The sequence below is a fragment of the Ignavibacteriales bacterium genome (assembly GCA_016709155.1).
In the GTDB taxonomy this organism is placed as follows: Bacteria; Bacteroidota; Ignavibacteria; order Ignavibacteriales; family Ignavibacteriaceae; genus JADJEI01.
Genome location: JADJEI010000001.1, coordinates 2018498 through 2076168 on the forward strand (window position 1 = coordinate 2018498; position 57671 = coordinate 2076168).

A 57671-nucleotide genomic window follows, 5' to 3' on the forward strand; every position below is an offset into this window, starting at 1 on the left:
CCAATTTCCCGGTAAGATTATTAATTGAAGAAGGCGGTGGCGGAATATTATTAAAAATAGAATGAATGAGAGCAATTTCATTTTCACCTTTGAACGGTAAGGTATTGGTTAGTAGTTCATAAAAAATAACCCCAACCGAAAAAATATCAGTTCGATGGTCAGAATTAATATTAGTCACTTGTTCCGGTGCCACATAGCCAAGAGTTCCAATTACAGTCCCGAGTGATGTCATTGTTGATACGAGTGTTGACTTTGACAAACCAAAATCCATAATTCTAATCTCGCCTGAAGAATCAAGCATGATGTTATTAGTCTTCAAATCGCGATGAACAACTTTGTGCGAATGAATTTCTGCCAGCCCTGCACAGATTTGAGTCATTATCTTTTTTATTAATAATTTATCAAGCGGATAATTTTTTTGGAGCAATTCTTTTAATGTGCCTCCTTCGAGAAATTCCATTGCAATAAAAAATTTATCGTCAGCTTCGCTTGTCTCAAATACTTTTACAATATTCGGATGGTTGAATGAAGAAAGAAGCTGCCCTTCTCCTGAAAATCTTTTTTTATTTTCTGCATCTTGAAGCAAGGCGGGGTTCATCAATTTTAGGGCGACATTTTTTTTTGTGATAGTATCACAAACTTTATAAACAGTGCCCATTCCACCTTCACCTATTTTCTCCTCAATTCGATAATGCGAAATATACTTTGCGTTTTTCTTTTCCAGATAATTTTTCATAGTATAAATAAAAGAAACACCAAGCGCGGGAATTACAGAAAAGGAAATCGCCGACGAAATAAGCCACGGTTCATTTATTGTGAAATGAACGATAAGCAAATAGATCAATAATAAGGTTATAGGAATGAAATAATATCCAGTGACTTCTTTAGCTCTAAATTTTATTGCCGCAAAATAAAATAAGCCGATAATAATGAGTATTATTATCATCTTAATAATTTCAATTGGAAGATCTATTAATAAGAATGTTCTTTGAATAGATTTAGACGAAAGGACAAATAATCTTTTAAAGAAAGTTGATTCATAAACTTCAAGAACAGATCCGTGCGTAATATTATCGTATCTCAATTTATTCCCGCCGGGAAAAACAACATTTAAATTGTACTTGATATTTTGTGGCAATGCTAAAATGACTTCATTCATATTTTGCAGTGTCGGCGACGATCCGCAGCCGGAAGTGCAAAACTCATTTGAGATTATATTTCCCTTTTTATCAAAGCCTGTCAGGGATAATTTCACACCTGCACCGGAACGATTGGACACGTCGGGGAATAATTTAACTTTCAGATAATTATTTCTATTGAGGTTATTTCTATAAAGCACGCATTTATTGCCCTTTTCGCCTATTGCTTCACTGATTCCAACAAACAAATCGTTGTCGCCGTCATTATCAATATCAGCAAAGGAAGGGTTACCGGCAAAATTAATTCCTGTTTCCTGACTAACTTCACGAAAGTTCATCCGTTTTGAATTCAAAAACAATTTTGAGCTGACGAACAAATCTGTCCACCCATCATTATTAACATCGCAAGCCGAAGCACATCCGTTTAATGGTTCGGGATTAAAAATGATTTCGTTAAAACCGGCTCGTTCTGATTGGTTATCAAATGAAGCATCACCTTTGTTTATAAATAAAATAGGAGGGGCTTGCTGATTCTGAATAAACACATCTAACCAGCCGTCATTATTAAAATCTGCGGTGCAAGCCGAATTGGAATTGAGCGATAAATTATTTGGTGATTTAAATTCCGGTAGTGTTTTTTCTTCAAAGCGAAAATTACCCTTGTTTAAATAAAGCGAAAAGTATTTGTGAGCAACAGGGATGCGATATACTAAAAATATATCGGTAAGACCATCATTATTAAAATCTCCATTCAACATTGTATTGACAGGTAATTTTTTGTTTAGCGGTAAACCTGTTTCATTGCTAACAGACGCAAACTTTGCTGCGCCATTATTTTTATAGAAATACGATCGTCCGTCATAATTCCAAATCAATAGATCAAGGTTGCCGTCGTTATCAAAATCAGAAGCGCTGCCCGATAGAAGAGAAGCCGGATTGATAAACTCAAAATTGAGATTTGATTTATCTGAAAAATCTCTGAATGAATTTCCACTGCCAAGATATACTTTAAATTTGTCCGCATAATAAATTTGAATAATATCATTTTCACCATCGTTGTTAAAATCAGCAACTGCAGTAAAGTTAGAACTTCTAAGCGGATCGGAAGAATCTTCGTTGTATTTATATTCCGTAAAAATACCCCTGCCATTATTTTCATAAATCACGGCAGGTCCATCTGAAGGCAGCGAAAGTAAATCAGGTGCAGAGTGATCACCGTGATTAAAAAATATTCCACCGCGGCTGTTTGGTCTTAACGAAGCTCGCGAAGTAAAATCAGTAAATGAGAATCCAATCGTTTTGGAGTTAGTGTAAATTCCATTGTCGCCGATAATCCATGTTTTTTGGTTGTGGTTAGATTCCAAAACGAAATCAACATCTAAAAAATTATCTTCTATGCTCACCGCATCAATGTTTCTTTTCCAAATTTTACCGTCATATTCAAACATTGAAGAATTAGCACCTACTGCGATGGCATAAGTTGAATCAATTCCTTTTATTGAGAGGAGATGATCGGCTGTTTCAATTCTCTGAACCTCCCATTTCTTTCCATCAAATTTTAAAAGAGTTCCATTCTGTCCGGTGATCCAACCAAAATTTTTATTAGCCATCCAGATTTTTTCCAGATGATTATTTGTCGGCGAAGCAACCTTTCGCCATTTAGATTCGATACATCTGATTATCAAACCATCTTTGCCCACCCCCCAGCCGTTTTTTGAATCAAACATGAACAAATCATTTATGTCACCCGAAAGAAAATTAGAAAGAGAATCTCTATTCACCGGGCTTGATTGAGCCATCCACCTTTTCTTATTATAAAAAAGAATATTGCCCTGTTGACCTGCGAGCCACGCTGATCCGTCTTTTGTTATGGAGAGGGCTTTCCACATTGCAAAATCAGTATCATCCCATTTAACATTAGGAATATCAATTTCTTTTTTACCATTTGAACTTAGTTCTGTAAGTACAGGTTTATAATGACCTGTATGCGTCAAGTGATTTATTACCCAAGTTTTTGTCGAATCATACTGCCCAATTAGAGGGAAATCAGAATAAGGAAAATTGAATATTGAATTCCACTTTCCATTTTCATATTTATAAACATTACCAGGAATATTCCCGCGGCCGCGTGAAACTGCAACGCCGGTTGAAGATGAAAACATTCGTATTTTTGAACCAAGTTCAATATCAGCCTGTTTGTACCACACATCTGTTGAATCATCCGCAACTTCCTCCTCCTCAATTGCGTTGTCCGATTTACTACAGGAGATAAATTGAAGTGAAAATGCTAACAGTAAAAGCAGAATTGATAAAGCATTTGATTTAATGGCGTACGAATTAGAGAACGCACTACTCACATCAGTTTTTATCACTTTACTATTTGGAAAGCTCGTTCTCAATTGCGGAGGTTATTTTTTCATTTGCTGGTTCAACTTTGCTGCGAAATCTTTTAACGATTGAACCATCTTTTGCAATTAGAAATTTTTCAAAATTCCATTTTACATCGCCCTGCTCGATTTCTGAACAATTTGTTAATCTTTCAAAGAGTGGAGAACGATCTTTTCCGTTCACCTCGATTTTATCAAACAATTTAAAAGTGACATTATATTTTGTTGAACAAAAATTTAGGATTTCTTTATTCGTCCCCGGCTCTTGCTGTCCAAATTGATTGCACGGGAAAGCTAATATTTCGAAGCCTCTGTTTTTATAAGTTTGATAAATATCTTCAAGCCCTTCGTATTGTGGAGTATAGCCGCAGAAACTTGCAACGTTTACTATCATCAATACTTTACCTTCATAACTTGAAAGAGCGATTTCATTTCCATTAATATCTTTGACTGAGAGATCTTTTATGTTGTTGTTCATTTGTTCTATCTTCTGTTTACTGTTTGATTCAAAAAAATTGGATGAATAAATAAAATATACCGGTAAAGAAATAATACCGATAGATAATGTTATTAAAATTATTTTTTTCATTTGATGTCCTCAATTAAAATGTAGATTATAGATTGACTAATTTATACCACCTCTAATTAGATCCATTACCATACAAGAAGAAAGATATTTACTGGAGTTTTCTTTTCTTCTTGAGTATATTTTTGCTCCTAAAAACTGACCGGTAAAAAAAGCAGCAACAAGTATTGGATATGTATAAAATTCAAATCCAATATGAGTAATAAATCTGATCGCAACAACAAAGGGCACAGGGATATGAATGGCGAGCGCCCACTGAAGTGAAAATTTTTTAATATTTGCCCGCCAATAACCAAATGGCAAATTCAAAGTAAAAATAAAAATTACTGCAAAAAGTATGTTCATTATTCAACAATAACCTTGTTAGAAATTTCATTAGTGTCATCTACTTTAAGGGGAAAGTGTTCGGAGAGGATCCGACCAATTTCATCTAACCCATGAAGAAGTCCTTCACAAAAATTTCCCGCCAGGAAATGAGCCAGCATTTGTTCTTTGATTCTTTCCCATGTATCGGCATTGACTTTCGAATTGATTCCTTCATCTGCAAGAATATGAAATTGTTTATCATCAAGCATAAGAAAAATTATTATGCCGGTGCGATCACGTGTTTGATTTATCCTGAGTTTATAAAATTGAGCTTCTGCAAGTTGAGATATTGATTTTTTCTTCTCGGAAAATTTTTTCTTTTCTCTGATGGTTACACAAATTTCGCCTGAAGTAATTTTTTCAATTGTCTGAATTTTGTTGGTGATGCGAAGAAGTTCGTCATCATCAAAGTAAGTGTAAAATAATTTATTCTTCATAAATGCCTTCTAATTCTACTCTCAAGCTATTAAAGCGAGAGAATTGTTGCAAGTAATAAAAATTCTTTCTAAATACGGACAAATAATTATTGAACAATTGCGGTGGCTTCTATTTCAATCAGTAGATCCGGATGTATTAATGATTTAACTTCCACCATTGTTGCCGCGGGTTTTATGTTTTTGAAAAATTCATTATGAGCTTTACCAATTTCATCCCATTTTGAAATATCTGTTACAAACATTCTTATTCTAACTACATCATTCAAGGATGCCCCTACCTGTAATAAGGAGCTTTCTATTTTAGAAATAATATATTTTGTCTGCTCATAAACATTTCCAATGCCGATAATATTTTCTCCGTCTGAAGAAGTTGTCCCGGATACTTCTATTACATTATTAATTCTAACAGCTCTCGAATAACCGAGAAGGTTCTCCCAAACTGCTCCGGAAGAAATATTTTTTCTATTGCTCATAATAAATTCCATTTATGATTAAAACAATAAAGGAGAAGATTTAACTTTAACAAGTAAATAGGCTTTGCGTTTGGGTTCAGGAAACTTTTCTATTGCATAACGGAGCATTGTACGCGGCATTTTTTGATAATGCACTTCTAAAAAATCTTCTTCTGATTGCAAATCTTTTTTACCAATTTCCCTCAGCATCCAGCCAACGGCTTTATGAATTAAATCATGCTTATCATTTAAAAGAATTTTAGCAAGTCTGAGTGTAGTAACAAACTCGCCACTCTGAATAAATTTGAAAGTACTTAAAATGCTTATTCTTCGGTCCCAAAGATTTTTTGAGCTGGCAAGTTTAAAAAGAATCTCTCTGTCTTTATCAAGAAACCACTCGCCTAAAAGTTTTGGTGCAGATAGATCAACAAGATCCCAGTTGTTAACATTTTTTCGATTAGTCAAATATAAACGAATTATTTTTTCTCGTTCCTTTTCATCTGCTTTTTTAAATTTGTTCACTAAAATGAATAATGCAATTAGCCGTTCTTCGTGAATTTTAGACTGCATTGCTTTTATAGTTTCAGCCAAAGGAAGATCATAGAATTGTTTTGCTATCATTCTTTGAACCGGCACTTTTATTCCCGCAAGAATATCACCCTCAGCATATTGTCCGGGTGCAGTTTTGAAAAACCGCTGTAAAAATATTGCTTGAGATTTATTTGAATGCCGGCGTACTATTTTTTTTAAATCAGTGTATCTCATCAACAATTGTAATTTTTTTTATGTTCAAATTAACGATTAACAGACTTAACCAAAATTTATCTGCTAAGGCAAATTATTTTATTTATTTTTGAATGATAAAAAATAAAAAGCATGATAATTATAATAGATTTAGGAAAAGAAAACACAGCGAGCATTCAACAAGCGTTGGACGAACTTTCTATCGAATACAAAGTCACTTCATCAGAATATGAAATATGCCGTGCGAATTGTGTCATACTTTGCGGCTACGGTGAAGCTTCTGCCGGGCTTAAAAAATTACACTTGATGAATCTTTTTACAGTGATGAGAATCATCAAGCGTCCATTGCTTGGCATTGGGCTCGGGATGCAGTTGATGAGCACTTATTCTTCCGAAGGAAATGTTTCCTGCCTCGGAATATTTCCAGGTGCGACAGAAAAATTTGCTTCTTCTGAACGACACACCGGGATGTTTCCAATCCATGTTCAAAGTGAAAGTAAAATTCTATCGGATATTCGGAGCGATGATAAATTTTATTTTGATCACAGCTATTATCTTCCGATATCAGAGAACACAACTTCGGTATCAGAATTCGGAATTAATTTTTCTGCTTCGATGGAAAAAGATAAAAGTTTCGGTGTACAGTTTCATCCCGAAAAAAGCGGTGATGCGGGATTATTGATTCTTAAAAATTTTTTGTCTATTGAATAATTCAGTTATCAATAAAGAGATTTTCAAGCTGCAAGTATTCGTCTATTTTATTTTGTAATTTTTTATCTGTATTTAAAAGAACGACCTCTCTCAAGTGTTTCCGATCGATTTTTCCAGATTCAGTTTTAGGAATCTGTTTTATAAAAAATATTTCGTCGGGCTTCGCTGCTATATCCACCGTATTTACAATGTGATTTCTAATCTCTTCTTTGAATAATAAAGAAGCTTCAACGTTTTCTTTGAGTGAAACAAAAACTACAAGCGCATTGTTTTTGATTTCATCCGGCTTGCATATTACTGCGGCATCGTTTATTCCTTCAATCAAACTTAGCGAAGACTCAACTTCAGCAATGCTGATTCTTATTCCTGCAATTTTTACTACTGAATCAACTCTACCGATAATTTTTATTTCGTTATGATTAATATTTTGAGCAGCATCACCGGTAAAAAAGAAGTCTTTGAAATAATTGTAATAAAATTCTTTGATATATTTTTTATTGTTATTTACGGATCGAACAATGGATGGAAAACTTTTGAGAAGGACTAAGTAACCTGTCATGTCATTTCTTAAAATTTCACGCTTTTTATTGAGCACCGCATGTTCGATTCCCGGAAGCGGGGAACCACAATTTTTACACAAAGGTCTTTCGTTATTTACAAATGAAGAAAACAGTGCTGAACCGCTCTCACTTTGAATCCAGAAATTTATTAGCTGACATTTTTTTTGCCCCACCTCTTCAAAAAACCATTTCATTGTTTCCTCTTCAATTGATTCGCCGGTTACTGCTATCAATCGCAATGAAGAAATATCATTATTATTCATCCAGAGTGTTCCAATTTTTTGAAATGCACGGACGTTAGTAGGCAAAGTAATAAAGACGTTGATTTTGTAAGTTGAAATTATTTTCCAGAAACGATCCGGCTCGGGGTAGTTAGGCAAACCTTCATAAAGAACAGTGGTAGCGCCATTAAGCAAAGCTCCGTAAACAGAATATGCATGTGCTTCAATAGAAGAGATATCGCTCGAGCACCAAAAAACATCATCTTCTCTTATTCCAAACAGCCATTGAAATGAAATATAATTTTGCACCATAAATCCAGCAGAAGAATGAACCAAACCGAGGGGGTTATCTAATTGTCCTGCGCTATAAATAATAAAAAGCGGCTGCTCTGAGTCAAGCTCTCGCACTTTTATAAAATCTGAAGAATTTTTTATTTCATCGTGCCACCAAATATCGCGTCCGCTATGCATAATTAAATTTGATTCTGAATTTCGTTTGAGGACAATTACTTTTTGAATTCTCTCATTCGAACTGATTGCTAAATCAATGTTTTGTTTTAATGGAATGGCTGCTCCCTTTCTGAAGGACGAATCCGCAGTAATAATAAATTTTGACTCCGAATCTTCAATTTTTTTCCGAAGTGACTCAACTGTTGTCACAGCAGCGATAACACAATGCACAGCACCAATTCGAGAGCAGGCAAGCATCGCAATAATAGATTCGGGGATGTTGCCCATAAAAATAATTACGACATCTCCTTTTTTCACGCCGGTAGATTTTAACACTCCTGCAAACCGATTTACTTCATCAGAAAGAATTTGATAAGTAAGAATTCTTGATTCGCCCGATTCCCCCTCCCATATTATTGCAGCTTTATTTTTTCTCCACGTCGAAATGTGTCTATCTAAACAATTGAAAGAAATATTAGTTTTAGCATTAACAAACCATTTGGGATTTGTAAATTTTTGATTATAAACGGCATCCCATTTTTTAAACCAAAATAATTTCTCAGCAATACTGTTCCAAAAATCTTCTGATTTATTAATTGAGTTTAGATAAGTATGTTCATAATTTTCTTTTGATGATAAAAGCGGATTTGCGGAAGTAAATTCTTTATTGGAATCTATCTGATTAGTGGTTTGCTCCGTTTTAGGAAGATTATTCATTTAACGCGAAAGTATTTTCAATTGTTTGAAATTAAATTAGAAAGAGTTTGAAGTAAAATCAAACATTGATTCTTAAAACAATTTCTTAAATTTAAAAAGTTTTATATAAATTTTACAATAACAATGTATACAGCATTCGAAACAGAAATCACAATTCGTCCTGACGACATTGATATGAACAATCATGTTCATAATTCAAAATACCTTGATTATGTGCTTGCTGCAAGATATGATCAAATGAAAAATAATTATAAAATGCCGATGGAAGAATTTTTAAGTCTTGGTTATAATTGGGTTGTGAGCAGTTCATACATTGAATATAAGCGAGCATTAAAACTAACTGATAAAATAATTGTAAGAACTCAGCTCGATTCGTTCAGCGGTGCGCAGTCGAAAGTGAAATTTTGGGTAATAAAAAAAGAGAACAACAAAACCGCTGCTGAAGGTGAAATTATTTATACAATGATTTCTTTGAAATCCGGTAAACCAATCAGAATACCCGAAGAAGTTTTAAATCGTTATTTAATATGAATAAAATATTATGAAATACACTTTAACTGAAATTGAAACCGAATTAAAAAAACGTTTGGCATATCCATATAAATGGGGAATGAAACAAAACGATGATTATGACAAACAAACTAATTTCATCTATCATATTTTTTCATTTGAAAATTTATTGATCGAAATTCGAAATCGCTTCGAAGAAAAAAATTCTGATAACAATATTTCTAATTATGCTTTGAATCGCTGGTATAATTTCTGGTCTGCTCAGGCAATAGAAAAAATATTTTGCTCACTGCCTGGTGTTAAGCCTGCCCTTGATGAAAAAGATAAACTTGTGGACTTTACCATTCAGGGGGTAACTTTCGATCACAAGACTTCAGTCTTCCCCAAAAATTATCCGCACGATTTAACCACCGCATTTTCAAAATCCGACGAGCTTATTAAATGGCTTTACAAAAACCAATCTCAACAGCAGCGCAAACATTTGAAGAATAGATTATTCATAGTTCTATATTCAAATAACGGCGAGCATTGGAAGTTAAAAGCTGAAATAACATGGCTAAAAAAAATTATTGAAAAGTATTTAATTGGATTTAACCCCGCCTTCCTTTTTAAGTTTTATTTCGAAAAAGATTGCGAAACACTCTCCGATATTATCTGGGGAATTAAAAAATAAGTCTTGCTATAAACAAAATCCCTTCATAAATTCCTTTCGAAAATTGCTGTTCAAAATATATCTCTGTATTCTGCTGACAAAATGATTGATTTAAAAGGGGAAGTTAATCTCTAAATAAATATTTTTTATTTCAATTGTTAGGAGTTAATCATGCATAAATATCTTTCCTTGTTAATCGTTCTGCTGCTCCCTTTGTTTATTTATTCGCAGGACAAAAATCTAAAACGTTACGAATTCGAAAATGGCTACGCTGAAAAAATCACTAAAGTAGTCAGCTCCGCACTCGAAAGTGAAACTATAGAAAAAATTTACATCTCCGAATGGGGATTGAAAGAAGTTCACATCAAACATGAAAAAAGAAACATAAAAATGATTAATAAAATTGATGAGAGCAACTCCGTATCAATATTGGATGGCAAGTGGATGATAAACTACAACCCTGATACAAAGGAGGGTACAAAAATGGAAAATCCTTTCTATGATAAAATGTCGTCGCTTGATCAATCAACCCTCCAAAATTTTGGTGAACAAATGAAAGGGGCATTCAACACCACCACCACTGAACTTCCGAATGAAAACATTCTCGGCTTCGACTGTAAAGTTACAGAAGCTGTTTCGGAAATAGCAGGAATGAAAACAACTGTAAAAATGTGGCTATTTAAAAATTTTGGTTTGAAATTACAGAGTGATGGAATGGGAACCTCAACTTCAGAAACTGTTACTGTTTTTAAGGAGGGAGAAAAGCCAATTGAATCTGTGTTCACTGTACCAACTGATGTTAAAATTACTGAAGCAAAAAATAATCCTTTGTTTAAAAAATAATCTGGACTTGTTTAAAAATTCCTAATCTTTATTAAACTTATAAAAGGAGCTGTACGATGAAAGAGAGAACATTGTTACGCGGCTCGTTATTGATTGCAACATTAATTGTGATCGTTGCGCTTCCCATTAATGCACAGATCAAAGAATCCTGGGCTGTGCGATATGATAATGGAGGAGTAGATAAATCAAATGCTGTTGGCGTTGACGATTTCGGAAATGTTTATGTTACCGGTTCGAGTAACAGCGCAGGGGTGGGGACAGAAGACTATCTTACTATCAAATATAATTCTGCAGGCTCAGAAGAATGGACAAGCAGAATTAACGGGAGCGGCGGCTCGGTTGATATTGCTTACGCACTTGTAATTGATTCTTCCGGTTCAATAATAATTACAGGAGGCAGTGTTGGAAGCGGCAGCGGCTATGACTATTTCACCATAAAATATTCATCCGCCGGTGATACGCTCTGGACAAGAAGATATAACGGTCCTAAAAATTCTAAGGATATTGCTTACTCAATCGCACTTGATGATTCACAAAATATTTTTATCACAGGTGAAAGTGAAGGCTTAACAGGTACTCACGGGATCTTTGAAGATTACGCCACAGTAAAATATAATCCTGACGGAGATTTTCAGTGGGCAGCAAGGTATAATGGTCCTGCAGGTGATTATGACAAAGCCAATTCAATTTGTGTTGATACAGAAGGAAATATTTATGTGACGGGTGTAAGCGATGGGGGGAGCAGCGGAAGCGGCGAACCTCATTTTGACTACGCAACTATAAAATATAATTCTGCCGGCTTGACTCAATGGATAAGACGATACAATTCTTCAAATAGCGAGGATGAGGGTGTAATAGTCAAAGCTGATGTGCTTGGAAATATTTTCGTAACCGGATACAGCACAGACGTTGGCACTTTTGCAGATTATGCTACAATAAATTATTCTTCTGATGGCGATACAACCTGGATAAGCAGATACAATGGTCCAGCAAGTAACGATGACAGGGCAAGCTCTCTGGCTGTTGATAACTTGGGGAATGTTTTTGTCACCGGAAAAAGCTACGGCGGCAGCATCACTAATTATGATTATACTACAATAAAATATAATTCGCTTGGTGACTCTGTTTGGGTAAATAGATACAATGGTGAGGCAAACGATATTGACGATGCACGTGCTATTAACCTGGATAAATCCGGGAATGTTTATGTAACCGGTTACAGCTCTAACACAACCACTGCCTTTGATTACACTACAATGAAATATAATTCCTCCGGCGAAATCGGGTGGATAATTAGCTACTCCAATTCGGATGCAGGCGGAAGCAGCGATGAACCTTTTGCGATGTTCGTTGATACATCCGGAATTGTTTATGTAACCGGAATGAGTGCACTTGATTACGCAACAATTAAATATGTTCCAATACCGGTTTCAGTTGAAAATTCACCGCGAAGTATGCCAAATCAGTTTGCACTTGAACAGAATTATCCGAATCCATTTAACCCGAGTACAAAAATCAGTTGGCAATCCCCGGTTGGCAGTCATCAAACTTTAAAAATATATGACCTGCTTGGAAATGAGGTGGCTGTATTAGTTGATGAGTTTAAACAAGCAGGTTTTTATGAAGTTGAGTTTAACGCTTCACAATTATCATCGGGAATTTATTTCTACACTTTGAAGGTTTACCCCGTAAGCGGGGCAGGGAGTTTTGTTGAAACGAAAAAGCTGATTTTGATGAAATGATTTTCTTTGCCCTATGGTCTCCTTTATAAAAAGTCCCGCTTTGATGGCGGGACTTTTTATATCAGATATTTTTGCGACTTGCAATAATGAAATTGATGCAACATCAGATTTGTACAAAAAAATTGCAAATAATAAGTTTAATTAACGGCGGGAAATTTTATACATACTTCTTCTAATTTCAATCACCACTTCTAAAAGTTACAGCCACACGTTCAAAAACAATTCAGCAATAAGACAATTCAGCAACTAATTGTCCCTCGGGTTAAAAACCCTTTTTGAATTAACCCGGTTTTAAATATTTGCTGAGTTCCTTTTTTTTAATAAAAAATTTTTGATAATTAAGCATAGTGATTTTTCATTTACTTTGTAAAATCTCTGTTCTGTTAAGTTAAACTTAAATTGAAAAGAATTTTATGGAAGAACAGGCACTCGATCCTAAAATAAGTTTTGATGATTTTTTTGTTGAGCATGGTTACGGCAACCGCTTCCAGGGTTTCCAGAATCTTATGCGTCTCAGGATTCGTGATATACTTCTCGTTTCAAGTTTGTATGATCTGTATTTGTTTGAAGAAGACGGTAGGCTCTATGAGCTTATCCGTAATGAATACCAGGGACTGAGCCTCAGCCACTCCCCCGAACTTACACGTGTATCCAGCGGTAATGATGCAATTGCTCTTGCGAAAGAAGAGCACAGATTTGATCTTATTATCACCACCCTTCATATCGAAGATATGCACGCACTGAGTTTTGCCAAGAAGGTAAAAAAATCAGGGCTTAATATTCCCGTTGTGCTTCTTGCCCATGATAATAAAGAATTGAAATATCTGCTGCTTAATCCCGAGGTGGAAGTATTCGATAAAATTTTTATCTGGCAGGGTGATTTCAGGATCATCATTGCAATGATAAAATTTTTTGAAGACAGAATGAATGTTGAGCATGATACAAAAATTGTCGGTGTGCAGGTGATAATTTTTATTGAAGATAACGTGAGGTACTATTCATCTTATCTTCCTATTATTTATACGGAGATACTTAATCAATCGCAAAGACTCATTTCGGAGGGAATAAATCTTACTCACAAATTTTTGCGAATGCGCGCCCGTCCGAAAATTCTCTTAACCTCTAATTATGAAGAAGCGTGGACTATATTCGAAAATTATAAAGAACTTGTGCTTGGTGTAATTTCTGATATTGATTTTCCCCGAAATGGGAAGCAGGATCCCAAAGCAGGGATTGAATTTGCGCACAATGTTAAAACAGAGCATCCAGACATTCCTATTTTACTCTCTTCCAATAATCCTGATAATGCAAGTGATGCACAAAAAGTTGGTGCTTCTTTCATCTTAAAAGAATCCCCCACCCTTCTGAATGAGTTGAGAATGTTCATGAATAATCACTTCAGTTTTGGTGATTTTATATTTCGAACACTTGAGGGGGTTGAAGTTGGCAGAGCAAATGATCTTAAAAGTCTTGAAGATCAGTTAAAAGTTGTACCAAAGGAAAGTATTTTATTTCATGGAGCGCGCAATCATTTTTCAAACTGGCTGAAAGCACGCACCGAATTCTGGTTAGCATATCAACTGCGTCCGCGGAAAGTTTCAGACTACCCGAATGATGAAGCATTAAGGCAGGATTTAATTCGTTCACTTCATACTTACCGCCAGTTGAGGCAGCGGGGAATAATAACTGATTTCAAAAAAGAAATATTTGATCCCGAATCAAGTTTTTCAAGGATCGGTCAGGGTTCGCTTGGCGGTAAAGCGCGCGGACTTGGATTTGTGAACACATTGATTAACAATTATAATGTGCGCGATCAATTTAAAGATCTTATCGTTTCAGTTCCGCCTGCTGTTGTTATAGCTACAAACGTTTTTGATCAGTTCCTTGATGAAAATTATCTAAGAGAATTTGCTCTTAACTGTACCAATGATGAAGAAATAACGCACCGGTTTCTTGAAGCAGAAAAATTCCCTGAAGATATTATTGCGGAGCTGATGGCATTTCTTGATTTAGTTCATTCGCCTCTCGCTGTAAGGTCATCAAGCTTGCTGGAAGATTCGCAATATCATCCGTTCGCAGGAGTTTATGAGACTTACATGATTCCGAATAATCATTCAAACCCCTTGGTAAGATTGAACGATCTGCTGATGACAGTAAAAAGAGTTTATGCTTCAACATTTTATCGAAGTGCAAAAGATTACATAAAAGTAACTTCCTATCGTCTTGAAGAAGAAAAGATGGCGGTGATCATTCAAAAAACAGTTGGTAGAACTTTCGATAACCGATTCTATCCTGATTTTTCAGGGGTGGCAAAGTCATATAATTTTTACCCGCTGGCTCCCCAAAAATCCACAGATGGGATTGTCTCAGCCGCACTGGGATTGGGAAAAGTAGTAGTGGAGGGGGGGAATACAGTTCGTTTTTGCCCTAAATATCCTGCAGACTTAATTCAGTTTCATTCAATAAAAGAATCATTCAATAACAGCCAAAGAAAATTCTATGCCCTGCGATTAGATCAAACAGCTAACTTCGGCGATGTGACCCACGATATGCTTGTAGAAGAATATGAACTTGAAACCGCTGAAAAGGATGGTACACTAAATCACGTTGGTTCAACTTATCTTGTTGATAATGACGCTATTTACGATGGCTTATCAAGGTCAGGTCCGCGGCTCATTACATTTGGACCAATTTTAAGGAACAATCTTTTCCCCCTTCCTCAAATTATAGAATTACTTCTTGATATGGGAACTTGGGGAATGGGTACGCCTGTGGAAATTGAGTTCGCTGTTAATATGAATCCGCCCGGAAAGAAAAAAAAGGAATTCGGAATACTTCAAATGCGTCCGCTTGTTATTCAACATGAAGTTGAACAACTCGAGATTAACGATTTGCAGAAAGAAAAAATTATTTGTTACAGCAATCAGGTTTTAGGTAATGGCTTGTTAAATGACATTTATGATATAGTTTTTGTTGACTATCATTTATTTGATAGAAGTAAAAGCCGGGAAGTTGCTGCGGAGGTGAGTGCATTCAACAGCAAACTAATAACGGAAACTCGTCCGTACATCCTGATAGGGGTCGGCAGATGGGGGTCAAACGATCCGTGGCTTGGAATACCTGTCGGCTGGGAACAAATTGCAGGTGCACGTGCCATAGTTGAAAGCAGTTTTAAGGAAATGTCGGTTGAACCTTCGCAAGGTTCTCATTTCTTTCAGAACATCACTTCTTTCATGATTGGCTATTTTACAGTGAACACAAGCTATGAAAATGCTTTTATAGATTGGGACTGGCTGCTAAGTCAGAAAATTTTTGAAGCAAAAACTTTTACTCGCCACTTAAGGTTTAAGAATCCGATTACTGTTAAAATGAATGGTCAAAATAATAGAGGAATAATTTTAAAACCGGAGGAAAAAATTGATTGATAATAAATCAGAGAGTTCAAAGGTATTCGATTCCTGCCCGCATTGCGGACACAAACTTACTCCGTGGCAGCAGGTGCTTTTAAGTGTAGATCGCGCACTTGTATGCAAGAATTGCTGGTATCGAATCATACTTGATGTACGTGAAGATATCGAAAATCAAAACAAACCAGATATTGAAAAAAAGAAAGAGCAAGGGAGTTAAAATGCAATCTTATAATTCTTTTAAAGTCGCGCAGCAGCAAATGCTTGAGGCAGCGAAGCTTCTCAATCTTGATAAAGCAACGATAGAACTATTGAGTGTGCCGCAAAGGGAATATGCGTTTACTTTGCATGTTCAAATGGATAACGGTAAGAAAAAAATCTTTCAGGCTTACCGGATACAATATAACTTTGCACGCGGACCTGCTAAGGGGGGTATTCGTTTTCATCCGGAGGAAACTGTGGATACAATTCGAGCTCTTGCCTGCTGGATGACATGGAAAACTGCGGTTGTGGATCTCCCGCTTGGGGGAGGAAAAGGAGGGGTTTGCTGTGATCCAAAGTCAATGTCTGAAAGAGAATTAGAAAATCTCTCTCGTGAATATATCAGAGCAGTTGCACCTTTAATAGGTGTAGATAGGGATATTCCTGCTCCCGATGTTTATACAAATCCACAAACAATGTCCTGGATGATGGACGAATACGAAACGATAATCAACAGTCATCAACCCGGTGCATTCACAGATAAACCCCAACAGGTTGGTGGAACAGAAGGCAGAAGAGATGCTACTGCGCGCGGTGGTGTTATCTCTGTTCGCGAAGCTTGCAGAGTTCTCGGCTTCGATCCAACGAAAAGTTATGCAATACAAGGTTTTGGTAATGCCGGTCAAAGAGCAGCGCTTCTTCATCAGGAAATGCTTGGGGGAGGTAAATTGGTTGCTGTCAGCGATTCGCGCGGTGCAATTTATAACAGCAAGGGATTTGACCCGAAAGATCTCGTTACCTTTAAATTAAAAAACGGGTCTATAGCAGATTACCCGGGAGGCAAAGAAATTCCTCACAGTGCTCTTCTTGAACTTGATGTTGAGGTACTATATCCAGCCGCATTAGAGAATGCAATCACTGCAAGGAATGCCCGGAGTATTAAAGCAAAAATAGTTTGTGAGCTTGCAAACGGACCCACAACTCCCGAGGCTGATATTATTTTGCATAAAAATAAAGTACACGTAATCCCCGACATACTTGCCAGCGCAGGAGGGGTTACTGTTTCATACTTTGAGATGGTTCAGGATAGCTATTCATATTTCTGGGAAGAATCTCAAATACATAAACGGCTCGACAAAGTTCTTACAAAAGCTTATCATACCGTACAGGAAGCAATTAAAGAAAAGAAAGTTCATCCGAGATTAGCGGCAATGGTGGTGGGTGTTGCAAGAGTAGCGCAAGCCTGCAAGCTGCGTGGATGGGTGTAATAATTAAGCGGATATGCATGAATTTAGAATTATCAGGGATATTGTTGTAATTCTGCTTGTATCTCTTCCTATAATATTTCTTTTTAAAAAAATTAATCTTCCAAGCATAGTAGGGTTTTTGATTGCCGGAATGATTATCGGTCCATTTGGTTTTAATCTTATCAGATCAATTGATGAGGTGGAAGTAATGGCAGAGATCGGTGTGATGATTCTTATGTTTACTATTGGGTTAGAAGTATCATTTTCGCAATTAGTAAAGATCAAAAAGTTTTTAATCGTTGCCGGCGGACTTCAATTTATGTTAACTGTTTTAATCGGTACCCTGATATTTTACTTTCTCAACATTGAAGTCAGACGGGCAATTTTTTATGGATTACTTTTAAGTCTTTCGAGTACGGCAATTGTATTGAAGATATTTTCAGATCGAAATGAATTCGAAACAATTCAAGGTAAAATATCTCTCGGTATATTGATTTTTCAAGATCTTGCCGTTGTGCCTGTGTTTTTATTGATTCCCTTACTTGGTTCACAACAAGGATTAACAGGGGGAGAGATAATTCTTAAATTATTTGCTGCTTTTAGTTCAATTGCGATAATACTTTTTTTGGCAAAATTACTGATGCCGAAAATTGTACATCAAATTGCAAGGCTCAGACTTCGTGAAGCTTTTACGGTGGGGATAATTTTACTGCTGCTTGGAACGGCTTATTTAACATATTCATTGGGGCTATCATTTGCAATGGGTGCTTTTGTTGCAGGATTGATACTTGCCGAATCAGATTACAATCATCAAATACTTTCTGAAATTATTCCTTTCAAAGACGCGTTCAATAGTATTTTTTTCGTTTCGATCGGCTTGCTGCTTAATATTTCATTTGTGGTTTCTAATCCACTTCTGATATCGTCTTTTGCGCTTGGAATTATTTTGATAAAGTCAACAATTATTATTTCAATTGTATTATTCATCAAATATCCATTAAGGATAGCTGTTCTTACAGGATTAGCACTGGCTCAGGTTGGCGAGTTTTCTTTCGTACTTGCACAAACAGGAAATAACTATAATCTGTTAAGCACTGATGCTTATAATATTTTTTTAGCATCAACAATTTTTACGATGATACTCACGCCGTTCATCATTAAGGCATCACCCCGCCTTTCTATATATTCTAAAAATTATGATCTTAATAGTGATAACATTCTTCATCAGGATAAACTTTCAGCACACGTGATTATTGCCGGGTTTGGATTAAATGGAAGCAATCTTGCCCGCGTATTAAAAGAGACCGGAATTCCATACATTGTTGCAGAATTAAATCCAGACACAGTAAAAAGAGAAAAAGCAAAGGGTGAAAAAATATTATATGGTGACATCAGTAAAGAAGAAATCCTTCGGGCGGTTTCAATTGAAAAAGCAAATATCATCGTGTTCGCAATTTCTGATCCGTCAATAACTAAAAGCAGTTTAAGCCTTGCAAAAAAAATTAATCCAAAGGTTTATGCACTTGTTCGCACAAGATATATTAATGAGGTTGACGAGTTGAAAAAGCTGGGAGCTGATGAAGTAATACCGGAAGAGTTTGAAACTGCACTTCAAATATTTAGAAAAGTTCTTGAAAAATATCACATACCTTTAAATGTAATAATGCAGCAAACTACAATGCTTCGGCAGGAATCTTACAGCTTGCTAAGAAAGGAGGGGATGGATATTGGTTCGTTTGTGCATCTTGATGAAATTCTTGCACAAGGATTAACTGAATCGTTTTATGTTAACACCGAGAGTAAAATTATTGGGAAGAGTATTTCTGAAATAAACCTTCGTGCCGAAACAGACGCAACAATAATTGCAATAGTAAGAGGCGGTAAAACTATTTCTAATCCATCGGGCAAAGAAATATTGAAAGCCGCAGATACTTTAGTTATTTATGGAACTCATCAGTCTGTTGACAAAGCAATTGAAAAACTAAGTTAGAAATTCAACCGGGTGTGTTTAGGAAACTAACAGGATAATTTCTTCAATCGAATTTATAAGAAAATCAGGCTCTTCTTTCAATAATAACTCTTCGGTTCTGTAACCATAATTTACTGCGCAGGTTTGTGTCCCGGCAGCTTTCCCGCATCTGATATCAAGCTCCGTGTCACCCGCCATTATTGTTGCGGATGGAAAAACATTTAACTCCTTGCAGATTATTTGAAGAGGCTCAGCAGAAGGTTTATGAGCAATGCCATCACGTCTTCCCATCACTAAGGAAAAATATTTACGTAATTCAAAGTGATCAATAATTTTATCCGTTTGATCCTGGGCTTTTGTAGTCAGCAGAGATATTTTAATATTTTTAGTGTAAAGTAATTGGAGAGTTTCAATCACAGCCGGATAAATTTTCGACGAATCTATAAAATCAAAATAAATCTTTTTATACAGGCTAATAAACTCTTCAAAATCATTTACCGGAATATTCAGCTTTTCAAATATTTCATTAAAGTGAAGTCCAATGGTTAAACGAAAATCAGCTTCATTGATTAGTGCTTTTATCCCCAGCCTTTTTAACGTTTCATTAGTGGCAAAGTAAATATTATAGAAAGAGTTTATTAAAGTCCCGTCAAGGTCAAAACATAAATGTGTTATTTTGTTCATAATTATTAAAAATTGTAGGTTATTATTACAAAGTTAACAGGTAAAAAATTCCCAAAAGAATTTTTCCTGTTCCTGCTCTTGTCTGAATTTTGATACATCTGCTTAGAAATAGTGTATTTACTGACCGACTTTAAGATTTTTTTGTTTTGTTTTATAAAAAAAATCAATAATTTTCAGTGGTTCCTGAATGGCATAATTTTTAGTTAGATAATTCCAAAAAATTTACAACCAAATTATAAGGAGCACTAATGAAAAAAGCGTATTTCTTGTTCTCAGCACTTCTGTTTGTTTTGATTCTTGGAGTTAATTCCAATGTATTTGCGCAGTCCGAACCCGTTCTTTACTTCTGTGAAAGATACGACAGCCAGGATGGCGAAATCGGTGTAAGTGATAGGTTCACAACCGGGTATCTTACTGTAATGGTAAAATGTGATCATGCTTTAAGGCTTGATGATGTATCAATCCAGTTTGATAAATATAATTCAAGAACCCGTGAATTTGAATACTACAAAAAATTCAGCTTTACGGTCGAAAAAGATATGAGCTACATATTCTTTGCAAAGAATGATGAAAGTGATTTGAAGTTCGAAGAATCCGGTTTCTATCGGGTGTTTTTACTTGACGACAGAGACAAAACAGTTACAAGTGCTTTGATCGAAATCATTGATTAAACAAAATTATTTTTCAAATGCCGGATCAGTTCCGGCATTTTTTATTTTAAAGTGATTAAAGATCAAAACATCATTTCTTAACTTACCAATTAAAAAAACACAAACTTTTTATGCATGATGTTTTAATTGTTGGAGCAGGTCCAATCGGGTTAGCCTGCGGAATAGAAGCTGCAAAGAGAAACATGTCCTATCTTATTTTAGAAAAAGGCTGTCTGGTTAATTCTCTTTTTCATTATCCAACCAACATGACCTTTTTTTCAACTTCGGATCGCCTGGAAATAGGTGATGTGCCTTTTGTTTCGCACGGTGATAAACCAACTCGCAGAGAATCACTTGAATATTACCGCAGAGTCAAAGAAGCATGGAAACTCAATGTAAATTCATTCGAAAAAGTTCTTTCAATTAAAAAAAATTCTAGCGGGTTTGAAATTCTATCAGAAAAGAATAGCTGCTTGGCAAAAAAAATAATTATTGCCACAGGATTTTACGATCACCCGAATAAACTTAATGTTACCGGTGAAGATCTGCCGAAAGTAAAACATTATTTTGATGAAGCACATCCTTATGCCTATTTGAAAATTGCAGTGATTGGCGGGGGTAATTCTTCGGTTGATGCCGCACTTGAAACATTTAGAAGAGGCTCTGAAGTAACAATGATAGTCAGAGAAGAGAAGCTGAAGGATAGTGTAAAATATTGGGTGCGTCCCGATATTGATAATCGAATCAACGAAGGTTCTATAAAAGCTTTTTTCAATTCTGAAATAACCAGCATTAGAGAAAATGAAATTGATGTTCAAACTCCAGATGGGAAAGTTACTATTGAAAATGACTTCGTACTTGCGATGACCGGTTATCATCCGGATTTTGATTTCTTAAAAAGTATCGGGATTGAAATAAATCAAAGTCCGGAAATGAGTCCTGTTTTTAATCCGGAAACTTTCGAGACAAATGTTGAAGGAATATTTTTAGCAGGTGTTGTTTGCGGCGGAATGGAAACGGGGAAATGGTTTATCGAAAATTCTCGTTATCATCCCCCAAAAATTTTTGATAAAATTCAAAAAGATTTATGAGTTTTTTATTCGCCAGTTAATTGAATTCAACCTGATTTAACCTTAATTTTACTTCAGTTAAAAACAAAAAAACATTTCAAACAATTGATGGAGAAATAAATGATAAATAAAATTAAAGAATTACTCGGTTCTGATGCCGAATCACTTCTTTCTTACAAAGCAAAATTTCCCAAGGAACAACTACATTTACCGGGACCTGATTTTGTGGATAGAATCTTTGCACAAAGCGACCGCAACAACCGCGTGCTTGGCAATCTTCAATGGATTATCAATCACGGAAGACTTGCTGGAACAGGTTATCTTTCAATTCTTCCTGTTGATCAGGGAATTGAGCATTCCGCCGGCGCTTCGTTCGCACCAAATCCTGCTTACTTCGATCCTGAAAATATTGTTAAACTTGCTATCGAAGGAGGGTGTAATGCAGTTGCCTCTACGCTTGGTGTGCTCGGAATGACCGCAAGAAAATATTCACACAAAATTCCTTTCATCGTTAAAATTAATCATAACGAACTGCTCACTTTTCCAAATAAGTTTGATCAAATCATGTTTGCAAGCGTTGACCAGGCTTATGATATAGGTGCCGCGGCAGTTGGCGCAACAATTTATTTCGGCTCAGAGGAAAGCGCACGTCAGATAGTTGAAGTAAGTGAAGCTTTTCATTATGCTCACGAACTCGGACTTGCAACTGTTTTGTGGTGCTACCTAAGAAATAGTGAATTCAAGAAAGATAAAGATTATCATGTTTCGGCTGACTTAACCGGACAGGCAAATCATCTTGGCGTTACTATCGAAGCAGATATAATCAAGCAAAAACTTCCGGAGAATAACGGCGGTTATAACGCTCTCAAAAATTTTGGAAAGACAAGTAAAAAGGTTTATTCTGATTTAACTACTGATCATCAGATTGATCTAACGCGTTACCAGGTAATTAATAATTATATGGGAAGGGCGGGGTTGATTAATAGCGGCGGCGCAAGCGGCGAAAATGATTTTGCCGAAGCAGTAAAAACTGCAGTGATAAATAAACGTGCAGGCGGAATGGGTTTAATCGTTGGTCGTAAAGGTTTCCAGCGCCCTATGGCTGACGGTGTGAAATTATTGAATCTTATACAGGATGTTTATTTAACAAAAGAGGTAACTGTAGCTTAGTCAGTCCGTGTGACTTAAAATAAATTTATTTTTAATAAATACAAGCAGCCGTCTGCGAGAGTGGACGGCTTTTGTTTTAAATTGTTTTTTGATAGATTAAAAAATATCTGACAAAAAAAGAGGCTGTCTCAAAAGTAATTTTTACTGTCACACTGAGTGGTGGCATTGCCACCATCGAAGTGTGAATTCACTATGGCATTGCCATCAGTCTTCGACAAGCTCAGACTGACAAAATGAGACTTTTGAGACAACCTCTATTGATAGACATAAGAAAATTATTTAATCAAAATCAGTTTCTTCGTTTCAATAAAACTCCCCGCCCCGCTTACGGGGTAAACCTTCAAAGTGTAAAAATAAACTCCTGATGATAATTGTGAAGCGTTAAACTCAACTTCATAAATACCTGCTTGTCTAAATTCATCAACTAATACAGCCACCTCATTTCCAAGCAGGTCATATATTTTTAAAGTTTGATGACTGCCAACCGGGGACTGCCAACTTATTTTTGTGGTTGGGTTAAATGGATTTGGATAATTCTGCTCGAGAGAAAATTCCTTCGGCAGATTATTTTCTTCTTCAACACTTGTCGGAACAAAATTGAGTATTTCAATATATTTATCTCTTGCATGCTGAACGGCGCTTGCAATAATATTTTTGCTTACTCCTGCAGCAATCACAAAAGCAGCATCAACTGTGTCGCCGGCAGCTATCGTAATTGCGCCTTGAGAAATCACATGCGAAACATCTCCCGTGCCGGCAAAGTCTTTTCCAATTCCGCTTGAGATAGTCTGCCATTTTTCTGAATCAGTAAAGCCATCATAAATAGAAAATCCTGTATCGGTGCCGTCATTTAGAATTGCCCAAAAATTATAATTGGCAGATGAGAGCAGTGCTGTGCCGATGTACGTATTTGGAACCCCATCCTCGCGGAAAACGTAACCATAATTATCGCTGTAATCATATTGGGTGATGTCACCGTTTGCATCAGCAAAATCCCAGTCAAAAAATAATCCTGCATATAAATTTGAAATAGCAGAGGCGGTGGTATTGATAAGCGAATATCTTAAAATAATATAATTGTTGTCCGGCACTTCGGCAAAAGAATAAGAATGAAACATAACTCTGATTCCTAACTTTGAAGTTCCTGCACCGTTATCGTTGTAAACTGTTGTTCCTTCCTGATCGGCAAATTCGCCGGGAGTGAAAAGTGTAACCACTTCTTCAGTAGTGAAGTCTGTATTTTGCGAGTTCCCGGTTGAACCTCGTGCAACGTCAGAAATTTTTGTTGATGATGTGCCGAGAATTAATGCTCCCTCGAACAAAGCATTGTCTCCCTGAAGATAAGAAAATCCATCGCCTTGCATGTTATCCGGGTAATCGTTAAAAGCAAGAGTGCCTTTGCTTGTAATAGTTAGTGCAATATCGTTCCCAAATTGTGTAGCATAAGTTGGGTTGCCGAGAGTTTCAGTCCACTGATAATCGGAGTAAGAGCCGTCTGTGTAATTCAGCAATAATTTAATGACTGTGTTTTGTGGAAGATCGGCTGCAAGCTGAATTTTATACTTGGATGAAAAATTATTAAACTCCTGTAACGTTCCAACTGAACCGGCAAAGAAATTACCGCTTGTAATTGTAGCATAAGAATTTGATGAAGTCAGTTGAATTGAAAGATTTGAAGTAGAGTTTAGGTAATTGACAAACGTAACGCCGAGATTTAAAATTTCACCAGCTTCAAAATATCCATCACCATCCCCGCCGGGCGCATTATCATCAAACTGAAAATCAATTCCTCTTACTGAAATTGAATTTGTTGTTGATAAACTTTTGAAAGCATTAATCCTTCCTTTGCCAATCAGCTTTTGATAGCTTGGATTTATTCCATCAATGTTGTCGCTATTTACTCTTACCTGTTCACCAATTTGCAGAGCAGTATAATTTGGAAATTGAGAAGCGACGAGCGCCGCAAGCCCTGCTGTTAATGGTGTTGCCATCGAGGTTCCGCTTAAAGTTGCATAAGTATCATTCTGCCATGTCGAATAAATTATATTGCCAGGCGCAGATACATCCACCGTAGTTCCATAAGTCGAAAATGAAGATTTCGTATCATCAGAATTTGTAGAGGCAACAGATAAAACAAAATTGTAGCCTGAAGGATAATTATTATTCTGCGCCCCGCTGTTGCCTGCCGCAGCAACTACGAGTGAGCCTTGTGCTGTGACATAGTTTATCGTCTCCTGTCCAAAGATAGAATAAGCACCCCCGCCCCAACTGCAATTTATAATTTTCGCTCCATTATCGGATGCGTAAACAATTCCTTCATAACCGAAGGCAATTAATGCCTGCCCGGTTGCACTTCGAATGTTATCCTGTGAAGTTTTTACAGGCATGATTTTACATTTATAGCCAATGCTTGCAACCCCGAGGCTGTTGTTTGTAACGGCAGAAGCGATTCCCGAAACATGAGTTCCGTGGTCAGGACGATCTTCCATCGGGTTATTGTCAGGTGTTCCACTTAAGCCGCCGAAATCCCAGCCGCGAATGTCATCTATAAAACCATTTCCATCATCATCAACACCATTGCCGGAAACCTCGTCTTTATTTTTCCAGATATTTGCGGAAAGATCAGGATGATCCCAATCCGTCCCGGTATCAACAATTCCAATCACTATGTTCGTATCGCCTTTGTTTATATCCCACGCAAGCGATGCTTGTATTTTTGATAAATTCCATTGAGAGGAATAGGATGGGTCATTGGGAGTGAACTCGAGCTCGTAGAGAAATTTTGGCTCAGCCCATTCAATTTCATTTGATTTAGATAATATTGAAGCAACTGTAAATGGATCATCATCAGAATCATATTTAACAAGAACGATTTTTCCCAAATCAGTTTTAGAGCTGTTTATTTTGTCGGGAAAGACAGCTTCGGAACTATTCAATTTGAATTTACTTAGATAATTTTTTACTGAAAATGGAAGCACAACAAAATTGCCCGAATATACAGATGGGGTTTCTTTCAATTTTACGATTAGCATATTCGATAAATATTTTATTTCGCCTTTCTCTAAAACTCTAATATCGCCGGCTGATGGACTGAATGCTGTAAGAAGAGAGAGGACAAAGAGCACACCTAAAACATTTCTGAAAAAAGGAAAAAAGTTTAACATAAATTGCCTCATAAAAAACGTATTGAAAAATCTGAAGTAATATTAAAAAATAGAAATGTATAAACAAGCGAAAAGGGTTTGCGCTCTCGGCACGCAAACCCTTTTCTATTATTTGGAGGAGGAAGATTATTGAACGGTATAGCTTTCGGTGCGTGTAAACGCTGTACCACCGGTAACTAAAGTCCCGACAAATGTGAAAGTCCACTGTTGACCGGCAGTAACACCTGTATATTCGGTCGGCCAATAATACAAAGTGTCCTTGCTAAAGACAAAATCAGGTAAAGGATTCGAAACGGTATCAGCAAATTGTGCCGAGGTTACTGCAGCAATACCAGAATTAAGTTTAACATCAACACTCGGTTTAAAGAGAAACGCCATTGCATTCTGCTGCTGATCAAATTCCTGTTGAATTGAAAATGTGACAGTAGCGTTATTCCCACCTCCTGGAACTATCGGATTGCTGCTGCTGCTGTCGTCTTTACTGCAACTCGAATAAACGATAACAACCAGGAGAGAAGCGAAAATCAATAATATTTTTTTCATAATAATCTTTCAAAAATTCCACTAAAGTTTTTCTGCTTCAACATTATAACAGAGCAAACTTAACAGCAGTTGTGAATTGAATTGTTAATATTTTTGCTTTAATGTCAGATTGAACATTCGTTAAGCCATACTCAAATCCAAGTTGTGGCGTTAAAAATATAGAACCAAGTTTAATATCATACCCTGTTCCAAATTTTAATGCAAATCTTACGAGCATATTTTGAAGTGATCCGGTTGCTTTCGTTGAACCATCATTAAAAGTAACCTGGTTATTTTGGGAGGTAATCCTTATGTCATAAGAACCCTGGACATTAAAACCAACCGCCGGACCAAACAAAAAGTAGAAACTACTGCTCGGCACAGTCACTTTAAAGAGTGGCTCAACCATAAAATAGGCAATGCTTTGGTCATTATCGACAGTGTACGAAATTCCCTGTACACTACCTTCTGTTGATGTTCCGCCGCTTCGGTTGTCATAGAATTGCATATTTGTTTGAAGGCCAATGACCGGAGTAAATGACATATCAACAACAGCACCGATTATCATTCCAATCCCACTTGGTGTTTCCTGGAGGTCTGAACCAGTACCTATGTTATAATTCAACCCTACCTGTGGTCCGAGTCTTAAATGAAATTGGGCATTAGTTGTGGTGGCGAAGAAAGTAACCAAGAAAAGAGAAACGAATAGAACTGTAATCATTTTTTTCATAGAGCACTCCTTTGAGATGGTTGTATATTTATAGAAACAGTTAAGCACTAAGTAAATTTATTTTTCCTGTCCTTAAAATTGAAAAAAAAAGTTAATGATTCAAGTTTTTATTTAACTTTTTGAAATAATTCTACAGACTCTTCCGAAACCAAAAGAAATGCTGATAAGCAAATGATTTATATTTCTTTCGGTTTTTATTTTTATTTTCTAATACAAATATTTATGGAAATTATTTGGCAACTATAGATTACTTCATAATCGCTTTTTATTTTGCCGTATCAATAAGTATTGCGCTTTACTATTCTAAAAGAAGCAGTAAAAACACAACTGAATTTTTCCTTTCCGGCAGAAACTTGCCATGGTACCTTGCCGGATTATCAATGGTTGCCACCACCTTTGCTGCGGATACACCGCTTGCCGTAACCGAGTTGGTTGCAAAGAATGGTATTGCCGGAAACTGGATCTGGTGGAATTTTGCCTTTGGGGGAGTGCTTACTGTTTTCTTCTTTGCAAAACTCTGGAGACGTTCGGGAATTATGACCGAAGCCGAATTTGCCGAGTTAAGATATTCCGGCAAGCCGGCAAAATTTTTGAGAGGCTTCAGAGCTTTGTATCTTGGAATATTCATGAACGTAATTATTATGGGGTGGGTAAATAAAGCCCTCGTAAATATTCTTATGATCATGTTCAACATTCCTGAATCTGAAGTTTTATTTTATGTTTTCGGTTGTATGGTTATTGTAGCATTTTATTCGGCTCTTGGCGGATTGTGGGGAGTGGTAGTAACTGATGCCTTCCAATTTATAATCGCAATGATCTCGTGTATAATATTATCAATACTCGTTATTAATTCTCCTGAAATAAATGGAATCGCAGGATTGAAGAATAAATTATCCGATTCAGTCCTTAATTTTTTGCCCACCCTTTCCGGCAGCGAGACTATTACCGGGACATTCTCATTAACAATTTCTGCATTCATTGCATACATAGCTATTATCTGGTGGGCTTCGTGGTATCCCGGCGCGGAGCCAGGAGGCGGCGGCTATGTCGCACAAAGAATGATGTCAGCTAAAAATGAGAAGCATTCATTATTCGCCACTTTATTTTTTCAGATTGCTCATTATGCAATTCGTCCCTGGCCATGGATTTTAGTCGGGCTCGCTTCAATAGTTCTTTATCCTGAATTATCTCCTTCTGAAAAGGGATTGGGTTATGTTTATGCAATGAGAGATTTTCTGCCTTCCGGCGTTAAGGGGTTGTTAGTCGCAGCATTCTTCGCAGCTTATATGAGCACTATTGCTACTCAGCTTAACTGGGGCACATCATATATAATAAATGATTTTTATAAAAGATTTTTGAGACAGGATAAAAGTGAAAAAGAATATGTTGCTTCTTCAAGAATCACTACAATTTTATTAATGGTTGTTTCTGTTTTTACAACTTTGCTGATCAATCAAATTTCCGGGGCGTGGCAATTTATTATTGAGTGCGGTGCCGGAGTTGGATTGGTGCTTATCCTGCGATGGTATTGGTGGCGAATAAATGCATGGTCAGAAATTTCTGCAATGATTACGCCTTTTATTATTTATCCAATTATAAAATATTTTGGTGTAGAATTTCCTTCTACACTTTTTTATTTAGTTTCGATAAATACAATTGTTTGGCTGTCAATAACATTCTTGACAAAGCCTACTGACGAAGAAGTATTGATGAAATTTTATAAGAGAGTTTACCCGGGCGGGGCTTTATGGAAAAAAATTTCGTCAAAAAGTTCTGTTCCTGAAAACAATGGTAACTTTTTTCATTTGTTTATTAACTGGGCATTAGGAGTTATTTTAGTCTATACATTTTTATTCGGTTCAGGAGCAATAATACTTGGGAAATAAAATTATAATGACTCACAAAGATATTTTAAAAAAAATAAAATTTATCGTTTTTGATCTTGATGGAACTTTACTGAATGATGATGGCAATATTGGTGAAGAATCAATAAGACTAATCCGCGATTTAAAAAAACTTGATGTCCGTTTTAGCTTCGCTACCGGAAGGCTTCATAATGCCATCACAAGGTTTGTTGAAGAACTTGAGATTGTATGCCCAATTATTTCTTTAGACGGTTGTCTTATTAAAAATCATAAACAAGATAAAGTTATTTTTGAATCTTCCATCAAAGAAAAATATGTTAAAAAAGCTGTGCGCCTCGCGGATGATTTGCTTGTTACTATCGTTTTATGTCATGCCGATGCTATCTACTACACCGAGAACAATTCATCCATCATTCGTATAATGAACAAAGCAAGTGCACAATATCAGCAGGTTGATTCTTATGACAATTACTTTGGAAGTACACTTGAGATAGTATTTGCAGGCGATCAAAAGGATTCGATGAAATATATTTATGACAGACTCAGTTTTCCATACAGCCTCGGTTTAAATACTTCCTTTTACAGATCAAAAAGTAAAGAAAATATTTTCTATGTTGAAGTGAGAAAAGCAGGAATATCTAAAGGCAAGAGTTTTTTAAGATTAATGAAACATTATAAAGTCAAACCGGAAGAAGCTGTTGTCATAGGTGATTGGTATAACGATTTGAGTTTATTTGAAACAGGCGCTTATAAAGTTGCCGTTGCTAATGCCATCCCGGAATTAAAAAACAAAGCTGACTATGTCACTTCCTCGACAAACCATCAGGATGGGGTTGCAGAATTTTTACACCTGCTTCTTAAGGTAAAACTCGGTAAAAAATGAAATCAAAAAGCATCGCAATGAAAAAAGGAAGAAAGCGCGTAAAATTATTAATAGGATTGGTTACAATCCTTTTAATAGTTTTAATGTTTCCACACGGCGAATCAATCGAATCAGAGGTTACCATTGGTTCAATCTGGATACAGGACGATCTTATTGCTCCATTCAGTTTCCCTGTTTTTAAAGACCCGATCAAATACAAGAAGGAATTAATTTCAGCGGAGAAAAGGATTTATCCCGTTTTTCAAAAAAGTATTACCCCAGCCTACCCCGGAATTGATTCTTTAAAAATATTCAACGATTATATTCTAAAATTAATTGATCAGCAGTTTTCACTTAGCAACCCGGAATCAGAGAACCCAACTTTTCTAAGCAGCACATCATTTGACTATCTAAGAAATCTTCGTCTGCAGGAAAGAAATCCTCTGTTTAACAACAAAACAACTATCAAGGAAATTTTTAATACCACAGCATTTGTGTTAAATGAGATTTATAAGAAGGGGATTATTGAACAAACAGAATTAAAATGGAAGCGGGATAGTATCGCAATTCGTACTGGAAACATTGATCGGATTGATCGGGCTGATAAATTCCTTTCTGTTGAATCTGCACATAATCTATTTGTTTCTGTTGTTCAAAAACTAAATATTTCTGACGAACAAAAAAAAATAATTACCGAATACGGTAGTCATTTCCTTCTGTCCAATATTTTGTTTAATGAATCCTTAACGAATGAATTAATAGAGCAAACACGAAAAACAGTTTCAAGATATGCGGGCATTGTAAATGAAAATGAGAGAATAGTTGCAAAGCACGATAGAATAAGTGAAGAAACTAAACTTAAAATTGATTCGTATCGGAATGCTAAAGGTGAAAGACTCGGAGAAGACGGTTTCATTTTTCAAATGCTTGGCAAATTTATCCACGTATCATTCATCATATCTTTACTGCTTATCTATCTGTATTTATTTCGCAAAAAAATATTTTATGATAATAATAAAATTTTCCTCATTTCGCTTATTATCCTGTTTATTTCTTTTATCACCTACCTTATAAATCAAATATACATTAGCGCACCAATACAGCTATTAATTTTTATTCCAGCCGCATCAATGCTTCTTACAATCATATTTGATTCAAGGGTGGGTTTTTATTCCACCGTTATAATAGCATTGATTGCCGGTGCTTTGCGCGGAAATGATTATTCATTTGCTTTAACAAATTTATTTGCTGGTGCGCTTGCAGTTTATACAGTACGTGACATTAAAAATCGTTCGCAAATATTCAGATCATTTTTATACATTCTAATTGGCTACATAGTTGCACTTTCTGCCTTTGCACTCGAACGATTTGCAGGTATTCAATCAATAATAATTGAATTCGCATTTGCCGGTTCCAATGCATTGATAAGCCCGGTATTAACTTATGGCTTACTGATTTTCTTCGAGAGGTTTTTTAATATAACGACTGATCTAACATTACTTGAGCTGTCTAACTTTGACAGACCGTTGCTCAAAGAACTTGCCAACAAAACTCCCGGAACATTTAACCACTCCCTTTCGATGGGAACTCTGGCCGAAGCTGCATCTGAAAAAATAAATGCAAATGCTCTATTAGCACGTGTCGGGGCTTATTATCATGATGTTGGAAAGACATTTTCACCGCAGAATTTTGTCGAAAATCAATCAGGGAAAAAGAACATTCATGAAGATCTTACTCCTGAAGAAAGCGTCAAGCTGTTAATCAATCATGTGAATAATGGGATAGAACTTGCAACACAAAATAATTTACCGGCTGAAATAATTAATTTTATTCCAATGCATCATGGTACTTCGGTAATGACATTCTTTTTTGAAAAAGCTAAAAAACATTATGGTGAAGAAAAAGTTCTCGAAAAGAATTACAGGTACCCCGGACCTAAACCAAATACAAAAGAGACCGCGATAGTAATGCTTGCTGATGGATGCGAATCCGCTGTCCGTTCTATCGAAGATCCCAATGCTGAAAAAGTTGAAAATGTAATTGAGAGCGTGATCAATAACCGCATACGGGAAGGACAGCTCGATGATTCGCCAATCACATTCAGTGATATTGCTAAAATTAAGGAGTCTTTTATTAATATTTTAGTTGGTAATTATCACAAGCGTATCCGATATCCAAAACAAGATGAAATTGAAAAAGGTTCTGAAGAAAAAACACATCCCGAATAGTATTTTTCTTGAGGAATACCTCGGTGTATTGAAATTAGAAAAAAATCTTTCTGCAAATACAATTTCTGCATATGACAATGATATTTCTGCTTTATTGAATTTCTTTGATCAGAAAAATATTTCTGACTTCTCTCAAGTGAAACAATCTGACCTAAATTCATTTTTTAGATTATTAGCCCGCTTAGGTTTAACCGGAAAATCAGCAAAGCGATATCACTCATCATTAAAAGGTTTTTTCAAATACTTATTCAAAAGCAATTACATTCTTAAAAATCCATTTGAAAGAATTTCCGCACCTAAAATTTCCAAAAGCCTTCCAGCGGTTTTATCATTTAATGAAATAGATTTAATCCTATCACAGCCTGATATAGAAGACAAGCTCGGCTTACGGGACAAAGCAATGCTTGAAACTTTTTATGCGTGCGGGCTCCGCATTTCAGAATTAATAAATCTTCATATAGCGGATTTATTTTTTGATGAAGAGGTTATTCGTGTTTTTGGGAAAGGATCAAAAGAAAGGATTGTACCCATCGGTTCAAGTGCTATTAAATGGATTAACAAATACTTAAACAAAAGTCGAATAATAATCGAAAAGAAAGATAAAAGTGAAAATATTCTTTTTCTAAACTTTCGCGGTAAAAAATTATCGAGAATGGGGGTCTGGAAAATTGTAAAAAAATATACACTCGCAGCAGAAATAAAAAAGGGAAATGCACCCGCACACTTTTCGTCATTCTTTTGCAACACATCTTCTTGAGGGTGGGGCAGACCTTCGCGCTGTGCAGGAAATGCTTGGGCATTCTGATATTTCTACTACACAGATTTATACTCATATTAACCGTGATTACATTAAACAAATTCATAAAGATTTTCACCCGAGAGGATAATTATTTTGCCCGACATTCAAATAAGTGAACGACTCATTTCATTTCTAACTTTTCTTCCAATGTTTTTTATTTCGATTACCATACACGAATTTGCACATGCATATTCTGCTTCAAAGCTGGGGGATAACACAGCCAAAAATCTTGGCAGGTTAACTCTAAATCCGTTTAAACATTCAGATTTAATAGGCACTTTGATCATGCCGATTGCATCATTCGCAAGCGGCTTTGCTTTGATTGGCTGGGCAAAACCTGTTCCTATAGATAGAAGAAATTTTAAAAGTTCGCTTCGGGATGATGCGATAGTTTCAGCGGCAGGCCCGTTTGCAAATCTACTACTTGCTTTTTTCTTTTTTGTTTTATTTAACATATTTATAAATGTTGAATTTGAATATCAATCGCAAGTGGTAAACATTTTTTGGTACGGAGTTTTTTTCAATATTTTTTTATTTGCATTCAATCTTCTGCCTATCCCCCCGCTTGACGGCTCTCATATTTTATTTGATATATTTCCGAATCAATTCACGGCTAAAATCGCATCACTTGGTATTTACGGATCAATTATTTTAATGCTGTTCATTTACAGCCCCCTCTGGAAATATTTTATGTCGCTCATTACTTCCGCATTAAATTTTCTTTTATCACTGACAGGTATTTAATTGAGAATTACTTATCTAACATTGATTTCTATTCTTGTTCTCTTTATTGGTTGTGAAAATGATAAAGAAAATAATATTCCTGTAAAAGAAAAGACTCCCGTAGATTCGATTAAAGCTAAATCGCTTATTGATGATTATCATCAATTTTATTTTGTTGGGATGATTGATAAAGTGCCGGGCATCTTTAAATATAATTTTGAAAATCATAAAACAAGAATTGTTTGGTCGAAACGGAGAGAAAAAGTGATTGACCTTTCATACTCTCCTGATAGAAGTACAATATTTTTTCTTACTGCAAAAGAATTTGGGATAGAGGGTACACTACCCTTCGTAGAGCGTGTTAAAGCCTATCAAATAAATACTGAAAAGGGAACCATTACTTATTTAAAGGAAATAGGCAGCGGGTTGCAGGTATTTTCGAGATGGGAGGTGGAGAATAATTACCAAGTTGTTCTATATTCTTTTGACAGGGCAGTTTCTACATATGTTAATCAAAATATTTTTCTTTTTAATTCTTTTGGCAAAACAATTATGGATGAGATAATAACCTACGATCTTACAAAAGATGGTTATCCGAAACCGCCAAAAGCAATATTGAATATGATCTCTCCATCAAAAAAATTTAAGTTGGTAGTTGCCGAAAGTGACTATAATACATTTATTCTAAAAGACATTAAAACAAAAAAAGATCATCAGGTGATGATAACTTCGCAGCAGATTTCTAATGTTGCGTGGAGTTCAGACAGTAAGCTTTTGTTTTTTTCCACAGTTGATATCTCAGAACGAAACCGAACTCTAAAAACTAAAAATCCCGAAACTTCGCAGTTAGTTATTTACTCCACAGAATCAAAAAAAATATTGAAGCAATGGAATGGCGGCGGATTAAAAAGATTTTTTATTGAAAAAAATATCCTCTTTTTCGATTCCGGATTTTCAAACGAGGCAGCACTTTATCTTTATAATTTTAAAGATGGTGAATTTGAGGAAACAATAAAGCTGAAAGGAGGCTGTGGACTCAAATCAGTGCCTGAAATATTAAAAACAATAAAGTAAATGCTCGTTTCTTTTAGCAAAACTTTTCATTACTGACCGGCTATATTATCAACACACCATTTATGAATCGGATGTAAATCTTTAAATATTTTAAAAACAAAATCAACCGGATGGTTTTTTGTTAAATCATTGAAAGAAGTTTTTTCATAACTCAAATACAAACCGCTGTGTAAAAGCAAATGATTGTATTTGTAATCAGGATCAAACCCGCGTGGTGTTTTTTTAAATGTTTTTCCTCCAAGCTTATAATTATTTTTGTTTATTAATTTTGAGATCAAACCAGCAAGAGATTTTGCTGTTTCCGGTTTAGATATTATTTGACGGTAATTTAATAATTGTTCTTTCGTGAACATATACATACCCGCTCCAACAAAAAACATTTTAGGTTCAAGATGGAAATAATATCCGGAGCACTCCATTTTCTTTCCCCTTCCTTCCCAAAAATATAAACCCAGGTTAGTTTTGAATGGCGACTTATCCTTGCTGAATCGAATATCGCGATGAAGGCGAAAAATTGATTTATCTATTTTAGGAATTGCATTAATATTTGGGGAAAGAGTTGATAGTCTTTCACCCATTTCAATTACAAATTGTAGTGACGGTGAAAGAAAATCTTCGTTGAATTTTTCACGGTTGGTTTCAAACCAAACTTTAGAATTATTTTTTGAAAGTTTGGTTAAAAAATTGATGGTGTTTTGAGGGAAACAAAAGTTTTTAGTATTCATTTTTATCTACTTCACTTAAATATTTTTAGAAATTACTTCATAGGAACTTCAATAAGCAGAAAGCTCGAATCTTTCCGTGCATTAATTAAAATGGAATCTGTTTCATAAATACCCACTGCATCTCTTCTATGCAATGTTTCATCTGCAGCTTCAATTGAACCTTCAATTACAAAAATAAATACACCATTACCATTCCATTTTACTTTGTATTCGGAATGACTTCCGGCGGTTAAATTGCCAATGGAAATCGCCGCATCCTGATGAATGTAAATAGTGTTGCTGTTTTTATCTCCTGAGGCAACCGTAATTATTTTGCCGGGTTGTTCTTTCAGGGGAAGGCTCACCTGGTCGTATCGTGGAGAAATGTTTTCTTCTTTCGGGAAAATCCAAAGTTGAAACAGACTGCAGCTTTTTTCAGAGGAATGATTAAATTCTGAATGCGTGATACCTGTTCCGGCGGACATTGCCTGAATTTCCCCCTTCCTTATCACCGAGCCGTTACCCATACTATCTTTGTGTTCAAGTTCACCTTCAAGTATGATAGTTACGATTTCCATATTATCATGCGGATGAGTTCCAAACCCTTCGCCGGCTTCAATTGTGTCATCATTCAAAACTCTAAGCAAGCCAAAGCCCATCTTTTCAGGATTATACCAGCGATTAAAACTAAAGCTGTACCGTGTATGAAGCCAGCCAAACTCTCCAATGCCTCTTTCATTTTGCGGGTGTAATATTTTTTTCATTTTGCTCTTTCTGATTATTTATTCACGTATCTTAAAATATTAAATTTGTATTAAAATTATATTGTTTAAATATCAACCATTCATAATGAAAAAAAAATATAAAAGAATTATAATAAAAATCGGATCAAATGTTTTAGCCTTAGAAAACGGACTATTGAACCTTCGACGTATTCAGAAAATAGTTGAACAAATTGTTCAGCTAAAAAAACAGGGGATCGAAGTAATAATTGTATCCTCCGGTGCCGTAGCGTCGGGTCGAAGTTATATTTCTTTGCCTGATAATTATGACGCTGTTTCCAGGAGACAGGTGCTTGCTTCCATTGGACAGATAAAACTTATCACAAAATACCAGGAATATTTTGAGAAAAATAATCTCATTTGTGCTCAGGTTTTGGTAAGCAAGGAAGATTTCCGCGACCGTAACCACTACCTTAATATGCAAAATTGTATTTCAGTTTTACTACAGAATAATGTTATCCCAATCGTGAATGAAAACGACGTTATTTCAATTACCGAATTAATGTTTACAGATAATGATGAACTTGCAGGATTGATTGCATCAATGGTAAGCGCTGAAGCATTGTTATTGTTAACAAGCGTTGATGGAATATTTGATGATGATCCGAAAATCCCTGAGGCTAAAGTTATTCCAGTTATAACACCGGATACAACTAATTTTGCATCGTTTGTAAATTCAGGCAAATCTACTTTTGGTAGGGGTGGAATGATCACCAAGTGCCACATTGCGAGCAGACTAACAAGTATCGGAATAAACGTTCACGTAGCAAACGGCGGAAAAGAAAATGTTATTCTCGATATTCTTGCCGGCGTTCAAACCGGGACAGTTTTTCCTGCTCATAAAAAAACATCGGGAATAAAAAAATGGCTGGCACACTCGAAAGATTTTTCGAAAGGAAGTGTGACAGTAACTAACGGCGCAAAGTCAGCGCTGCTTTCTGATAAGGCTATCAGTTTACTAATGATTGGTGTTAAAAATGTTGACGGGTATTTTCAACGAGGTGATATAATTAAAATTCTTGACGAAGAAAACAATTTTATAGGGTGGGGAATGTCGAACTTTTCGTCTGAAAAAACTTTACAGTTAATGGGCCAAAAAAAGCAAAAACCATTAATTCATTATGACTATCTTTTTATTAATAAATCTTTTTCATAATAAAACTTTTATCTATGAACGAATACACTTCTATATTCTCAAAGACGCTTCAAGCAAGCAGGAAATTGCCTTTGGTTGATCAGCCAAAAATAAACTTACTGCTAACGGATCTTGCCGACTATGCGGATTCAAAAAGCCATTTCATTTTGAATGAAAATAAAAAAGATCTAATGCTGATGGATGAAAACGATCCTAAGTATGACAGACTAAAACTGACTAAAGAAAGAATTACAGCTATCGCAAATGATATTAGAAATGTTGCTAAGCTTTCTTCACCGCTTGGGAAAATGTTAATGAGCAAAACCCTGCCAAATGGTTTATCAGTTTCGAAAATTACTGTTCCACTCGGGGTGGTGGGTATTATTTATGAGGCAAGACCAAATGTTACTTTTGACGTCTTTTCTCTTTGCATCAAATCTGGAAATGCTTGTTTGTTGAAAGGGGGTAGTGATGCAATCAACTCAAACACTGCTATCATTTGTGTTATTAAAGATATTTTAGTCAAACATCAACTTGATCCGGAAACTGTAAATCTCCTGCCTTCTTCCCACGAAGCAACTGAAGCGATGCTTAATGCCATCGGTTACGTTGATGTTATAATCCCGCGCGGCGGTCAAAAACTAATTGACTTTGTTAGACATAATGCAAAAATTCCTATCATTGAAACCGGGGCAGGAATTGTTCATACTTATTTTGATGAAACTGCTGATCTTGAAAAGGGAAGGGCTATAATTCACAACTCAAAGACTCGAAGGGTAAGTGTTTGTAATGCACTCGACTGCCTTATTATTCATAAAAAAAGATTGAAAGATTTACCATCAATTGCAAAAATGCTTGGTGAATCCGGTGTAGAAATTTATGCAGATGAACATGCATACAATTATTTAAAAGATAATTATCCTGCAGATAAACTTTTTCATGCAAGACCCGAACATTTCGGGACAGAATTTCTTTCTTATAAAATGGCAGTGAAAACAGTTTCTAATTTACAGGAAGCTCTTGATCATATTTCAGAATACAGCTCAAAACATAGTGAAGCGATTATTTCTGAAAATCAAAAAAACATAGACACATTTTTAGTGAGTGTGGATGCTGCCGCTGTTTACGCAAATACTTCAACGGCTTTTACTGATGGTGCGCAATTTGGACTCGGCGCAGAAATAGGAATTAGTACGCAGAAGCTTCACGCCCGCGGACCTATGGCTTTGGAAGAACTTACAAGCTATAAATGGATTGTTGAAAGTAACGGACAGATCAGAAATACTTGACTTCATTTGATGATAATTTTTCATTAAAAAGTTCTTTTAATGAATCTAAAACCCGTGTGCCGGAATTCAACAGAGTTTCTTTTTTCTGATGACCATTTGAAATCAAAATACAGTCGGCGCCAATTTCATTTGCAACATCAAAATCGTGAAGAGTATCACCGATCAGAACTGCCTCTCCCTTTCGAAGATTAAGTTTTTGCATCCAGCGTTTACCAAGTTCAACTTTTCCATTTGCGTAAATATTGTCCAATCCCGCAAACCCGATAAAATAATTTCTTATTCCGTAATGGGTGATTAAATTTTCTAATGGCTGCTGCGAATAGGCAGAAAGTACTGATTGCTTGATATTCATCTTGCAAATTTTATCCAAGAAGTTTTCTGCACCTTCATAGAGTGAACATTCTAATTTTCGTTGCTCATACTCATCCATAAATTGTGTGCCAAGTTCTTCAAAAGAAATTTTTTCGAAATCCAATCCTGCTTTTCTATAATATTCCTTAACTGGAAAAGTAAATATCTCCTTGTATTTCTCAATTGAAAGCGGACACAGATTATTTTCGATTAATATATTATTGATGATGTCACAGCATAAATCAACATCGTTAAATAATGTTCCGTTCCAGTCCCAGATAATATGTTTATAGTTTGATAGCATCATATTCACAAATCATTTTTTCCATAAAGGGATGATTTCATTTTTAATTCACTTCAGATCGTCAGAATATTTGCTTAAATAAAATAAGTCTTTGGTTATAACAGAAACAAAATCTACACTGTTTTACAGGGGTGGAGTTATTCATTAATTTCTTTAATTACCCCACCTTTGTATTTATTCCTAAGATTTATTTTTTGAATTTGTCTTTCAATTATCAAATCCGCTAATTTAGACGGAATATGTTCGCGGTTATCACCCGAAAATAGTTTGCTCAATTTTTCTTCATTGACATCAATTCTGTAAAGCGTATTTACTAATAGTTCAAAATTGTGATCAATAAGATAGGCTAATCTTTCTGTAAGATACTTTTTAAATTCATCTTTTGATCGTGTTTCTAAAAAAGGGACAAGAGAATTCGTTCCGTCCTTTGCAAATTCATTTGCTATAGATTTTGAAACATCGTTTAAATTAATATTTATCTGCTCGTCCATTTAGCATTCTTCTTCTTTAAATTCATTTAAGTGAATTTTATTTCTAAGAAACAAAGTTAAATTATAACAGGCATAGACATAAAATGGTGCCGCAACACTATCAATTGTGTAATGAACATGCTGTGCAAGGATAAAAAATGCTACAAGGATGGTGGATAGTATAAATATAACTTTTAATTTTTTATTCGGTGAAACCATCGCAAGCAGAAGCATTGTTGCAGTATGTCCGGAAAAGAAAAGATCTTTAGTTAAGATTTCCCCCGTCCCAAATATTTGAACAAAGGGATCATTTAAAACTATAATATCTGCTGGCGGGTTTAGCGGAAGTAGATACATACTTAGAATTCTTGAAGTGATAGTTAAAACAAAAACTTGAAAAGTAAAAACCATCCTTGCCGGATGCTTCATTAGAAAGGCAACAGCAATAATTAAAGAAATATAAATAAACACAAAAGTAAACCAAGTTAGATCAACGGGAACAAAAAGACGAAGTAAAGGATCATCCAGGACAGTTCCGTTTCTTGATTCGGCATATTGAAGAAAGTTTGTTAATGATAAAAGTGAGATAGTTAGAAATATTATAGTTAGGAAAAATTCAATCTTATTTTTTCTAACCGATAGATATTCTTTCCAGTTCATTCCATTAAACAGAAGCATTAAACGTTTATATGACTAAGAAAATGAGGAAGCATTTTTCGCCAGGTAGGCCAATCATGCGGCATATCATAACCCCACAAATCAAGCCAATGCTTAATTCCTTTTGAGTTAAGTATGTTCGATAAATTTTTGCTTGCATCTGGGTTTTCATAATCGCCCTGACCGGAAGCAATAATTATACTTCGGTTTCTAAGTTTTGAAAGTACATTCTCATCAGTGAGGTTTTTTAGATAATCGACAGGTGAATTGAAATAGCAATTTGTATCATAATACCCCTTCGTATAATCTTTTAAATTATAGCTTCCGCTCATAGCAATAACTCCTGCGAAAAGATCAGCTCTTCTGAAGAACATATTAGCTGCATGTAAGGCTCCAAGCGAAGCACCTGTATTTATAATTGGAACGTACCCTTTGCAATGGTTAATAATAAACGGAACAACTTCCTCTTCTACATATTTATTGTATTGCTGATGACGAATTGCTTTATGCTCAGGATGCATGTTACGGTTGAGCCAGCTTTCATTATTAATACTGTTGATCGAAAATGCTTTGACCTCTCCCTTGTTAATGAAGTCCGCAATTGTATCAATGAGATTAAATCTTTCGTACTCAAGGTAATCTGCTGCTGCGGTTGGAAACATCAGCAGCGCATAACCATAATGACCGTAAACTACGATTTCCATTTCCTTGTTAAGGTTTGGGCTCCACCATTTGTGGATTTCTCTGTGCATAAAGTACTCCTTAAAAACTTATTAATTGATTTTGCTTTATCGGCAAGCTAAATAAATCTTCGTAATTAAAAAAGAAAAGCTGATAAAGTTTAGAATAATTCTTTTACCAACCCGGAATATTTTTTTTCTATCTTGAATCCGAAGCGATAAAAATATTCGGGTCTGAAAAAACCGGTAGTTACGTATTTATAATTTTCACTTTTCATTCTATTAAATAATTCATTCATTAAAGCTTCGCTGATACCTTTTCTGCGGTAACGACCTGAAACGCATATCTTCTCCATTGAAACTGTCTCTGTATCCTGTCTGCTGAAATATAATCCGCCAATAATAAACCCGCGATCTGATATTGCGGCGAGAAACTGATGTTCAGGGCGGAAGTGAACATTTATATTCGCCTCAATAAAAAGTTGATGAAGTTTTGAGATTTCCTTAGGCGAAACCGGGCTTCTAACAACAAAATTATTTCCATCAAAATCTTCAAACTTAACTACAAGATTCGCCTGTTGAACTCCATCGGCTTTGAGGTGCATTAATGCAGCAGAATCAGTTGGTTTGAGGTGGGGGTAACTTAATCGTGTCAGGAAGAATGTATCCTTTTCTGAAAGCGCATTCTGATTTTGTACTTCTGATATTTCAGATATCAATTCCTCCTTGGACAAAGATTTGCTTCGCTGCTTCTGTGATAGTCTATTCAGAGCTTCTTTTAGTTTTTGATCTGAATCTAAAAAACAAGTTTCAAGAAATAATTTCGTTCGTGTTGCAGGATAAGTTTTTTCAAGGTCGGGGAGATCGTAAGTTTCAAATATATCATAAAGAGTTTCTGCCTGTGCATTCAGCGAGGCATTCTGATTCAGCTCCATCCAGCGTAAAAATCTTTTGACTGCAAAGAATAATTGCTTGGGGATAAAACCATTCTGTTTAACATTAGATATGTATTCTTCCAAAAGTGAAATTATTGCAATGTCATATTTATTATCAATAAAAGAAGAAAGTAAATCATTAAGAATATTCAACCCGGTTTTTTCGCCAAGAGCATTAATTATTCCCGAAAAGTAAAAGTTCCAGATTTTCGTTTGATAGAGGAAGGGGTATTGAGTTTGAACAGGGATTACGAAATGATTGAAAAAATTGTCTGTTAGATCAAAAACATTAGTAAAAATATTCCGGTTGGAAAGGGAAACAAATCTCGTTCCACTTTGATAATCGTGAGGGGGAATAATAATGTTAGAAGCTTTGGGCTCGCAAAGAATTAATTTATAATTAGACAGCCGCCAAAAGTTTATATAAGCCGCTGAAGCATTCCAAACGAAAAATTGCCATAAATAATATAGTCTGGTTTCCGACTGCGGGTTATTTCTTTTTAGTTCTCTCTGTAAAAATTTTTCAACAGTATCACCGGGAATAAATTTTTGGCTCCACGTTTCGTAATCTTCCCAGTAACCGCCGAAGTCATCTACCAATTCCTGAACAAAAAATCTTGAGCCGGCAAGAATTAACCAATTAATTTCTTCCTGCACCATTTCACCCGGAAGGTTTTTATTGATCGTAACCATAATGTCAAACGAGCCGTAATATCTTGTTTGCACAGAAATACGAAACACATTTTTGACACTGAAATCATAAAGCTTGCTCACCCAGATTCCACCGGGGGGTAGATCATTTAATCCGACACGGGTTCCGCCCGAAAAAAGAAAGATAGCCTCCCGCAGCATATTTGTTTCTATAATCACTTCGCTTATCCGTGTGCGGTCGTGTATGTCCATTTCTTCTTCGAGAATAATTACTTCCGACCAGGAATATTCTTCACCCGTCTCAGGATCAACAGCAACACGCTGATTAACCCCCAGCCACTTTCTAAATCCTTCGCGCAATTGCAACTGGTATCCTGCCGCAAGTTCAGAAACTTGCGTATTGGATTTGTTCAATTTATGTTTTACAAAAAATTGCCTTAAACTCTTAAACTTTGCCGGATGATCAATTCCATAATTACACAGCAGTTCAAACAAAACAGGGATAGCAGTTTGATCAATTGAACTGTCAGCATTAAATTTAACTATTTCTTCTTCGGCTAGTTCTTCTACTTTTGCAAGGTCATCCTCGCCGCGAATAAATTTAGAACAGGCAGTAATTACATCTTTATTTAATATTGATGAATCCTCAGAGAGATATTTTTGAAAAAGAGATTTTAATTGAGCGCCTTTTAATTTTTCAACGGCTAACTTAAAGAGCTCACGACGGGCTGATAAATTGGAAGCTAAATTAGGACGAAGTAAAACATCATCAATAATTTTTTTGTACATAGTTGATTCTTCGTTTAATACGATTCTTAAATAATCAACTCCGGCTTTATTATTTGCTTCATCCTTAGATTGAATATGACGCAATGCAAGATGAATGGTTCTGAGAGTGATTTCATTAACCGATTTTGCTGATTCAAAATCTGCTTTCTCATCACTAGATAATTCATTTTTATAATCGGGAGCATAAAAGAAAATTTTATTACTCTGCTTATTTTGTCTGTAAGAACTATAAACGGAGTTACCGGAAAAATCGGTGATTGATTTGTTGCCCAGCCAAAGGATAGGGTTAACCAAAATATCCTGCAAATCAATTTGCGTTGAAGTTGTACGATAGAAGTAATCACCAATTTTTATAATTGTGTCCGTAAGATTTTTATTCAATGCGATCTCGAGAGAAATCTCCGAAATAATTATGGAATTATTTTTGATGTGGACATCACGGCTTAAACAGCCTCGCTCACGAAGAAACCAGTTTGGAATTTTAACCTCTATTTTATTGACTATGACAGAAGTAAAATCTTTTTCATACATCGAATGAATTATCCTGGAAAAGTTTTTTTCAACTATTCTTCTCTTGAATGTTCCTTTTGGTGTAAGTTCTTCGTTCGCAGCAGCAAATGGGCGATCAATTAATCTGAAATCAATTATTCTTTCGAACGGCGCCAAGAATTTATTTACAGTAACAATCAGAGTAGAAAAATATTCCTGAACTTGTTGTGAATTTAGTTTACCAAGATTAATGGTTTGTTGATCATAGTTCGGATAAATAAGAACTGTGTTGAATGGTTTGTGATCGCCAACAAGAAACACTTGCTGAACAGCCTCGAAGTCACGAAAGTAATTCTCAATTTTTTGCGGAGCGATTGTTTCGCCCTTCACATTTTTATAGATCTCTTTTTTACGGTCAATTATTTCAATAAAGCTGTCATTATCCATTTGCATCACATCGCCGGTTGGCAGCCATCCGTCAGGTAAGAAAGTCTCGCTTTGCTTTTCGCCGAAATAGCCGGTCATCACATAATCACCTTTGATCAGTAATTCACCGTCCTCACCAAGTTTAATCTCAATGCCGGGTAATGCTTTCCCAAGAGAATTGATTTTATATTTATGAGGAGGGGTCATTGTAATTCCGCCGGTTGCCTCGGTCATTCCGAATCCGCTCATTAATTCAATCCCATATTTCTGGAAGAACTGAAAAATATCTGACGGCAGAAAGCCTGCAGCCGAAAGTCCCCACCTTAATTTTCCACCGGTAAATTCATTAATTATTTCCAAAATATTTTCGTCGGATTCAGTTTCAATATTAACTTTCGAGCAGATTATTTCATAAAGTTCAATCCACTTTTTAGGAATGCTGATAAATATACTTGGCTTTACCTGTTTCATATTTGCAATCATCGTTTCAGCAGATGGGTTTTCCATAAATACATATTCCGCAGCCCAGAAAATACTGCCAAGCATTTCAAAGTATCGTCCGAATGTATGAAACAGTGGAAGGTAAGCAAGAAATATATCATCCTCCCCTATTTCAGGAATTGCGAGTGCGCGGCAAAATCTTTTATAAACAATATTCATTTGCGAAAACATAATTCCTTTCGGCTCGCCCGTTGTTCCAGAGGTAAACATTATTGTAGCGAGGTCATTAATTTCAATTCTATTTCTTCTTTCGTTCAAAAAAGATTTGTCACCTTTGTTGTAATCGAGAAATTCTTCGAAGGAAACGACCCAATCTTCGCTGCAAATGCCATTCATTAATATGGCTTTTTTAAGGAATGTTAATTCCTTCTTAACTGATTTAAATTTAAAAAGTTGTTTTTCATCTTCAATAAAAATGATGGAAGCCTGAGTTTTATTTAGAATATAAATTATATGATCGGGCACTGAGTTTGCAGGAATCATAACATTCACAATCCCGGAAGTAAGACAAGCAATATCAAGCAGTGCCATTTCGATCCCGTTCTCAAGCAAGAATGCTGCTTTTGCATTTTCTTCATTGATTGAATAAAAGTTTTGAATTAATGCAGAAGAATAGTTGTCAATCAACATCGCGCAGGACAACCATGAAAAATTTATTTCTGTATTGCCGCGAATAATTTTAAATAATGTTTTGTCAGAATAGATTTCAAGCCGCTGATGAAAGAGTCGGAATAAGTTAAAATTACTTTTATTGATCAACCCTGCTACAAGATTATTCCAGCGCTGCTCATCATAAATTTCTTGAAGAAAGGAAGAGTAGCGAAACAAATCTAAATAAGAATAGGTGAGATTTTTATATTCATGATTATCAGGTTTAAATGAAAGAGATTTTTCAAGCATTACGCCAAACAGAAAATATATTTCTTTATCAAGAGTGTTTGAAAAATCTCTGCTGAAGCCGGAAACAAGTATTAAATGAAAAATTTCATTTAGTTGAATTACTAGTTCATTGTCAATTTCATTTGTAACGCGGTTAACAACTGAATTAAGAATGGAATCAAACTGAACGGCGAGCAAGTCTAATTCATTTTTGTCGTAGGCAGTTTTACCTGCCGAAAGTTTATCACGAAATGAAACAAGTTCATTAATCATAAAAGTAATTTCCAATTATATTATCAGGTTCAAACATAAAAAAAACCCATGTTAGTTTTTATAAAGTTTGATCGGTTTATTATCTAACAAGAGATGTTGCAGTCATTCGATTAATTTAAAAACTCATCTTTTGCGAACATTTAACGCTATTCAAATTTGTACCAGCACTATCCGGGTTCAATTAAGAAAATCAAAAGTTCTTTTAATTCGTTTTATTGAATTATTCGATTTCTCTCTGCCTTAATAGAAGCTGACCTGATAATCCACAAACTTTCCATCAACATAATTAAACTTTGCACTAAAATATTTTTCTTCGTACAGCCAGGGAATAAAAATTTTATCCCCATCCCAAAGATTTATTCTTGTAAGATTATCTGTTGGTATCCATTCTAAATGCCCTTCTGGCGAGTCAATCAATTCTCCTTCAAAATCCTCTGAAGTAAACAGAAAAACGTACCAATCATCTTTGCCGTCAAACATTGGAAACGTTATGAAGCCTTTCATTTGAATTGATTTAACTTTCAATCCACTCTCCTCTTCAATTTCTCTTACTGCACATTCTTCCGGTGATTCACCCAACTCGAACTTACCACCGAGACCGTTCCATTTTCCTTCGTGATAGTCATTTGGTTTTTTGTTGCGGAATATCATTAAAGTTTTTTGATTTTTTTTATCAATTACATAACAGAGAGTTGCAAGTTTCATAAAATTTTTCCGATAATTAATGAGTTGACAATTATTTTTCATAGAGCTAAGTTTTATTTACAAAACTAAGGCAAAAAACTTAGCTAATTGTTAACATAATTTAATTTGGTGATTTAAAATATTTTCTAAATATTTGAACAGGATATTTTATCTATAATTTTTAACACGTAAAAAAAACTTTAAGGAGATTAATTAAAATGGCCGGTAAGAAAAAAGTATCGGGAAACAAAAAACCAAAGACCCGTGAAGAATTAATGGAAGAGTGCTTTGAGCTCGGAATACCGATAACTGGAGACGAAGATGAAGAAACTCTGAAATTATATCTTGACACTTCGGATGATGAGTCGGGAAATGAAAAAGATGACCTTCCGGATAACGACGATTACTATAAAGAAGATGAAGATGATGATATTTTAAAAGAAGAGCCTGATGAGGATGATTTTGGCAATGATGATTTTGACCTTGATGATGATGATGATGATTTCCTCGATGACGAAGAACCTCCATTTAATTAGTAATTTAGATTAAGAGTGAGATTATTAATATCTCACTCTTAACTTATATTAATATCCCAGGTATAATCCTTTCAATAAATAATTTTTTACATAATCACTTACACCATCCTCAAGGGTTATGGTTGATTCAGAATATCCCGCTGATCTTATTTTTGAAAGATTCGCTTCAGTAAAGTATTGATATTTCTCGCGAAGGTTTTCAGGTAAATCAATATACTCAATATTTACTGCCTTCCCGACAGCATTAAACAATGCAGTAACAAGATCATTCCAGGTTCTTGCATTTCCGGCTCCAACATTAAATATCCCATTTTTTTCGGGATGTTCAAGAAAATATATAGTCATCTCTACAGCATCTTTCACGTAAACAAAATCTCGCATCTGTTCTCCATCTTTGTAATTTGGATGGAGTGACTTAAATAATTTCACTTTTCCAATATCTCTAACTTGCTCAAATGCTTTATGAACAACCGAACGCATATCACCTTTATGATATTCATTTGGTCCGTAAACATTAAAAAATTTTAAACCTGCTATCTTATCTAAAACCTTATTTTTCTTTGCCCATAAATCAAAAAGCTGTTTGGAATAACCATACATATTAAGTGGACGCAAAGTTTCAAGTTTTGATTCATCATCAACAAAACCAAGTGAACCATCACCGTAAGTTGCGGCGGAGGAAGCATAAATCAATCTGATGTTCCTTGAAAGACAATATTTTGCAAGCTCTTGAGTGTAGAGATAATTATTTGACATGAGATGGTCAGCATCTTTCTCTGTTGTTGATGAGTTTGCGCCCATATGAATTATGGCTTCAATAGGAAAGTCAACAGAGTCTTCAATAACGGATGAAATAAAATCATCTTTATGAATGAACTCCTGAAATTTCAATCCAATTAAATTTTTCCATTTATCTGTTGTGCCAAGCTCATCAACAAGAATAATGCTATCGTTTCCTAAAGTGTTAAGTCTCCACACTATTGCGCTGCCGATAAATCCTGCACCGCCTGTAACTACTATCATACTATAATCATCCTATATTTTTTAGAGAGAGCAATTTAATTATATTTGCTCAGCTTTTAAAGAATTGATAAAGAGAATAAATTAAACAATCATGCCACTAACAATTGAACAACTGAAAAAACAAATCTCCAAAAGAATTTTAGTTCTTGACGGCGCAATGGGAACAATGATTCAACGCCATAAACTTACTGAAGAACAATTTCGCGGAGAAAGATTTAAAGATCATCCCCACGACTTAAAAGGCAACAATGATATCCTTTGCATTACTCAACCTGAAATAATAAAGGGAATTCATCGCGCATATTTTGAAGCCGGTGCCGACATTGTTGAAACTAACACTTTCAACGGCACACCAATTTCACAAGCTGATTATCACACGCAGCATCTTGTTTACGAAATAAATTTTGAAGCGGCGAAGATTGCTAAAGAGGTTGCTGATGATTTTATTAAACAAAATCCTACAAGACCAAGATTTGTTGCTGGTGCACTTGGACCAACAAATAAAACACTTTCTCTTTCACCAAATGTTAATGATCCTGGTTATCGTGCTGTTACTTTTGATGAAATGGTTAAAGCATATTACGAACAAACACGCGGGCTTGTTGATGGAGGCGCCGACATACTTCTTGTCGAAACAATCTTTGATACACTTAATGCAAAAGCAGCAATTATAGCAATTCAAAAATATCTTGAAGAAAAAAAACTTGAACTTCCGCTCATGATATCGGGAACAATCGTGGATATGAGCGGAAGAACTTTATCCGGTCAAACTGTTGAGGCATTTTACATTTCTATTTCGCATGCAAAAAATCTTGTAAGTGTTGGACTTAACTGTGCGCTTGGTGCTAAACAGATGAGACCTTTTGTTGAAGATCTGTCAAACACTTCGGATAAATTTATTTCAGTCTATCCTAATGCGGGACTTCCAAACGAAATGGGAGGCTATGATGAAACTCCGCATTCAATGGCAAGCGTGCTTGAAGATTTTCTCGCGAGCGGTTTTGTAAATATTGTTGGCGGTTGCTGCGGTACAACGCCGGATCATATTAAAGCGATAGCTGAAATAGTGAAACATCACAAACCTCGTGTACCAAAACTGCAAGAACCATATTTAAGATTAAGCGGACTTGAGCCGGTTATTCTTCGTCCCGATTCTAATTTTATGAATATTGGTGAGCGTACAAATGTAACGGGATCAAAAAAGTTTGCCCGACTTATTAAAGAAAATAATTATGATGAAGCACTTTCCGTTGCACGTGATCAGGTAGAGGGCGGCGCACAAGTTCTTGATATTAATATGGATGAGGGAATGCTTGATTCTGAAGCAGCGATGACAAAATTTATAAACTTACTTGAAGCCGAACCAGATATTGCAAAGCTTCCAATTATGATTGATTCATCTAAGTGGAGTGTGATTGAAGCAGGATTAAAATGTTTACAGGGAAAAGGAATCGTCAATTCAATTTCAATGAAAGAAGGCGAGGAAGTTTTTAAAGAGCATGCAAGGAAAGTTTTAAGTTACGGTGCAGCAGTTGTTGTTATGGCATTCGATGAAAAAGGTCAGGCAGATACTTTTGAACGAAGAATTGAAATTTGTAAACGCGCTTATAAAATTCTTACAGAAGAAATTGGCTTTCCTCCTCAAGACATAATATTCGATCCAAACATACTTGCGATCGCTACGGGGATTGAAGAACACAACAATTACGCTGTTGATTATTTAGAAACAGCTAAATGGATAAAACAAAATCTTCCTTTTGTAAAAATTAGCGGTGGTGTTAGTAATCTTTCATTTTCTTTTCGTGGTAATGATGCTGTGCGCGAAGCAATGCATTCTGCTTTTCTTTATTACGCAATAAAAGCCGGAATGGATATGGGAATTGTTAATGCCGGTCAGCTTGAAGTATATGAAGAAATTCCAAAAGATCTTTTAGAAAAAGTTGAAGATGTAATTCTTAATAGAAAATCCGATGCAACTGAAAGATTAATTGAGTTTGCTGAAACGATTAAGAAAAAGATAAATCTGTTATAGATGAGAAAAAAGAGGATTGGCGGAATGCCAGCGTTGAAGAGCGATTAAAGCACGCTCTAATCAGAGGAATCGTTGATTACATGGATGAAGATACTGAAGAAGCAAGATTAAAATATGCACAACCGATCGAAGTAATTGAAGGTCCTTTAATGGCTGGCATGAGTGTGGTCGGTGATTTATTTGGCGCAGGAAAAATGTTTCTTCCGCAGGTTGTAAAAAGTGCGAGGGTTATGAAGAAGGCTGTGGCAATACTTGAGCCGTATATCAAAGAAAAAAAAGCCTCATCCCCAGCCCTTCCCCAAAGGGGAAGGGGGCAGGACAAATATGATTGGATGACTGCTGATCCATTAGTTTATGATTTGCTTAAAGAGTTTGCTAATAAGAATAAAAATAATCCCACAGAAGCAGAACAAATGCTTTGGGAATTATTAAAAGATAGAAAACTCAAAGGATTTAAATTTAGAAGACAGCATATAATCGGTAAATATATTGCAGACTTCGTTTGCATTCCTCAAAACCTGATAATTGAAATCGACGGCTTAATTCATCAATTGCCAGAGAATCAAGAATCCGTCGAAATAAGAACCCAATGGCTGGAAAGCCTTGGGTTCAGAGTAATCAGATTTACTAATGAGCAGGTATTAAATAATCCGGAAAAAGTTCTTCACGAAATGCATGATGTTTTAAAAGCCCTCTCCTTTGGAGAGGGTTTGGGTGAGGCTTCCTTAGGGAAAGATTTAGGCGGTGCTCCTGGTAAAATCTTAATGGCAACCGTAAAAGGCGATGTTCACGACATTGGTAAAAACATTGTTGGTGTTGTACTTGGATGCAACAACTACAACGTTATTGATCTTGGTGTAATGGTGCATGCTGATAAAATTTTACAAACTGCCATTGATGAAAAGGTTGATATAATTGGATTAAGCGGACTTATTACTCCATCACTTGATGAAATGGTACACGTTGCAAAAGAAATGGAGCGCCGCGGGATGAAATTGCCTTTGCTGATCGGAGGAGCAACAACTTCAAGAATACACACAGCAGTTAAGATTGACCCGAATTATAGTGGTGCTGTAATACACGTGCTTGATGCATCACGCAGCGTTCCGGTAGTATCAAATCTATTGGATGAGAATGAAGTTGGAAGAATTAAATATGTTCAATCATTTAAAAATGAATATTCAAAATTGCGAGATGAATATGCAAAACGAAAATCTGAAAAAACATTAATTAGTTTAGATAAAGCAAGAGAAAACAAATTTAGAATTGATTGGACAAAAACTCAGATCAAAAAGCCAAACATATCTGGTGTTACTGTTTTTAAAAATTTTAGTTTAGAAACTTTAAGAGAATATATAGACTGGACACCTTTTTTTACAACCTGGGAATTGAAAGGGAAATATCCTGGTATCTTCGATGACCCCAAATTTGGAAGCGAGGCAAAAAAACTTTTTGATGATGCAAATAAACTTCTTGATAAAATAATTTCTGATAATCTTCTTAAGGCAAAGGGGGTCGTTGGTTTATTCTCTGCAAACTCAGTCGGTTGTGATGACATCGAAATTTATTCTGATGAATCAAGAACAGGAGTAAAAAGAGTTTTACACACATTAAGACAGCAAGTACAAAAATCACCCGGGGAGCCAAATATTGCACTTGCGGATTTTATAGCTCCAAAAGAATCAGCCGTTGAAGATTATATTGGAATGTTTGCTGTAACTGCTGGAATCGGGATTGAAAAACTTATTGAAAAATATGAAACCGATAATGATGATTATAACAGTATAATGATTAAGGCAATTGCAGACAGATTAGCAGAAGCCTTTGCAGAACATCTCCATGAACTTGTGCGAAAAGAATACTGGGGATATGCCACTGACGAAAAATTATCTTACGAAGAACTGATCAAAGAAAATTATGATGGAATCCGACCAGCCCCCGGTTATCCGGCTCAGCCTGATCATACGGAGAAGCCAATTATTTTTTCTTTACTTGATGTTGAAAAGAATGCCGGCATAAAACTAACCGAATCAATGGCAATGTATCCAGCAGCAAGTGTTAGCGGATTATACTTTGCGCATCCGGAAGCAAAATATTTTAATGTAGGAAAGATCGGAAAAGATCAGGTACTCGATTATCATCGCCGCAAAGGAATGAGCATTGAAGAAATTGAGAAATGGCTAAGCCCGATATTGGCGTATTAAAATTATATAGTTATCTCTTTTTTTGTTGTTAAGGTTCAAAAGAAGGTAGTTATCTCGCTTAATTTTTTCCTATGAATATCCGGCACTAAAACTTTTTCTTCAGGGTAACCAACAACTATTAAAAGGTAGGGGCGCTCGTTAGAAGGTCTATCTAATATTTCATTTAGAAAATTCATCGGACTTGGTGTATGTGTTAAAGATACCAATCCGGCGTTGTGAATTGCAGCTATCAACAAACCACACGCAATGCCCACCGATTCCTGCACATAATAATTTTTTAATTTTGTTCCATCCGACAAAACTTCATATCCTTTAGCAAACACAGCAATAAGATAAGGAGCTGATTCAAGAAATGACTTGTTAGCATCTGTCCCGAACGGTTCCAAAGCAGTTAACCATTCTTTAGGTGCCCTTGTTGAATAAAATTCTCTTTCTTCTTCTTCTGCGGCAGATCTGATTTTCTTTTTTATCTCAGGATTGTTAACAACTGAAAAGTGCCATGGCTGTTTATTCGCTCCGCTGGGTGCTGTCCCTGCGGTTAAAATACAATTCTCTAAAATATCAATTGGAAAGACTTCGGAAGAAAAACTCCTTACCGTTCTTCTACGATTCATATCTTTATAAAAATTTTTTGAGCGAGCCAGCATTCGTTCTTTTGAGTATTTTCTATAGTCTTTCAATCGAATGAACTTATCTTCAGTCATTTTTTGTCCTTAATAAAAAATTATTTATTTGAATTCTCTGTCTGTTCTTGCTTAAATTTAAGTATAAAATTTTTAGCAAACTTCTATTTCAAATTTTGATATTAAAATTATCTTTATCTGCAATTTTACTAATCATATTGTGAATTTTAAAACCTAACCAAACATAAAATAATCAGGTAATTAAAAAATGAAAATTAAAAAGCTTTTTACTATAATATTTTTATTTACTGTATCAATCTTAGCACAAGAAACCGGGCAGACATTTCTTTCACTCAAAGACACTGGTGTAGAGGAATTTCTCCAGCTTCATCCCGAATATGATGGTAGGGGTACAATCATTTTTATTCTTGATACAGGTGTTGATATTGGTGTTGATGGCTTGGTTAAAACATCCGCCGGTGATGTTAAAGTAATTGATGTTCAGGATTTTACTGGCGAAGGTGATGTGTTATTGTTTGCCGCAGATATAAATGAACAGGATGGGAAAAGTTTTTTTGTGAATAAAGAAAAAACTATTCAGTTGAAGCGAACACAAGTTTAATGTTAAAAGCGGCCAACGAAAATTATTTAATCGGTGCTTTCCCGGAAAAACAATTAATCAATTCGGGATCGGGATCGGCAGACTTAAATGGAAATGGTTCTATTGAGGATGTTTACTATCTCTTAGCCTATCAAACTCAAGATGATTATTGGGTTGTTTACTTCGATTTAAACGGCAATAAAAATTTATCAGATGATAAACCATTAAGAACTTATAAAGAAAATTATGATGCTTTCACAATTGAAAATCAAAAAAGACTTCCCCCCTTTACAATGGCACTCAATATTTTTCCCGAAGAGAAAAAAAGTTTCACTGTTCTTTGATGATGGTTCTCATGGCACACACTGCTGCGGTATAGCTGCTGGCTATAACATTGGCGGTTCGACATTAAACGGAGTGGCACCCGGGGCAAATGTTATCGGATTAAAAATCGGACATAATAATTTCCCCGGCGGTGCAACTGTTACTGAAAGCATGAAGAAAGCCTATTTGTACGCTGATAAAATTTCTAAAGAACGAAAGGAACCTTGCATCGTCAGCATGAGTTTTGGAATCGGTTCTGAAATAGAAGGAAGATCCGATATGGAAATGTTTCTTGCAGATCTTTTAAAAAATAATCCCTATTTATATGTCAGCACAAGCAACGGAAATAATGGTCCGGGTCTTTCGTCAACAGGATTACCTTCATCAAGTAATTTCGTTTTTTCGTCAGGTGCCGTTTTAACTGCTGAAGTTGGGCGTGATAATTACGGAACAACATTCGATAAAAATATTATACTTTATTTTAGCTCGCGTGGAGGGGAGGTCAGCAAGCCTGATGTTGTTTCTCCCGGTGCTTGCACCTCGACTGTTCCTAACTTTTCCAGTGGCGATAAATTTTGGGGGACAAGTATGGCTTGCCCTTATTCTTCAGGAGTAATGTCGCTTTTGCTAAGTGCGGCACAAAAGGAATTCCCCGGCGTAAAAATTCCTTCACAGCTTCTATTTAAAATAATTCGTGAAGGTGCAGTAAAGCGTGAAGAATATTCTGTGTTAGATCAGGGTGCTGGTTATATCAACGTTGTGAATGCTTATTCATTATTACAAAAATATTTGAAGAATGATGAGCAAAATAAATTTGAGACATACACGATCACATCGTTTGCAACAACACAGCCGGATAATAAATCTCAAAATTTATACATTCGCGATGGTTCATATCTGACTGGTGATGAAATATTTTCTTTCACCGTCAGACGAAATAATTTTCTTAATGCAGATAAATTTTACCGCGTTTACAATTTGAAAAGCGACAGCGACTGGTTAGTTCTCGTTCAGAAAAAAACTTATATCAGAAATACTCAGCCGTCAATTGTAAATATTAAATTTGATAAAAGTAAAATGACAAAGCCCGGTGTTTACACAGCACGCATTACTGCATTCAGAGATGATGCTTCCGCCACAACTGAATTCACTATGCTTGCCACAGTAATCGTCCCGGAAGAATTTAATTCACACAACAAGTATAGTTTGAATTGGAAGAATCAAAATGTAAATATTGGAATGGTCAATAGATATTTTATAAATATTGCTGCAGGACAAAACAGCCTGCATATAAAATTAAATAGAAATAACAAAGATTACGCCCGAATCAGATATAGATTGTATGATCAAAGCGGAATTGCACAATATCTTTCCCCCACCATGTATTCAGTAAATAGTGATGAAGTCATTGAATCTTATCATTATGATTTGACTCCCGGCGTTTATGAATTAATAGCTGAAGGATTATTCAATTCGTCTGCATCAACCAATTACGATCTCTCTACTGAGCTTTTTTCAATTCAAACTTCAGGCGATGAAGTAATTTCGGAAAAACAAAATGGAATTGTTGTTTCAAACTTATTTAATGAAGTAAGAAATTATAACCTTAGCGGCGAAATGCTTGGATATAAAAAAGGCTATTCCATTGACCTGAATGGAAGCGGAACTTACAAAACACCTTTCACATTAAGGAAGGGTGAACAAAGCAAAGATTTCAATTTGATTTTGTCGAAAGAAGATTTTAATAAAGTCACTGATTTTTCAATGGTGATTTATAATGAAGAAGGAATAGCAATTTCAAAAGACGGACTATCATTCAGCACTGGCTCGGTGTCGGTTCAAAACTCACAGGATAAAGATAGTGTAAACTATGTGCTCGAAATTATTCCTGCATTTACAAATAGTTCTGGAAGTATGAGTATTAATGTTGATGAAGTTACTAACTTTGTTGAAGCAGTTTCTGTTGATGTTAAAAGCAATAAAAATAATTCTGTTACATTATTTCCTAATTCATCAAAAATAATTAATTGTAATTTCACGAAACCCGGAAATGAAATTCCAGCAGACACACAAATTTTTGGTAAAATATATTTCAAATCACCCGCAAGCGCAAAAACAGAATATGAACTTCCTGTTTATTTCACATTCTAAAAAAGGAAAAATAGTATGAGTGAACACACAACAAACCAAATTAAGGGATTGCCCGAAAATGCTTACTCCGAATTAAAGCCGGGGGAAGAATACAAGCCTCTAATGCCTGCAAATCAATCTCCGAAAGAGATAACTCCTTACTCGGTTATTTGGGGACTGCTGATGGCTGTGCTGTTTTCAGCGGCTGCAGCTTACCTTGGATTAAAAATAGGTCAGGTATTTGAAGCAGCTATACCGATTGCAATTATTGCAGTGGGACTTTCAGCCGCAACAAAACGGAAAGGCGCACTTGGTGAAAATGTAATTATTCAATCCATAGGACAAAATTCCGGTTTGATTGTAGCAGGAGCAATTTTTACTATCCCCGCCCTTTACATCCTAAAACTCGAAGCTCATTTCTATCAGATATTTCTTGCGTCTGCTTTTGGCGGAATAATAGGAATTTTATTTTTAATTCCGTTCAGGAAATATTTTGTCGCAGAAATGCACGGCAAATTTCCATTTCCAGAAGCTACTGCAACAACAGAAATTTTAGTTGCAGGTGAAAAAGGCGGCAAGCAAGCGCTGGTGCTTGTTGTCAGCGGTTTGATAGGAGGAGTTTATGATTTTATAATTGCAACATTTGGTTGGTGGAGTGAGACTTTTACCACAAGGGTTGTGGGTTTTGGTGAAGTGCTTGCTGATAAATTCAAACTTGTGTTTAGATTGAATGTTGGTGCAGCCGTGATGGGATTGGGCTACATAGTTGGTCTAAAATATTCTGCGATAATTGCTGCCGGCTCTTTCCTTTCGTGGTATCTGATTGTTCCTGTTGTTTCATATATTGGCGGAGGATTGACCGAGCCATTCGGGACGGGTGCAACAAAATTAATTTCTGCAATGAGTGCGGAAGAAATTTTCAGACAATACGTACGGCACGTTGGTATCGGCGGAATTGCAATGGCTGGCATCATCGGAATTATTCGCTCTTCAAAAATTATTAAGGGAGCAATTTCATTAGGCTTCAAAGAAATCTTTGAAAAGAAATCTTCTGCAAATGAAAACCTTCGTACGCAGCGTGATCTTCCAATGAAGATAATTGTTGTTGGAATAGTTGCTACGGCAATTTTGCTGTTTGTATTCTTCCAGGTTGGTGTTGTAAATAATCTTGGGTGGGCGTTAACAGGTTTGATCATTGTTATGATAATCTCATTTTTATTTACAACCGTCGCCGCCAACGCAATTGCAATTGTTGGAACAAATCCTGTAAGCGGAATGACATTGATGACACTTATCCTTTCATCAATTGTTTTAACA

Annotated in this window: 47 protein-coding genes and 1 pseudogene (2 of these 48 running past the window's edge); 27 read left to right on the forward strand and 21 right to left on the reverse strand. The window is 35.7% G+C overall.

All coding sequences use genetic code 11. The features are described from left to right. The 6 genes from IPH11_09550 to IPH11_09575 form a co-directional block, all read right to left on the reverse strand. Positions 1-3538, reverse strand: the 5' portion of a protein-coding gene (locus IPH11_09550) for a protein kinase (GenBank protein MBK6913886.1). It extends 92 nt beyond the left edge of the window; only the first 3538 of its 3630 coding nucleotides appear in the window; its start codon is at positions 3536-3538; the stop codon falls past the left edge of the window. Beyond that, positions 3516-4004, reverse strand: a complete 489-nt coding sequence (locus tag IPH11_09555) for a glutathione peroxidase (GenBank protein MBK6913887.1) — start codon at positions 4002-4004, stop codon at positions 3516-3518. The genes IPH11_09550 and IPH11_09555 overlap by 23 nt, the downstream gene beginning before the upstream one ends. A gap of 147 nt (positions 4005-4151) precedes the next feature. Then, a complete protein-coding gene (locus IPH11_09560; protein MBK6913888.1) occupies positions 4152-4457 on the reverse strand; it encodes a hypothetical protein in 306 nt (101 codons plus the stop codon). Beyond that, positions 4457-4915 carry a TPM domain-containing protein gene (locus IPH11_09565; protein MBK6913889.1) on the reverse strand — a complete coding sequence of 153 codons (459 nt, stop codon included), beginning with the start codon at positions 4913-4915 and terminating at the stop codon, positions 4457-4459. The genes IPH11_09560 and IPH11_09565 overlap by 1 nt, the downstream gene beginning before the upstream one ends. An 86-nt stretch (positions 4916-5001) precedes the next feature. Next, positions 5002-5388 (reverse strand): RidA family protein, encoded by a 387-nt coding sequence (locus tag IPH11_09570; GenBank protein MBK6913890.1) that lies wholly within the window; start codon positions 5386-5388, stop codon positions 5002-5004. Between the two features lie 18 nt (positions 5389-5406). Further along, positions 5407-6132 (reverse strand): DNA alkylation repair protein, encoded by a 726-nt coding sequence (locus tag IPH11_09575; GenBank protein MBK6913891.1) that lies wholly within the window; start codon positions 6130-6132, stop codon positions 5407-5409. A gap of 111 nt (positions 6133-6243) precedes the next feature. On the opposite strand from IPH11_09575, the gene hisH reads away from it, so the two are divergent. Further along, positions 6244-6822, forward strand: a complete 579-nt coding sequence (gene hisH / locus IPH11_09580; GenBank protein MBK6913892.1) for an imidazole glycerol phosphate synthase subunit HisH — start codon at positions 6244-6246, stop codon at positions 6820-6822. A gap of 1 nt (position 6823) precedes the next feature. On the opposite strand, the gene IPH11_09585 is transcribed toward hisH, so the two are convergent. Then, positions 6824-8770, reverse strand: coding sequence for an AMP-binding protein (locus IPH11_09585; protein MBK6913893.1), 1947 nt, complete (start codon positions 8768-8770; stop codon positions 6824-6826). Between the two features lie 123 nt (positions 8771-8893). Between IPH11_09585 and IPH11_09590 the strand changes: the two genes are divergently transcribed. The 8 genes from IPH11_09590 (at position 8894) to IPH11_09625 (ending at position 19362) form a co-directional block, all read left to right on the forward strand. Then, positions 8894-9301 (forward strand): acyl-CoA thioesterase, encoded by a 408-nt coding sequence (locus IPH11_09590; protein MBK6913894.1) that lies wholly within the window; start codon positions 8894-8896, stop codon positions 9299-9301. A gap of 10 nt (positions 9302-9311) precedes the next feature. Continuing rightward, entirely contained in the window at positions 9312-9953 is a 642-nt protein-coding gene (locus IPH11_09595) for a hypothetical protein (GenBank protein MBK6913895.1), read from the forward strand. Positions 9954-10103: 150 nt separating this feature from the next. Then, a complete protein-coding gene (locus IPH11_09600) occupies positions 10104-10775 on the forward strand; it encodes a hypothetical protein (GenBank protein MBK6913896.1) in 672 nt (223 codons plus the stop codon). A 56-nt stretch (positions 10776-10831) separates the two neighbouring features. Then, positions 10832-12517 carry an SBBP repeat-containing protein gene (locus IPH11_09605; GenBank protein MBK6913897.1) on the forward strand — a complete coding sequence of 562 codons (1686 nt, stop codon included), beginning with the start codon at positions 10832-10834 and terminating at the stop codon, positions 12515-12517. A gap of 506 nt (positions 12518-13023) precedes the next feature. Continuing rightward, positions 13024-15942, forward strand: coding sequence for a histidine kinase (locus IPH11_09610; protein MBK6913898.1), 2919 nt, complete (start codon positions 13024-13026; stop codon positions 15940-15942). After that, complete coding sequence (locus tag IPH11_09615) at positions 15935-16144, forward strand: hypothetical protein (protein MBK6913899.1); 210 nt, start codon at positions 15935-15937, stop codon at positions 16142-16144. Before IPH11_09610 ends, IPH11_09615 begins: the two co-directional genes overlap by 8 nt. Position 16145: 1 nt before the next feature. Then, positions 16146-17393 (forward strand): Glu/Leu/Phe/Val dehydrogenase, encoded by a 1248-nt coding sequence (locus tag IPH11_09620; GenBank protein MBK6913900.1) that lies wholly within the window; start codon positions 16146-16148, stop codon positions 17391-17393. Positions 17394-17406: 13 nt separating this feature from the next. Then, the gene (locus tag IPH11_09625) at positions 17407-19362 is read left to right on the forward strand and encodes a cation:proton antiporter (protein ID MBK6913901.1); all 1956 of its coding nucleotides are present in this window, start codon (positions 17407-17409) and stop codon (positions 19360-19362) included. Positions 19363-19380: 18 nt separating this feature from the next. Here the strand turns inward: IPH11_09625 and IPH11_09630 are convergent, their stop codons facing one another. Next, complete coding sequence (locus tag IPH11_09630) at positions 19381-20025, reverse strand: HAD-IA family hydrolase (GenBank protein MBK6913902.1); 645 nt, start codon at positions 20023-20025, stop codon at positions 19381-19383. A 248-nt stretch (positions 20026-20273) separates the two neighbouring features. On the opposite strand from IPH11_09630, the gene IPH11_09635 reads away from it, so the two are divergent. The 3 genes from IPH11_09635 to IPH11_09645 all read left to right on the forward strand — a co-directional run bounded on the left by IPH11_09635 (position 20274) and on the right by IPH11_09645 (position 22915). Next, a complete protein-coding gene (locus IPH11_09635; GenBank protein MBK6913903.1) occupies positions 20274-20696 on the forward strand; it encodes a hypothetical protein in 423 nt (140 codons plus the stop codon). A gap of 110 nt (positions 20697-20806) precedes the next feature. Continuing rightward, positions 20807-21766 (forward strand): YpdA family putative bacillithiol disulfide reductase, encoded by a 960-nt coding sequence (ypdA, locus tag IPH11_09640; GenBank protein ID MBK6913904.1) that lies wholly within the window; start codon positions 20807-20809, stop codon positions 21764-21766. A 99-nt stretch (positions 21767-21865) separates the two neighbouring features. Then, positions 21866-22915 carry a class I fructose-bisphosphate aldolase gene (locus IPH11_09645; GenBank protein MBK6913905.1) on the forward strand — a complete coding sequence of 350 codons (1050 nt, stop codon included), beginning with the start codon at positions 21866-21868 and terminating at the stop codon, positions 22913-22915. Between the two features lie 275 nt (positions 22916-23190). Here IPH11_09645 and IPH11_09650 read toward each other — a convergent pair whose 3' ends face one another. The 3 genes from IPH11_09650 to IPH11_09660 all read right to left on the reverse strand — a co-directional run bounded on the left by IPH11_09650 (position 23191) and on the right by IPH11_09660 (position 27331). After that, positions 23191-26079, reverse strand: coding sequence for a S8 family serine peptidase (locus tag IPH11_09650; GenBank protein ID MBK6913906.1), 2889 nt, complete (start codon positions 26077-26079; stop codon positions 23191-23193). A gap of 126 nt (positions 26080-26205) precedes the next feature. Next, a complete protein-coding gene (locus IPH11_09655; GenBank protein MBK6913907.1) occupies positions 26206-26622 on the reverse strand; it encodes a hypothetical protein in 417 nt (138 codons plus the stop codon). A gap of 43 nt (positions 26623-26665) precedes the next feature. Beyond that, complete coding sequence (locus IPH11_09660) at positions 26666-27331, reverse strand: outer membrane beta-barrel protein (GenBank protein MBK6913908.1); 666 nt, start codon at positions 27329-27331, stop codon at positions 26666-26668. A gap of 233 nt (positions 27332-27564) precedes the next feature. Here IPH11_09660 and IPH11_09665 point away from each other — a divergent pair, with 233 nt between their 5' ends. Genes IPH11_09665 through IPH11_09695 form a run of 7 tightly spaced genes read left to right on the forward strand, consistent with a single transcriptional unit; the run spans position 27565 to position 34882 of the window. Further along, positions 27565-29217, forward strand: coding sequence for a Na+:solute symporter (locus IPH11_09665; protein MBK6913909.1), 1653 nt, complete (start codon positions 27565-27567; stop codon positions 29215-29217). Continuing rightward, the gene (locus IPH11_09670; protein ID MBK6913910.1) at positions 29207-30079 is read left to right on the forward strand and encodes an HAD family hydrolase; all 873 of its coding nucleotides are present in this window, start codon (positions 29207-29209) and stop codon (positions 30077-30079) included. The genes IPH11_09665 and IPH11_09670 overlap by 11 nt, the downstream gene beginning before the upstream one ends. Beyond that, positions 30076-32286, forward strand: a complete 2211-nt coding sequence (locus tag IPH11_09675; protein ID MBK6913911.1) for an HDIG domain-containing protein — start codon at positions 30076-30078, stop codon at positions 32284-32286. The genes IPH11_09670 and IPH11_09675 overlap by 4 nt, the downstream gene beginning before the upstream one ends. Then, complete coding sequence (locus tag IPH11_09680; GenBank protein ID MBK6913912.1) at positions 32249-33043, forward strand: tyrosine-type recombinase/integrase; 795 nt, start codon at positions 32249-32251, stop codon at positions 33041-33043. Before IPH11_09675 ends, IPH11_09680 begins: the two co-directional genes overlap by 38 nt. After that, complete coding sequence (locus IPH11_09685; protein MBK6913913.1) at positions 32997-33173, forward strand: tyrosine-type recombinase/integrase; 177 nt, start codon at positions 32997-32999, stop codon at positions 33171-33173. Before IPH11_09680 ends, IPH11_09685 begins: the two co-directional genes overlap by 47 nt. 5 nt (positions 33174-33178) lie before the next feature. Then, positions 33179-33829 (forward strand): site-2 protease family protein, encoded by a 651-nt coding sequence (locus IPH11_09690; GenBank protein MBK6913914.1) that lies wholly within the window; start codon positions 33179-33181, stop codon positions 33827-33829. Then, complete coding sequence (locus tag IPH11_09695; GenBank protein ID MBK6913915.1) at positions 33830-34882, forward strand: hypothetical protein; 1053 nt, start codon at positions 33830-33832, stop codon at positions 34880-34882. Between the two features lie 29 nt (positions 34883-34911). Here IPH11_09695 and IPH11_09700 read toward each other — a convergent pair whose 3' ends face one another. Together IPH11_09700 and IPH11_09705 are read right to left on the reverse strand one after the other, a co-directional pair. Further along, positions 34912-35607: a DUF2461 domain-containing protein gene (locus tag IPH11_09700; protein MBK6913916.1), complete on the reverse strand. Its 696-nt coding sequence runs from the start codon at positions 35605-35607 to the stop codon at positions 34912-34914. Positions 35608-35639: 32 nt separating this feature from the next. Beyond that, positions 35640-36350 carry a pirin family protein gene (locus tag IPH11_09705; protein ID MBK6913917.1) on the reverse strand — a complete coding sequence of 237 codons (711 nt, stop codon included), beginning with the start codon at positions 36348-36350 and terminating at the stop codon, positions 35640-35642. A gap of 85 nt (positions 36351-36435) precedes the next feature. Here IPH11_09705 and proB point away from each other — a divergent pair, with 85 nt between their 5' ends. Together proB and IPH11_09715 are read left to right on the forward strand one after the other, a co-directional pair. Beyond that, entirely contained in the window at positions 36436-37524 is a 1089-nt protein-coding gene (proB, locus tag IPH11_09710) for a glutamate 5-kinase (GenBank protein MBK6913918.1), read from the forward strand. Between the two features lie 14 nt (positions 37525-37538). After that, entirely contained in the window at positions 37539-38792 is a 1254-nt protein-coding gene (locus tag IPH11_09715; GenBank protein MBK6913919.1) for a glutamate-5-semialdehyde dehydrogenase, read from the forward strand. Here the strand turns inward: IPH11_09715 and IPH11_09720 are convergent. The 6 genes from IPH11_09720 to IPH11_09745 all read right to left on the reverse strand — a co-directional run bounded on the left by IPH11_09720 (position 38779) and on the right by IPH11_09745 (position 46902). Further along, positions 38779-39447, reverse strand: coding sequence for an HAD family hydrolase (locus IPH11_09720; GenBank protein ID MBK6913920.1), 669 nt, complete (start codon positions 39445-39447; stop codon positions 38779-38781). The genes IPH11_09715 and IPH11_09720 overlap by 14 nt on opposite strands. Positions 39448-39584: 137 nt before the next feature. After that, a complete protein-coding gene (locus tag IPH11_09725) occupies positions 39585-39938 on the reverse strand; it encodes a hypothetical protein (protein ID MBK6913921.1) in 354 nt (117 codons plus the stop codon). Continuing rightward, entirely contained in the window at positions 39939-40577 is a 639-nt protein-coding gene (locus tag IPH11_09730; GenBank protein ID MBK6913922.1) for a hypothetical protein, read from the reverse strand. It lies immediately after the preceding gene. Positions 40578-40594: 17 nt separating this feature from the next. Continuing rightward, positions 40595-41326: an esterase family protein gene (locus IPH11_09735; protein MBK6913923.1), complete on the reverse strand. Its 732-nt coding sequence runs from the start codon at positions 41324-41326 to the stop codon at positions 40595-40597. Between the two features lie 89 nt (positions 41327-41415). Next, complete coding sequence (locus IPH11_09740; protein ID MBK6913924.1) at positions 41416-46197, reverse strand: GNAT family N-acetyltransferase; 4782 nt, start codon at positions 46195-46197, stop codon at positions 41416-41418. A gap of 240 nt (positions 46198-46437) precedes the next feature. Further along, entirely contained in the window at positions 46438-46902 is a 465-nt protein-coding gene (locus IPH11_09745; protein ID MBK6913925.1) for an 8-oxo-dGTP diphosphatase, read from the reverse strand. A gap of 197 nt (positions 46903-47099) precedes the next feature. Between IPH11_09745 and IPH11_09750 the strand changes: the two genes are divergently transcribed. Next, positions 47100-47417, forward strand: coding sequence for a hypothetical protein (locus tag IPH11_09750; GenBank protein ID MBK6913926.1), 318 nt, complete (start codon positions 47100-47102; stop codon positions 47415-47417). Positions 47418-47465: 48 nt separating this feature from the next. On the opposite strand, the gene rfaD is transcribed toward IPH11_09750, so the two are convergent. Continuing rightward, positions 47466-48440, reverse strand: a complete 975-nt coding sequence (gene rfaD, locus IPH11_09755) for an ADP-glyceromanno-heptose 6-epimerase (protein MBK6913927.1) — start codon at positions 48438-48440, stop codon at positions 47466-47468. A gap of 91 nt (positions 48441-48531) precedes the next feature. Here rfaD and metH point away from each other — a divergent pair. After that, a pseudogene (gene metH / locus IPH11_09760) lies at positions 48532-52676 on the forward strand (methionine synthase). Positions 52677-52711: 35 nt separating this feature from the next. Here the strand turns inward: metH and IPH11_09765 are convergent. Next, a complete protein-coding gene (locus IPH11_09765) occupies positions 52712-53380 on the reverse strand; it encodes a nitroreductase family protein (protein ID MBK6913928.1) in 669 nt (222 codons plus the stop codon). Between the two features lie 187 nt (positions 53381-53567). On the opposite strand from IPH11_09765, the gene IPH11_09770 reads away from it, so the two are divergent. The 4 genes in view from IPH11_09770 to IPH11_09785 are tightly spaced (at most 15 nt apart) and all read left to right on the forward strand, a layout consistent with a single transcriptional unit that may run on beyond the window. After that, entirely contained in the window at positions 53568-53921 is a 354-nt protein-coding gene (locus IPH11_09770) for a hypothetical protein (GenBank protein MBK6913929.1), read from the forward strand. Continuing rightward, positions 53921-54244, forward strand: coding sequence for a hypothetical protein (locus IPH11_09775; GenBank protein MBK6913930.1), 324 nt, complete (start codon positions 53921-53923; stop codon positions 54242-54244). The genes IPH11_09770 and IPH11_09775 overlap by 1 nt, the downstream gene beginning before the upstream one ends. Beyond that, a complete protein-coding gene (locus tag IPH11_09780; GenBank protein MBK6913931.1) occupies positions 54162-56375 on the forward strand; it encodes a S8 family serine peptidase in 2214 nt (737 codons plus the stop codon). The genes IPH11_09775 and IPH11_09780 overlap by 83 nt, the downstream gene beginning before the upstream one ends. 15 nt (positions 56376-56390) lie before the next feature. Beyond that, a protein-coding gene (locus IPH11_09785) for an oligopeptide transporter, OPT family (protein ID MBK6913932.1) crosses the window boundary here: on the forward strand, positions 56391-57671 show its 5' portion. The gene runs 705 nt beyond the window's last position; the window shows 1281 of its 1986 coding nt (coding positions 1-1281); its start codon is at positions 56391-56393; its stop codon lies off the right edge, out of view.

Coding starts and splice junctions, on each gene's coding strand:
- IPH11_09555 (MBK6913887.1), bottom strand. CDS start 4,004: ATGAACAACAACATAAAAGATCTCTCAGTCAAAGATATTAATGGAAAT.
- IPH11_09560 (MBK6913888.1), bottom strand. CDS start 4,457: ATGAACATACTTTTTGCAGTAATTTTTATTTTTACTTTGAATTTGCCA.
- IPH11_09565 (MBK6913889.1), bottom strand. CDS start 4,915: ATGAAGAATAAATTATTTTACACTTACTTTGATGATGACGAACTTCTT.
- IPH11_09570 (MBK6913890.1), bottom strand. CDS start 5,388: ATGAGCAATAGAAAAAATATTTCTTCCGGAGCAGTTTGGGAGAACCTT.
- IPH11_09575 (MBK6913891.1), bottom strand. CDS start 6,132: ATGAGATACACTGATTTAAAAAAAATAGTACGCCGGCATTCAAATAAA.
- hisH (MBK6913892.1), top strand. CDS start 6,244: ATGATAATTATAATAGATTTAGGAAAAGAAAACACAGCGAGCATTCAA.
- IPH11_09585 (MBK6913893.1), bottom strand. CDS start 8,770: ATGAATAATCTTCCTAAAACGGAGCAAACCACTAATCAGATAGATTCC.
- IPH11_09590 (MBK6913894.1), top strand. CDS start 8,894: ATGTATACAGCATTCGAAACAGAAATCACAATTCGTCCTGACGACATT.
- IPH11_09595 (MBK6913895.1), top strand. CDS start 9,312: ATGAAATACACTTTAACTGAAATTGAAACCGAATTAAAAAAACGTTTG.
- IPH11_09600 (MBK6913896.1), top strand. CDS start 10,104: ATGCATAAATATCTTTCCTTGTTAATCGTTCTGCTGCTCCCTTTGTTT.
- IPH11_09605 (MBK6913897.1), top strand. CDS start 10,832: ATGAAAGAGAGAACATTGTTACGCGGCTCGTTATTGATTGCAACATTA.
- IPH11_09610 (MBK6913898.1), top strand. CDS start 13,024: ATGCGTCTCAGGATTCGTGATATACTTCTCGTTTCAAGTTTGTATGAT.
- IPH11_09620 (MBK6913900.1), top strand. CDS start 16,146: ATGCAATCTTATAATTCTTTTAAAGTCGCGCAGCAGCAAATGCTTGAG.
- IPH11_09625 (MBK6913901.1), top strand. CDS start 17,407: ATGCATGAATTTAGAATTATCAGGGATATTGTTGTAATTCTGCTTGTA.
- IPH11_09630 (MBK6913902.1), bottom strand. CDS start 20,025: ATGAACAAAATAACACATTTATGTTTTGACCTTGACGGGACTTTAATA.
- IPH11_09635 (MBK6913903.1), top strand. CDS start 20,274: ATGAAAAAAGCGTATTTCTTGTTCTCAGCACTTCTGTTTGTTTTGATT.
- ypdA (MBK6913904.1), top strand. CDS start 20,807: ATGCATGATGTTTTAATTGTTGGAGCAGGTCCAATCGGGTTAGCCTGC.
- IPH11_09645 (MBK6913905.1), top strand. CDS start 21,866: ATGATAAATAAAATTAAAGAATTACTCGGTTCTGATGCCGAATCACTT.
- IPH11_09650 (MBK6913906.1), bottom strand. CDS start 26,079: ATGTTAAACTTTTTTCCTTTTTTCAGAAATGTTTTAGGTGTGCTCTTT.
- IPH11_09655 (MBK6913907.1), bottom strand. CDS start 26,622: ATGAAAAAAATATTATTGATTTTCGCTTCTCTCCTGGTTGTTATCGTT.
- IPH11_09660 (MBK6913908.1), bottom strand. CDS start 27,331: ATGAAAAAAATGATTACAGTTCTATTCGTTTCTCTTTTCTTGGTTACT.
- IPH11_09675 (MBK6913911.1), top strand. CDS start 30,076: ATGAAATCAAAAAGCATCGCAATGAAAAAAGGAAGAAAGCGCGTAAAA.
- IPH11_09685 (MBK6913913.1), top strand. CDS start 32,997: ATGCACCCGCACACTTTTCGTCATTCTTTTGCAACACATCTTCTTGAG.
- IPH11_09700 (MBK6913916.1), bottom strand. CDS start 35,607: ATGAATACTAAAAACTTTTGTTTCCCTCAAAACACCATCAATTTTTTA.
- IPH11_09705 (MBK6913917.1), bottom strand. CDS start 36,350: ATGAAAAAAATATTACACCCGCAAAATGAAAGAGGCATTGGAGAGTTT.
- proB (MBK6913918.1), top strand. CDS start 36,436: ATGAAAAAAAAATATAAAAGAATTATAATAAAAATCGGATCAAATGTT.
- IPH11_09715 (MBK6913919.1), top strand. CDS start 37,539: ATGAACGAATACACTTCTATATTCTCAAAGACGCTTCAAGCAAGCAGG.
- IPH11_09720 (MBK6913920.1), bottom strand. CDS start 39,447: ATGCTATCAAACTATAAACATATTATCTGGGACTGGAACGGAACATTA.
- IPH11_09725 (MBK6913921.1), bottom strand. CDS start 39,938: ATGGACGAGCAGATAAATATTAATTTAAACGATGTTTCAAAATCTATA.
- IPH11_09730 (MBK6913922.1), bottom strand. CDS start 40,577: ATGAACTGGAAAGAATATCTATCGGTTAGAAAAAATAAGATTGAATTT.
- IPH11_09735 (MBK6913923.1), bottom strand. CDS start 41,326: ATGCACAGAGAAATCCACAAATGGTGGAGCCCAAACCTTAACAAGGAA.
- IPH11_09740 (MBK6913924.1), bottom strand. CDS start 46,197: ATGATTAATGAACTTGTTTCATTTCGTGATAAACTTTCGGCAGGTAAA.
- IPH11_09745 (MBK6913925.1), bottom strand. CDS start 46,902: ATGAAACTTGCAACTCTCTGTTATGTAATTGATAAAAAAAATCAAAAA.
- IPH11_09750 (MBK6913926.1), top strand. CDS start 47,100: ATGGCCGGTAAGAAAAAAGTATCGGGAAACAAAAAACCAAAGACCCGT.
- rfaD (MBK6913927.1), bottom strand. CDS start 48,440: ATGATAGTAGTTACAGGCGGTGCAGGATTTATCGGCAGCGCAATAGTG.
- IPH11_09765 (MBK6913928.1), bottom strand. CDS start 53,380: ATGACTGAAGATAAGTTCATTCGATTGAAAGACTATAGAAAATACTCA.
- IPH11_09770 (MBK6913929.1), top strand. CDS start 53,568: ATGAAAATTAAAAAGCTTTTTACTATAATATTTTTATTTACTGTATCA.
- IPH11_09775 (MBK6913930.1), top strand. CDS start 53,921: ATGTTAAAAGCGGCCAACGAAAATTATTTAATCGGTGCTTTCCCGGAA.